Below are 56,525 nucleotides of genomic sequence, written 5' to 3'. Positions count from 1 at the left end.
GGTGATCTTTGCCGGCGATAAAGAAGGCCAGAACACCAAAACGCAGTGGCTGAAAGAGAAGAAAATCAAAATCTTCTACGGCGATTCAGACAACGACATCACCGCGGCCCAGGACGTCGGTGCGCGCGGCATTCGTATCCTGCGAGCCTCCAACTCCAGCTACCAGCCGCTGCCGAAAGCAGGCTCGTTTGGCGAAGAGGTTATCGTCAACTCCGAGTACTGATCCCGGCCAGAAAAGCGGCAGCTAACATAAATCGTCTGCCGTTTTTTTAATCAATTCCCTCGTCTGTTATCCGCTTTTGGCGCACACTTAATGCTGCCGCGAATGCTTCCGGTAAACGTTCAGGACGAGGAAATGAAGATGACCCATTCGGATCTTTTAGAGTACTGCATGAAAAAACCCGGCGCAGAGCAGAGCGTGCACAGCGACTGGAAGGCCACGCAAATCAAAGTCGGCGATGTGCTGTTTGCCATGGTGCATGCGGAGAACCAGCGCCCGGCCGTCTCCCTCAAAGCCACGCCCGATCTGGCAGAGCTTCTGCGTCAGCAGCATCAGGACGTCTTCCCCAGCGCCCATTTGAATAAGGCGCACTGGAGCACGCTTTACCTGGACGGCTCGCTGCCCGGTTCGCAAATTTATTATCTGGTGGATGCTTCGTATCAGCAGGCGGTGGCATTGCTGCCTGAGCAGGTCAGGCAGCAATTGTCGGTTTGACTACTTCAGCAGTGGCTTGAGGAAACGCGCGGTATGAGATGCTTCGCAGGTGGCGACGGTTTCCGGTGTGCCGGAGACCAGGATCTCGCCGCCGCCGCTGCCGCCTTCCGGCCCTAAGTCCACAATCCAGTCTGCGGTTTTAATCACGTCGAGGTTGTGTTCAATCACCACAATGGTATTGCCCTGATCCCTGAGCTGATGCAGCACTTCCAGCAGCTGCTGAATATCCGCAAAGTGCAGGCCGGTGGTCGGCTCATCGAGGATATACAGCGTCTGGCCGGTGCCGCGCTTAGACAGCTCACGCGCCAGCTTAACGCGCTGTGCTTCACCACCTGACAGCGTGGTCGCCGACTGGCCAAGCCGAATGTAGGACAGGCCCACGTCGATCAGCGTTTGCAGCTTACGCGCCAGCGCCGGAACGGCGTCGAAGAATTCGCGGGCATCTTCAATGGTCATATCCAGCACTTCGTGAATGCTTTTGCCTTTGTACTTAATCTCCAGCGTTTCACGGTTATAGCGTTTGCCTTTGCACTGGTCGCACGGCACGTAGATATCCGGCAGGAAGTGCATTTCGACTTTGATTACGCCGTCGCCCTGGCAGGCTTCGCAGCGCCCGCCGCGAACGTTGAAGCTAAAGCGCCCCGGCGTATAGCCGCGCGAGCGCGCTTCCGGTACGCCAGCAAACAGCTCGCGCACGGGGGTGAACACGCCGGTGTAGGTCGCCGGGTTGGAACGAGGTGTGCGGCCAATCGGGCTTTGGTCAATGTCGATGACCTTATCGAAATGTTCCAGGCCCTGAACTTCACGGTACGGTGCAGGTTCGGCGATTGTCGCCCCGTTCAGCTGGCGCTGGGCAATCGGGAACAGCGTGTCGTTAATCAGCGTCGACTTGCCGGAGCCGGATACCCCGGTAATACAGGTAAACAGCCCCACCGGCAGCGTCAGCGTGACGTCCTTCAGGTTGTTCCCCTTCGCGCCGGAGAGCTTGAGCACTTTTGACGGATCGGCAGCAACGCGCTGTTTCGGCACCGCAATCTCGCGTTTGCCGCTGAGGAACTGCCCGGTCAGGGATTCCGGCACCGCAATAATATCCTTCATGGTGCCTTCCGCGACCACCTGGCCGCCGTGCACGCCCGCGCCTGGACCAATATCGATAATATGGTCGGCGGCGCGAATGGCGTCTTCGTCGTGCTCAACCACAATCACCGTGTTGCCGAGGTTACGCAGGTGAATCAGCGTTTCCAGCAGGCGCTCGTTATCGCGCTGGTGCAGGCCGATAGACGGCTCATCCAGCACGTACATCACGCCAACCAGCCCGGCGCCAATCTGGCTTGCCAGACGAATACGTTGGGCTTCACCACCGGACAGCGTTTCTGCCGAACGGGAGAGAGAAAGGTAGTTCAGGCCGACGTTCACCAGGAACTTCAGGCGATCGCCGATCTCTTTCAGTACTTTTTCCGCGATTTGCGCCCGCTGGCCGCTGAGCTTCATGTTCTGGAAGAATTCCATCGCATGGCCGATGCTCATGTCAGAAATCGTTGGCAGCGCGGTATTTTCTACAAATACATGGCGCGCTTCACGGCGCAGGCGCGTCCCTTCGCAGCTGGTGCAGGGGCGGTTGCTGATGAATTTCGCCAGCTCTTCGCGCACGGCGGAAGATTCGGTTTCTTTGTAGCGACGCTCCATGTTGTGCAGCACGCCTTCGAACGGATGGCGGCGCACGGAGGTGTCCCCGCGGTCGTTCATGTACTTGAATTCGATAGTTTCTTTGCCCGAGCCGTGCAGCACAACTTTCTTCACCGCGTCGCTCAGCTCGTTCCACGGGGCTTCCACGTCGAACTTATAGTGATCGGCCAGCGAGCGCAGCATGGTGAAGTAATAGAAGTTACGGCGATCCCAGCCACGGATAGCGCCACCGGCCAGCGACAGCTCGCCGTTTTGCACCACGCGATCGGGATCGAAATATTGCTGTACGCCCAGGCCGTCGCAGGTCGGGCAGGCACCGGCCGGGTTGTTAAAGGAGAACAGGCGCGGTTCCAGCTCGCGCATGCTGTAGCCGCAGACCGGGCAGGCAAAGTTGGCGGAGAACAGCAGCTCTTCCGCTTTTTCATCGTCCATGTCGGCGACAACCGCAGACCCGCCGGACAGCTCCAGCGCGGTTTCAAACGACTCGGCCAGGCGCTGGGCGATGTCTTCACGTACCTTAAAGCGGTCGACGACCACTTCAATGGTGTGCTTCTTCTGTAGCTCTAATTTTGGCGGATCGGACAGGTCGCAGACTTCGCCGTCGATACGCGCCCGGATATAGCCCTGGCTGGCCAGGTTTTCCAGCGTTTTGGCGTGTTCGCCTTTGCGATCTTTAATGATCGGGGCGAGCAGCATCAGGCGCTTGCCTTCCGGCTGCGCAAGCACGTTATCCACCATCTGGCTGACGGTTTGGGCCGCGAGCGGAATGTCGTGATCCGGGCAGCGCGGTTCGCCTACGCGGGCGTAAAGCAGACGCAGGTAGTCATGGATTTCCGTGATGGTGCCGACGGTGGAACGCGGGTTATGGGACGTGGATTTCTGTTCAATAGAAATCGCAGGAGACAACCCTTCGATATGGTCGACGTCCGGCTTCTCCATCAGCGACAGGAACTGACGCGCGTAAGCCGAAAGGGACTCGACGTAGCGACGCTGCCCTTCCGCGTACAGGGTGTCGAATGCCAGCGAGGATTTGCCTGAACCCGAAAGCCCGGTGACAACAATCAGTTTGTCGCGCGGGATGACGAGGTTGATATTTTTGAGATTGTGGGTGCGGGCGCCCCGAACTTCGATCTTATCCATTCACCTTTCCCGGAATAATGACTGCATGCGCCTGGTATGTATAGAGGTACAACCGACGGCCAGAAACGGCTAATTATGACACAATAAAACCTGAATGAATATCCAGTGTTTTAATGAAACGAGCTATACTTAGCCGACATTCTGGAATGTCCCTCGCAGCTATAAACATTGTGGGTGGCATAGTGTAGAATCCCCGGTTTAGACTATTTAAAAACGTTTCAGGAGACACGAACATGGCCAGCAGAGGCGTAAACAAGGTGATTCTCGTTGGGAATCTGGGTCAGGACCCGGAAGTACGCTATATGCCAAATGGGGGCGCTGTCGCCAACATTACACTGGCCACGTCAGAGTCCTGGCGTGATAAGCAAACCGGCGAAACCAAAGAAAAAACCGAGTGGCACCGCGTGGTGCTGTTCGGCAAACTGGCAGAAGTGGCCGGTGAATACCTGCGTAAAGGCTCTCAGGTTTACATCGAAGGCGCACTGCAAACCCGTAAATGGACCGACCAGGCTGGCGTAGAAAAATACACTACCGAAGTTGTGGTTAACGTGGGCGGCACCATGCAGATGCTCGGCGGCCGTCAGGGCGGCGGCGCTCCGGCGGGCGGCAACGGCGGCCAGCAGCAGGGCGGTTGGGGTCAGCCTCAGCAGCCACAGGGCGGCAACCAGTTCAGCGGCGGCGCGCAGTCTCGTCCGCAGCAGCAGAGCGCACCAGCGCCATCTAACGAACCGCCAATGGATTTCGACGACGATATCCCATTCTGATCCCCTCAGGGTGTAATCCTCTACGTGACGAACAAATAAAACCCTGCCTCGCAGGGTTTTTTTCTATTATGGCGGCATGAAATCTGCCGGACAGGCGGTCCTCGGATAAGGAAGATACCGTGGCATTATTAGGTTTTGTCAGTGAGAGAGCGTGTCGGCGTCAGGCGGACGCCACGCCATGGCTGCTTTCATTTAGCTTTTATGAAAAGCATCTCTCCCCGCCTATTGAAGGTTCGCCTGAAGCCATTATTCAGGCCGTTCTGGCGCTGAATATGGAAGACGATCCGGTTATCCGTCGGCTACTCCGTTTGCGCCAGCTCCCTCGCCGCCTGCGCCGGGCGTTGTTTAAGTCAGAGAGCGCGGAACCAGCCGATACCTTCGGGTTTGGCTCTTTCACTCTGCTGCATCAAAGCAGCCAGGAAGTCTCTTTTGGTTTGGCCGGGCGTTTCTGGCGACCGTTGCTTGACGTCGAGTCTCTGAAAGATGCCGAAGCCTTCCAGCATTTTGCCGACTCACGCGCGGCTAAGCTGGTCTTGCGCTTTGATGTCACGCCTGAGAACAACGGCTCGGCGGTATTACGTACCGAAACCTTTGTCTATTGCCCAACGCCGCGCGTGAAAGCCCTGTTCGCTCTCTATTGGATGCTCATTCGTCCGGCCAGTGGCTGGATCAGGCGGCGCACGCTACTCTCTATTCAGCGAAAGTTGGCGGCCGTTTTGCCAGGCAGCCAGCAGTAAGAACAACATCGCGGCCATTGTTGAGACTCCCACTATCAATAGCCAGGTGCTGAGATAGCCAAAGGTATCGATATAGGCACCCATCACGGCATACATGGGCATCAGGCCAAAACTACGCATGGTTGAAAGTACGCCACTGATTCGTCCTCGATGGCTGCTCGGCGAGTTGTTCGCCAGGTAAACAGATTCTTTCGTGATAAGCAGCACTTCGCCTGCTGTCAGGAAACTCCAGGCGATAAACTGCATTCCCACGGATTTGTCCGCCAGGACTAACAGGTAGCCCAGCGCAAACAGGGATCCGGCAAGCGCCAGGCTTTTCATATCATCCGTTCTGGCGGTCAGGCGGATGATTAATGGCGTGATGATTACCACCAAAATACTGGCGTAGGTCATCAACTGGCCATATAAAATGGGGCCTTGCTTGCCAAATATGTGGCTTAAATAAAGCGGAGTGGTCATGGTTAACTGTTGCAATGAAAGCCAGAGTAAGGTGCAAAGCACGCCGAACATAAGTAAATGAGGCCGTTGTCTGAATACTTGCCAGACGTTGCCATCCATCGCTTTCTCTCTGTCTGATAATTCATTTGGTACAATATTGTCCGGCGTGTTTTTATTTGCCACGAAGAACAATACGATTACTACACCGGCTAACCCAGCGAGACCATTTCCCCAAAATATCCAGTCCGTATAATTCCAGAATAAATAACCGGCCAGTATCGGGCCAATACCTGAACCCAAATTGTAGGTGAGGTAGCTTAAAGACATAACCGCATTTCTGTTGGCCGGGGTTGAAAGATCGGCCACCAGGGCATTACTGGCGGGAAGGGCAATGCCGAAAAACAGATAACTGATAAAGAGCATGATAGGGACAGCGATGTGCCAGTCGGCAAAAAAACCGCTAATTATCAGGATCAATGCCCCGAGCGACTCCCCCCAAAGCATGACCTTTTTATGCCCGTACGTATCAGAGAGTTTACCGCCGACAAGGTTCCCCAGCAGGTAAAGTCCGGTGACGCCCATTGCCAGACTTCCGGCAACCGTAGTGGAATAGCCCAGTTTTTGCGTTAACAGCAAGATCATAAAAGGAATAATAAAATTGCCTAAACCCAGCACAAATTTAGATAAGGCAATAAAATAAACGTCTTTGGGTAAACCACGGTATATCGCGAGTGGAGAGGTGATTTTCATCTAACGTAATGGCACTCCTTATAATTATTATTGCGCGCCATTATGTTTCGTTTTTTAGTAAAAGTATCCCGCTAATATTAGCGGGTGTGTGAATGAGAAATTGTGCCGAGCACTGCCTTGCTCCAGTCATGAAACGCCCTTACAGACGGGGAAACATGTCGGCTTTGCGGGTAAACCAGAAACAGCGGCATATCGACGGCGTACTCATCCAGGCAGGCAATTAATGTGCCAGTGGATAGATAGGCATTCACCAGGTAGCTGGCCACTCGAATTAAACCGATTCCCTGAAGGCCAGCCTGGATATAGGCGTCGGTATCATCAACAACCAGCGTCTCCTTCATTCTTACGGATACGTCACGGCCTTGCTGGTCAAAATGCCATTCGGTTGTGCGTCCTGTGGCGTGGGAGAGGTAGCCCACGGCGTGGTGATGTTGCAGATCCTCAATGGTCTGCGGCGTTCCGTATTGAGAAACGTATTGTGCGGAAGCCAGCACCGACCACCTGAAGAGCGCGATCTGTCGGGCGACAAGCGTGGTGGAGTCTTCTACCGTGCCTGTCCGAATAACACAGTCAAATCCCTCCTGCACTAAATCCGTAACTCGATCGCTTGAGCAAAGCACCAGATCCAGTTCAGGGTAGCGCACCATAAATCTCTGTATTTCCGGCAAAATACAATGCCGGGCTAGCGACTGCGGCATACCAATCTTAAAGCGCCCACGCGGCTGCCCGGCTTTTCCGGGGAAGGAGGATTCCAGGGCGGCAATATCACTGAGGATTTTTTTACATTCGGCGTAATAGTTCTGGCCGTCGGCTGTGACGCTTAATTTTCTCGTCGTACGCTGAAGAAGCTGTACCGCCAGAGAGTTTTCCAGATCTTTAATCATCCGGGAGACGGTTGATCTCGGCAGTCCAAGTAGCTCCGAGGCTCGGGCGAAACTTTGTGTTTCAACCACGTGGCGGTAGACCCGCATGGCTTCCAGTTTATCCATTGAATCCTCCCTCTGTTTGCCGAGATTATGCCAATTTTTCGAATAGTCTAACCCAGTCAGGATGGCTTATTGCTCGCGAATCACTTCGGTAGACTCTGCAATAATGTAGCAATTCAGCTGCAAGTAAAGAGTCTGGAGAGTGATATGACAAGCAATGCTGAGAAGACAGGTGAAAAGATATTGGTGCTTGGCGTGGGACAGTTGGGTACGGCAATTCTGGATTCGCTACAGCCAGCCGTCTCGGGATTGGGCAGGACTATAACTGCCAGCGTGTCGCCGGGATCTCTCAATGAGCACGGGCGGCCGGTTGCTCCACGTCATCAAAAGTATGCCGAAGCCGGGATAGATTTTATCGCTCTGGATATCGTCGCCAGCGACATTTCATCTTTGGTGCCGCTGTTCCAGCAATTCGATACCGTCATCAACTGCATGGGGTTTGTTGCAGGCGAAGGTACACAGCTTAAAATTACCCGAGCAGTGATTCAGGCTGGCGTCAGCCGTTATTTCCCGTGGCAGTTTGGCGTCGATTACGATGTGGTGGGCAAAGGCAGTGGGCAGCCGGTTTGGGATGAGCAATATGACGTCAGAACCTTGCTCCGGAGCCAGTTTTCTACCGACTGGGTGATTGTCTCTACCGGGATGTTTACCAGCTTCCTGTTTGAGCCCGCGTTTGACGTGGTGAACCTTGAGGCGAGAACGATAAATGCCCTGGGAAGTTGGGAAACGCAGGTTACGGTCACTTCACCCGAGGATATTGGGCGTTTAACCACCGCCATTTATCTTGCGCAGCCGGCGATCAAAAATAAGGTGGTGTATGTGGCCGGAGACACGCTGAGCTACGGCCGGCTTGCGGATATCGTGGAAGCCGTTGAGGGGCATGCGTTCGCCCGTAGAGTCCTGACGCTAACTGCGCTACAGCATGAGCTGGAACATAACGCAGATGACCAGATGCTGCGCTACCGCAAGGCTTTTGCGCTTGGGAAAGGTGTCTGGTGGCACGTGGAGCAAACCTATAACGCTGTGTGGAAAATACCGGTGCAGAACGTCGAGCAGTGGCTGAGGGCGCGGTAGCGGGATTTCAACACAGAAAAAAGCCGGAGGCGGAGCTTCGCGACCGGCTTTACGCTGCTATTTCTAAATAGAGAGGCTTGTGAATAGCGGCTATTCATCCTCTGGAAAGACATAAGCGTTCAGGACGTGATCTTGCCATTTACCATTAATTTTTAAATAAGAACGAGCAAAACCTTCCTGTACAAACCCCAGTTTAGCTAACGTGTTCTTGCTACGCTGATTATCCGCCAGGTGATTGGCCATAATGCGATGCAACCCGTACTGGCGACGTACGTAATCCATGGCAGAGGATAGTGCCTCATACATGAATCCTTTCCCTTCATATTCCTGGTCCAAAGAAAATCCCAGATGACCGGCCTGAAATACGCCGTAAATAAAATTAGTAAAGTTAATGCTGCCAATAATTTCTGCAGAATCCTTTAAGGTGAATACAAGGAGTAAGCTTTTTCTTGCCTCATGGTCAAGGTCTGACAGGGTAATACGCTGTCTAATACCGGCTTCAGAAAAATAGTCTTCGGCGCGTAAAGGTTCGAACGGGGTAAAATTTTCCCTGTTTCTCTTCAGAAATATCTCCATTGCTGGGGAAAAATGCTCCGTCAGGCGGTAAACATCCGTTCTTTCTGTTGAAAATAGTTTTGTGGCCTGGGGGGGTATCATGCTAATCCTTTTGAGACGACGCGTCAGTTGTAGGGCGGCATCTCAATTTTATTAAGAATTACAACCTGAATACAACGTTACTGCCCCCCCTTATTCTGGTTATTGCGATTTTGACAGGAAGGTTAAAGCGGCAATAAAAAAGCCGGAGGCGATAGTTCGCTCCCGGCTTTTATTCATTACGCTAACATTACGCGTTAAGCAGCGGCTCTGCGGTTTTCTCCACCAGCGCCAGCAGGACTTTGACATCCTCCAGGGTGACGGTTGGGTTCAGCAGGGTCAGCTTCAGGCAGGTCACGCCGTTATGCTCGGTCACGCCAACGTTCGCGCGGCCAGACTCCAACAGCGCATCACCGATTTTCTGGTTCAGCAGCGCGATTTCAGCAATGCTGCGGCCAGCCAGGCTTGCCGGGCGGAAGCGGAACAGCACGCTCGCCAGCTGAGGCTGCATCACCAGCTCCAGAGCTGCGTGGTCAGCCACATAGGCCGCCACATTCTTCGCCATGGTCACACCATGATCGATGATTTCAGCGTACTGTTTCTGGCCCAGCGCTTCGAGGCCCATCCACAGCTTCAGAGCGTCAAAGCGGCGGGTGGTCTGCAGCGACTTGGACACCAGGTTCGGTACGCCTTGCTCTTCGTCAAACTCGGAGTTCAGGTATGCCGCCTGGTAGCGCATCAGCTCGTAGTGGCGAGCATCTTTCAGCAGGAACGCGCCGCAGCTGATGGTCTGGAAGAACTGCTTGTGGAAGTCCAGGGTAACGGAATCCACCAGCTCCAGGCCGTTCAGGTAATCACGATACTTCTCGGACAGCAGCAGTGCGCCGCCCCAGGCTGCATCAACGTGTACCCAAATCTGGTGCTCTGCGGCCAGCTTCGCGATGTCGCTCAGCGGGTCGATAGCGCCTGCATCGGTCGTACCGGCAGTGGCGACGATAGCCATGATCTGCTCGCCGTTCGCTTGCGCCTGGGCGATTTTAGCCGCCAGGTCGGTAACGTCCATGCGGGCAAACTCATCGGTTTTCACCAGCGTGACTGACTGGTAGCCCATGCCCATCAGCGCCATGTTTTTCTGCACGGAGAAGTGGGCATTCTCAGAGCACAGCACTCTGATTTTGCGGATATCACCGGTCAGACCATCCTGCTGGACAGAGTGGCCCTGGCGCGCAAAGTAAGCGTCACGCGCCAGCATCAGGCCCATCAGGTTGCTCTGGGTCCCGCCGCTGGTGAACACGCCCGCGTCGCCAGGCTGATAACCGACCTGCGCGCGCAGCCATTCGATCAGCTTCATCTCAATGATGGTCGCCGACGGGCTTTGGTCCCAGGAGTCCATGCTCTGATTGGTGGCGTTGATCAGCACTTCTGCGGCCTGGCTAACCACCAGGCTTGGGCAGTGCAGGTGCGCCACGCACTGCGGGTGATGCACCAGCAGGCTGTCTTTTAAGAAATACTCAATTGCGCGTTCAATCGCGACCTGGTTTCCCAGGCCCTGAGGATTGAAGTCGAGCTGAATACGTTCTTTCAGCTCGGCGACGGTTTTGCCCTGGTACATCTGGGGCTGCTGCAGCCACTCCACTACGGCCTGGCTGGTCTGGGCGATCGCCTGCTGGTATTCCTCAATGCTCTGGGCAGAGGAGGCCAGAATCGGGTTAGATCGGGACATATTTATTACTCCAGTCAGACAGCTTTTGCGCCAGCGGCTAACAAGGCTTTTTCAAATTTACTCAGGAAGATTTCCAGCTCGTCGTCGCTGATCAGCAGGGACGGCAGCAGGCGCAGCACGCAGCCGTTACGGCCACCGCGCTCCAGAATCAGGCCCGCTTCGAAGCATTTTTTCTGAATCAGAGCAGACAGCGCGCCGTCAGCCGGGTAGCAACCCATGTGATCCTGTGCTTCTTCTGGCTTCACGATCTCAATGCCGAGCATCAGGCCCAGGCCGCGAACGTGGCCGATAGCCGGGTAGCGTTTCTGCAGATCGTACAGTTTGCCTTTCAGCCATTCGCCCTGAGCGGCAACTTTGTCTGCGACTTTGTTGTCTTTCAGGTACTTCAGGGTAGTCAGGCCGGTGGCCATCGCCAGCTGGTTGCCGCGGAAGGTGCCGGTGTGGTGGCCAGGTTCCCAGGCATCGATCTCTTTTCTCAGGCCCAATACGGCCAGCGGCAGACCGCCGCCAACGGCTTTGGACATCACGATGATGTCTGGCTCAATGCCAGCGTGTTCGTAGGCGAACAGCTTGCCGGTACGGGCAAAGCCAGCCTGAACTTCATCGATGATCAGCACGATGCCGTGCTCTTTGGTCACTTTGCGGATGCGCTGCAGCCACTCGGCAGGAGCCGGGTTCACGCCGCCTTCGCCCTGAACCGCTTCGAGGATCACGGCCGCAGGTTTGCGCACGCCGCTTTCAACGTCGTTGATCAGGTTGTCGAAGTAATAGGTCAGCGCTTTCACGCCCGCGTCGCCGCCAATGCCCAGCGGGCAGCGGTATTCGTGCGGGTATGGCAGGAACTGTACTTCCGGCATCAGGCCGTTGATGGCCGCTTTCGGAGACAGGTTGCCGGTCACGGACAGCGCGCCGTGGGTCATCCCGTGGTAGCCGCCGGAGAAGCTGATTACGCCGCTGCGGCCAGTGTGTTTCTTCGCCAGCTTGATAGCGGCTTCTACTGCGTCCGCGCCGGATGGGCCGCAGAACTGCAGGCAGTACTCTTTACCCTGGCTCGGCAGTAAAGAGAGCAGGTATTCTGAGAACTCGTCTTTTAACGGCGTAGTCAGATCCAAAGTATGTAACGGCAAGCCGCTGGTAATGACGTTTTGGATGCTTTGCAGGATGTCAGGATGGTTGTGGCCAAGCGCCAACGTGCCCGCACCGGCCAGACAGTCAAGGTAGCGGTTACCTTCCACGTCGATGATCCAGGCGCCCTGGGCTTTGGCTATAGCGAACGGTAATTTGCGCGGGTAACTTCTGACATTCGATTCGAATTCAGCCTGTCGTGCCAAATAGGTTTCGTTGGTAGCGTTTGCAGATTTTGCATCTAAAGTATCAATACGGACTTTATCCGTCATCATATCTCTCCTACAACCGTCGGCATGAGCGCAGCGGCTGAATTAAGTAAACAATACTCGTCATGCTTCAAGTTGAAACTCGAATTATCCAGAGTATAGGTATCGGTCAGGGTGCATAAAACGCCGCCAATATATGGCTTTTTACCCCCCCCGCTCAATCATTTATTTTTTTCGATTTTTTTAATTTAAAATCAATGGATTGAAGAATCTTTTGACGGGTATCCAGACATCCGATCTCTCAACTATTGGCAATGGCAGGAAAAAAAGCCCCCTGAAAGGCCTAATTTTGCGTATTAAAACGGTCTGGACAGACCAGGTTTTGCTGGATAGAAATAATTAACAACAAAAAATTACCCCGGGACATTGATTGGCAACTGGGGTTGCACTTTTTACCCGTAAATCTGGCGCTGGTTCAGCTTCAACGGCAAAAAACGCCCACCTGTTTTTCAATAATGTCTGCCAGGCAATCCCGAATCGGGTTAGGTTCAGATGAGGCTCTTGGTAGACAAATGCCTAATGAAGGGAGAGCGGGAAGCGTCTGGATCATCGGGAGATCGGCTGGTTTTCCTACCTGCGTTCTTGGCGTCACGCCTAATCCGGCTCGCGCCGCTGCCCATAGGCCGTTCAGACTGCTGCTGGTAAAGGCTATCCGCCAGGGGATCCCTGCACAATCCAGTGCCTCAATGGCGTGACGGCGTAAAATACAGGGAGCATCAAAAACCACTAAAGGTAGCGGCTGACCATTGGCGAGGCATGCCTCTACCTGCTCGGGGATGCCCATCCAGTGCAGCGGAATTTTACCGATCTCATTCTCTGCGGAGGCCGATGGCGTTTGCCAGAGTAAGTCCAAATCCAGCTGCGAATGGTTGAGGGCGGACTCCAGCTCTGCGTTTCGTGCGATACGTGCCTCAAGAATGACGGCAGGGTGGGCGCGACTAAATGACCCAAGAACGTCGGTTAACAAGCCCTCACCAAAATCCTCCTGAAATCCTACCCGTAAGAGCCCACTCAGCTGTGTGTCGCCCACCGCAGCCATTGCGGCATCATTCAGCTCCAGCAGGCGTTTCGCATAACTCAACACAATTTCGCCGGTTGGCGTCAGCGTCAGGCCCCGGCCTGATTTTTTGACGACCGGCGTTCCGACCTGATCTTCCAGTTTCTTCAACTGGGCGCTGACCGCTGAGGTTGATCGCCCCAGCCGGTCCGCTGCCCGGGCAAAGCTGCCGAGTGCCATGCCCGTCACAAAGGTGCGGAGAACGTCTAGATCTAAATTCGTCATAGTTATTGTCCTGAAAATCAGGATTATTGGTTAAAAAATATCTGATTTTTAGAATGATACTCAATGAGTATGCTCAGGTTGTCAACAACAGCCGGGAGGCTTCATGGGCGAAACATCACACGACATTCAACGGGTTTTGAGCCGGGCGCCAAAACTTGCCAGTCTTAGCAACGACTTGTTATTCATGGATATCTGGGAAAGACCGGAACTGAATAAACGCGATCGCAGCCTGATCACCGTGGCGGCGCTGCTGGCGCTGTACCGGCTTGAACAGCTGCCTGTTCATCTCGATTTAGCGCGCAAAAATGGCGTCAGCGATGAGGAGTTAAGCGAGCTGATTACCCATCTGGCATTTTATGCGGGCTGGCCTGCAGCCCACAGCGCGCTAAAGGTACTGGATAAGCTGATCGTCGGATGCCGTCGGGAGGAGCAATAAATGCCGGTACTTCATGTCACCTTATTAAAAGGAAAAACGGAGGCTTGGCTGGCGGCGGTTTCATCCAGCATACAGCGGGCGCTGGTGGAGGCATTTGATGTGCCGGGGGCAGATCTGTTTCAGGTTTTTCATGAGCAAGATAAATCAGCGCTGCGGTTTGATCGCCACTATATGGCGGGGCCGCGCAGCGATGACTGGCTTCTGATTGAGATAACGGCCGGTAAGCCACGGAGTATTGAGATGAAGCAGCGTTTTTACCGGGTCATTACCGAGCAACTTGCCGAGTCACCGGGCATTCAGCCCAACGACGTTATGGTCGTCATTCGCCATAACAAGGCTGAGGACTGGTCGTTTGGGGATGGGAAGGCGAGTTTGCTCCCGGAGTAACCTCTACCCCTTAAAAGCGCTGGGCGCGGGGGAATCATCGCTGTATATTTTCATACACAACGATCATAAGGACTCTCGCCGTGAACCGATTTACCCGCCGCCTGACGCTGGGCGCATTATTAGTACTTTCCCCGCTCGCCGCGCTGGCGAACCGCACGCTCACCGACCAGCTTGGCCGCCAGGTCACGATCCCCGACGAGGTTAACCGCGTCGTGGTGCTTCAGCACCAAACGCTCAACCTGCTGGTGCAAATGAACGCCACCGACAAAGTGGTTGGCATTCTGGCGAACTGGAAGCAGCAGCTTGGCAGCGGCTACGCGCGCCTGGCGCCGGAGCTTGAGCATAAGGCCCAGTTAGGGGATTTAACCAGCGTGGACACCGAAAAGCTGGTGGCGCTGCATCCTCAGGTGGTGTTCGTCACCAACTATGCACCGCAGGAGATGATCGACAGCATTAGCAAACTCGGCATCCCGGTGATTGCGATTTCTCTGCGCCACGATACACCGGGCGAGCAGGGCAAACTGAACCCGTCGATGCAGGACGAAGAGCAAGCCTATAATCTCGGCCTGAAAGAAGGCATCGAGCTGATTGGTGAAGTGGTTAATAAAGAGAAACAGGCCAAAGCGCTGATCGACGCCACTTTTGCCGAGCGCAAGCTGGTCAGCGAGCGCCTGAAAGACATCCCGGCAGACCAGCGGGTTCGGGCTTATATGGCCAACCCTGACCTGACCACCTACGGCTCCGGGAAATATACCGGCCTGATGATGGCCCACGCGGGGGCATTGAACGTGGCGGCGTCCACCGTGAAAGGCTTCAAGCAGGTGTCGATGGAGCAGGTGATCGCCTGGGATCCGCAGGTGATCTTCGTGCAGGATCGTTACCCCAAAGTGGTGGATGAGATCGTCAGCAAGCCCGAGTGGCAGCCGATCGACGCGGTGAAAAGCCATCAGGTCTGGCTGATGCCAGAATACGCCAAAGCCTGGGGCTACCCGATGCCGGAAGCGATGGCGATCGGCGAGCTGTGGATGGCGAAAAAACTGTATCCCGCCAGATTCAAAGACATCGACATGAAGAAAGTGGCCGACAGCTGGTATCAGCGTTTTTACCGCACCCACTATGAAGGCGTTGAGTAATGACGCTGCAAATTCTGGCGGCGGGAAGCCTGCGGTGGGTCTGGCAGCCACTTATGGCCCAGTTTGAGCAGGAAACTAGCTTGCCGACAGAGACGCATTTTGGGCCTGCGGGCCTGCTAAGAGCCCGTATAGAAGCCGGTGAAAACTGTTCGCTGTTTGCGTCGGCAAACATGGCGCACCCGCACACGCTGCTGGAGCGGGGCAAAGCTCGGGCGGTTCACCGGTTTGCCGGGAACGCCCTATGCCTGACGGCGGCGGCGCACTGCGTTGATGAGCAGAGTACCTGGCTAACGCTATTGAGTAATCCGGCCTTACGCATTGGCACGTCCACGCCGGGCAGCGATCCGTCCGGGGATTATACCTGGCAGTTCTTTGGCAGATTTGAAGCTGAATTTGGCATCGCCCTGCAGCCGCGAGCCTTAGCTCTGGTTGGCGGACCGGACACGCAGGCCGTGCCCGACGGCAGGCTTGCGGCGCAGTGGCTTATTGCCAGCGGGCAGGCCGATCTGATGATTGGTTACCGAAGCTATGCCGCAGCGCTGCAAGCCCATCGTGAACTGCGGGTGTTCGAGATCCCGGCGTCCTATAATATTCAGGCCGATTATGGGCTGGCGGTATGCGACGAACGGGCGGAGCCGCTGCGGGCGTTCCTGGTCTCGGACGCTGCGCGGCAAATACTGCGCGCTTACGGCTTTGTCGTCTGAAAGTAAAAAACCGCCGATGAAGGCGGTTTTTTTAATGCTTCTCAGCCTGTTAAGGCATCATTGTCGGCCATTCGGGCGGCATTCTGGCGATGATCTCGACCAGCCCCGTTTTAAACGACGCCCAGATAATCGGGAAGTCGCCGAGCGTCAGGCCCAATAAACCCATGGCAAACCAGCAGGATGCGGCAATCCCCAGCCCGCTGCTGATTATGGCTAAAGCCCGGTAATCCGAGCGGCGAAACTGAATATTCAGGCTGCTTGCCAAAAACATCAAAACCGCACTAAGCAGCGGCCAGCGTATGAGCATCACGCCGGTGGTGATTGTTGCCATGGACCTTGTTCCTCAAAAAGCTGCAATTTATTTTTCTGTTGCACTGATAATGTGAAGTATATCACCTTTGTGTGTTTAATCATCAGCGCTGTGATGGTTTTTTGCGCGGTTTTGAGGCCGAGTCGGCGGGGGTTTTTAGGAAAACCAGGACGTGGAAGGCGTGAACATTTTGTTTATCTGACGTTTACCACAGTTTCGTTTAAATAATCATTCCCTGCTGCTTTAACCCCAGAAAAAATCATATTAACGCGGTGGGTTAAATCTTAAGCTAAACAGCATCCCGGTTCCTCTTATCTCTTTGTTGCGCAAATTAATTTCCGCAGAGTTAACGGCTGAAGGCTATTGCTAAAGCAGGCTTTATGATGCAACGTAATCGGCGGTCATCAGGTTGTTCTAATAAAGTATAAAAACAGGCGCATAAAAGCAGAGACGTGTGAGCATCATGGTGAAACGGATTTATCTTAAGGCGTTGCGTACCTCAGGTTTTGTCCTGATCGTTTGCCTGCCGATAATGCTGGCAATTTATTTTGCCCATGTTCGCGCCACCAGTGACACCCAGCAGCATCTGCACTCTTTTGGCAAACTGGTGATGGAAAAAACGGAAATCGTCATCAGCCATGTTAATGAGGCGCGTAGCGAGGCGGAACGTTTCTCCGGGGAAATATGCAGTCCCCGGCATATGGCAAATATGCTGGATATTGTGCGCGGTAAACTTTTTGTCGCCGATTTAATTTACGTCAGCGGCGATAAGCTGCTGTGCTCGACCAGCTATAAGCCGTTAAAAGCGCTGCCAGCGCCGCTCCCTTCTTATACCCGTAAACCAGACGTCGCGATTTATTATTATCTGGATACGCCGTTTTATGCCGGGCATAAAATGACCTACATGCAGCGTGGGCATTATATGGCGGTCATTAATCCGCTCACCTGGTCAGAAGTTTTGTCCGAAGATGGCTCGCTGATTTATGGCGTGTACGACACCGTCACCCGCAGCTTTTTCTCTTTAAGCCCGGGGGCCGACAGCGACCTGCTGCACAGTTTTATTCTGCGTAAAGAGAAAGCGTTTACCGAGGATAATCGTTTTTACACCGTCGACCAGTCGGCTAAAAGACCGATTGCGGTGATTGTTTCCACGTCAGAAACCTTGTTTAACCGCCAGTGGTATCACCAGCTGACGCTGACGCTTCCGTTAGGCGTTATTTGCAGCCTGCTGATATTAATTATGTGGTCCCGAACCCGTCAGCAATTAAATTCCCCGCGGCGGATGCTTTTAAGAGCGCTGGCCAGAAAACAGCTCAAACTTCACTACCAGCCCATTATTGATATTCAAAATGGCTATTGCGTGGGGGCAGAGGCGCTGCTGCGGTGGGTGAATTTTAATGGACAAACCATCAGCCCCGGGACGTTTATTCCGCTGGCAGAATCTGAAGGCCTGATTCACAAAATATCGGACTATGTGGTCGATGCCGTATTTAAAGATTTTGGTGAATTTCTTGCCGACCATCCCGGCCTCTATATTTCGATTAATCTTTCAGCATCTGATTTTCACTCTTCACGCTTAATCACCGTACTTTCAGAGCGGATTAAAACCTACAACATTCGTCCGGGGCAGATAAAAATCGAAGTGACCGAGCGAGGGTTTATTGACGTTGAAAAAACCAGGCCGTTTATCCAGGAGTTTCGCAACGCGGGCTTTAAAGTCGCCATTGATGACTTTGGCACCGGGTATTCGAATCTGCACAATCTGCAGTACCTGAACGTCGATATTTTAAAAATCGACAAAAGCTTTATTGATTCCCTCGCCAGCGAGCGGGCCAGCCACTTGCTGGTGGAACACATCATTGAAATTGCCCACAGCCTGAAGTTAACGACGATTGCCGAAGGGGTTGAAACCGAAGCGCAGGTGGCGTGGCTGGTGGATCACGGCGTGGAGTATTGCCAGGGCTGGTATTTTGCGAAGGCACTGCCTCCGCAAGAGTTTATCGCCTGGCTCTATACGCCAGGCGGGATCCCCGTACGCAAGGCCTCAGTGGCTCGCGAGCCACTGCTTTAAAGGAACAACCCATTCTGGGTTAGGGCGGAAAAATGCCCCGTGCTGCTGGCCGGTAGAGATTTTTATCTCTTTATAATGAACGATCCCCGGACTGTGGTTCACAATCGTCTGGCAGGAACCCACTTCATCCGAGGCTTCATAAATGGAGAGCACGTTCCCGTACAGGCGATTGCGGGCGTCATCCTGAATGGAATGAGTACATCCCGCCAGAATGACAACGTTGAGTGCCTTATTCTGCAGTTTGCTTGCCGCCAGAATGGTAATTTCGCCGCCGCGTGAGAAGCCGACAAGCGTAATATTCTTAGCCGGAACGCCTTTTGCAATCAGCGTGTTCACATCCTGCTTTAGCTTCTCGGCATACTGGTCTGGCTGAGTATCTTTGGCTCTGTGATAAGCAATCAGGTTGTAGCCATCATCGCTGAGCTTCTCTTTCACCGCCGGGAAATCGTAAACGCCCCACTGCGGTTTATTTGGATTACTCGGCCGGTCAATATTTCCCTCTAACACTTTCCCGTGCGTATAAAAAACGTATTTCTGTTTCGGATTAACGCTGTCAGGGAACGCGGTATAAATGGTTGCCGCCTGAGCGGCCATTGAGGCAAGTCCGATGGCCAAAATGGCAAAACTTAACTTTTTCACTCCAACTCCTGTTGGTTTTCTTAGGCCTGATGGCGGTAATCCGTTGGGGTACGGTCAAACTCACGGCGGAACACGCGGGAGAAGGTTTGCTGCGAGACATACCCGTAGTCCATCGCGATATCAAAAATAGGGCGCTGGGTAGTGCGTAGCGCGGTGGCAGCCATCAACAGGCGGCGCTGGCGGATGTACTCACCCAGCGTCTGGTGCATGACGGTGCGGAACATTCGCTGCAAGTACCATTTTGAATAACCTGATTTTTTCGCCACCACGTCGATGTTCAGCGGCTGGTCAATATGTTCATCAATCCATTCAGTCAACGTATAAATGATGTCCTGGTGAGCCATGAGTCGTCCTCATTTCCGGGTTAGCTAGTTTCATTGCCAGGGAGTATAATTCCTCAAGTTAACTTGAGGTAAAGAGCATTATGGAAAAGAAATTGCCCCGAATAAAAACGCTGTTAACGCCCGGTGAAGTGGCGAAGCGCAGCGGCGTGGCCGTCTCCGCGCTTCACTTTTACGAAAGCAAAGGTCTGATTAAAAGTACGAGAAATGCAGGCAATCAGCGGCGTTATCAGCGTGATGTGCTGCGAACGGTGGCGATAATAAAAATTGCGCAGCGCATTGGCATTCCGTTGAGCACCGTCGGGGATGCGTTTGGTGTGCTGCCCGACGGCCATTCGATCAACAAAAACGACTGGAAGAAGCTGTCATCGCAATGGCGCGAAGAGCTGAACCACCGCATTGCCACGCTGACCGCGCTGCGTGACGAACTGAATGGCTGCATTGGCTGTGGCTGTTTATCCGGGGCAGAGTGCCCGCTGCGTAATCCTGGAGACAAGCTGGGCGAGCAGGGTACCGGCGCAAGGCTGTTGGAAGATTGAAAATTATCTTTCAAACATAAAACTAAAGCGCCACAAGGGTGCTCAAGACGGCTAACAAAGAGGGAAAAAGCGTGGTTTTTCCCTCTTTGTTGTTATTAGCCGAAAATCAATGAATTGATTTGCCCGGTTTATTAATGGCGTCTTCAGTAGCTGCATTGCTTAACAGAGATCGTCCGTTGCCATATAAAACTAAAGCGCCACAAGGGCGCTTTAGTTGTTTTCCGGTCTTTGTCTTTCGCTCTATCCCGTTCTGACAGGAGGGTTTCCCCCGACGTCGGCACCCCTCGATAACGCTTACACATACCTACGTACACACTTCACTGACTTTGGAGGTTCCGGTCTGCACCGACAATTTAAGTGTAGGTCTGTCCCTTCACTTTGCAAGGTCAATTGTTCTTTTTTTGTTCATTTTTTTGACATGTGATGCGTGAAGGCTTTCCTATAATTATTCCATCTGGCTAAACAGAGGGTTACCTCATGCTCACGGTGCATCACCTCAATAACTCCCGTTCCCAGCGCGTACTCTGGATGCTGGAAGAACTGGCGCAGCCCTACCAGATCGTGCGTTATCAGCGGGAAGCCACCATGCTTGCCCCGGAAGCGCTAAAAAAAATCCATCCGCTGGGCAAATCCCCGGTGGTGGAAGATAGCGGCCACATCCTGGCGGAATCAGGTGCCATTCTTGAGTACCTGCAGGAAACCTACGACAGCGAAAACCACCTGAAGCCGCAGGACATTAACGACAAAATCCAGTACCGCTTTTGGCTGCATTACGCCGAAGGGTCGCTGATGCCGCTGCTGTTAATGAAGCTGGTGTTCGGCAGCCTCGGCAAAGCCCCGGTGCCCTGGCCACTGCGCCCGGTGGGCAAAGCGTTGGGGCAGGGCGTGCAGAAAGCCTGGCTGAATAAGCAACTCACCACCCATGCCCGTTTTATCGAGGATCACCTGAGCCAGCACCCGTGGTTCGCCGGGCAACAGTTCAGCGCGGCAGATATTCAGATGAGTTTCCCGGTGGCCGCGCTGCTGGAGAGAGGCGAAGTCAACGACATGCCGTACACCCAGGCGTGGATGAAAAATGTGCAAACGCGCCCCGCCTGGCAGCGGGCGTTACATCAAGGCGGCCCTTTTAAGATCCCTGGAACGTGATCGCCGCAGAAGCGAAGCGAGGGAAAATCAGCCCAACTCTTTTGCGTTTTTGTTGCGAAATTGCGCATTGACGATAACGTTTGCGCATCGCAAGGCGATTAATTCATCAGCTGAGCATATTTTCCGCGAAAATCGCAAAAGTTAAGTTGAAAATCCCGTCAGGAAGGCAGGATAATCGTTTGCCTTAATTCTGTAACACCGATTTGTCCGTGTGGAGTTAAACGATTGCTTTTTTGTGACACCCCTTTGTCACAATCGTAGCGCAGGGAGACAACGTTTAACTGGCAGCGGGTTGTCCACCACCCGGGCAAACGTCATTCTAAAAATCTCAGGGGATTTTTCACTATGTCTACACCTTCTCCGCGCGCCGGCGGTTCGCTCGACGCCTGGTTCAAAATCTCTGCACGCGGCAGCACCGTGCGTCAGGAAGTTGTCGCCGGTCTGACAACCTTCCTTGCTATGGTTTACTCGGTGATCGTTGTGCCGGGAATGCTCGGCAAAGCCGGGTTCCCACCGGCGGCGGTCTTTGTGGCTACCTGCCTGGTGGCGGGCGTGGGTTCCATCGTGATGGGCCTGTGGGCGAACCTGCCGCTGGCAATCGGCTGCGCTATCTCGCTGACCGCCTTCACCGCCTTTAGCCTGGTGCTCGGCCAGCACATCAGCGTGCCGGTCGCCCTTGGCGCGGTATTCCTGATGGGCGTTCTGTTCACCATTATCTCTGCCACCGGCATTCGTAGCTGGATTTTGCGCAATTTGCCGATGGGCGTGGCGCACGGCACCGGGATCGGTATCGGCCTGTTCCTGCTGCTGATTGCCGCGAACGGCGTCGGCCTGGTGATTAAAAACCCGCTGGACGGGCTGCCGGTTGCGCTGGGGCATTTCGCCAGCTTCCCGGTGATCATGTCGCTGATTGGCCTGGCGGTGATCATTGGTCTGGAAAAACTGAAGGTGCCGGGCGGCATTCTGCTGACCATTATCGGCGTGTCCATTGTCGGCCTGATCTTCGACCCGAACGTGCATTTCTCCGGAGTTTTCGCCATGCCGTCGCTGAGCGATGACAAAGGCAACTCGCTGATTGGCAGCCTGGATATCATGGGCGCGCTGAACCCGATCATCCTGCCGAGCGTGCTGGCGCTGGTGATGACAGCCGTGTTTGACGCCACCGGCACTATCCGCGCGGTAGCCGGTCAGGCAAACCTGCTGGATAAAGACGGCCAGATCATTGACGGCGGCAAAGCGCTGACTACCGACTCCCTGAGCAGCGTGTTCTCCGGCCTGGTGGGCGCAGCCCCGGCGGCGGTTTACATCGAATCTGCAGCGGGTACCGCGGCAGGCGGCAAAACCGGCCTGACGGCCATCACCGTTGGCGTGCTGTTCCTGCTGATCCTGTTCCTGTCGCCGCTCTCTTACCTGGTACCGGCATATGCCACGGCACCTGCGCTGATGTATGTTGGCCTGCTGATGCTGAGCAACGTCGCCAAAATTGACTTTGCGGACTTCGTGGATGCGATGGCCGGGCTGATTACCGCGGTATTCATTGTGCTGACCTGCAACATCGTAACCGGGATAATGATCGGCTTTGCTTCTCTGGTGATTGGCCGCGTAGTATCCGGTGAATGGCGCAAGCTGAACATCGGCACCGTCGTTATTGCCGTTGCGCTGGTGGCGTTCTACGCTGGCGGCTGGGCTATCTGATTTTCAATTCGTGCGGGTTGCGCTCTGTAACCCGCCGCTTTCACCCACTTCGGGCATTTCCGGTTCCAATGTGATGCAAAAAGTTGTTTTATTATAAAAACAACCGCTAAGAGTGACGCTTCAAATCACACATCACGTTCAGGGAAAACATGGAAATTTTCTTCACAATCTTGATTATGACCCTCGTGGTCTCCCTCTCTGGGGTGGTAACACGTATGTTGCCGTTTCAGATCCCACTGCCGTTAATGCAAATCGCCATCGGGGCGCTGCTTGCCTGGCCGCACTTTGGCTTACACGTTGAATTCGACCCTGAGCTGTTCCTGGTCCTGTTCATTCCGCCGCTGCTGTTTGCCGACGGCTGGAAAACGCCCACTCATGAATTTCTCCATCATGGCCGCGAAATTATTGGCCTGGCGCTGGTGCTGGTGCTGGTCACCGTGGTTGGCATCGGCTTCCTGATTTACTTCCTGGTGCCGGGCATTCCGCTGGTGCCTGCTTTTGCGCTGGCCGCCGTGCTGTCACCGACGGACGCCGTGGCGCTGTCCGGGATTGTCGGCGAAGGGCGGATTCCGAAGAAGATCATGGGAATATTGCAGGGCGAAGCATTGATGAACGACGCCTCTGGCCTGGTTTCTCTGAAGCTTGCGGTGGCGGTCGCCGTGGGAGCGATGGCCTTTAGCGTTGGCGGGGCTTCGCTTGAGTTCTTCAAGGTTGCCATTGGCGGCCTGCTGGCGGGGATTGCGGTCAGCTGGCTGTACGGCAAATCGCTGCGCCTGATGAGCCGCTGGAGCGGGGACGAACCCGCCACCCAAATCCTGCTGCTGCTTCTGCTGCCGTTCGCCTCTTACCTGATTGCTGAACACATCGGCGTTTCCGGCATTCTGGCGGCGGTAGCCGCAGGGATGACCATTACCCGTTCCGGCGTGCTGCGTAGCGCCCCGCTGACCATGCGCCTGCGCGCGAACAGCGTCTGGGCGATGCTGGAGTTTGTGTTCAACGGCATGGTCTTCCTGCTGCTGGGCCTGCAGCTGCCGGGCATTCTCGAAACATCAGTTGCGGCGGCTAATGCCGATCCGAATGTTGAGCTGTGGATGCTGTTCCTCGACGTGGCGATGATCTATTTCGCCCTGATTGCGGTGCGTTTCCTGTGGCTGTGGTCGATGAAGCGCCTCAGCCTGCGCTTTTTGAAAAAGCGCCCGCTGGAGTTTGGCTCTTTCACCACCCGCGAGCTGGGTATTGCCTCTTTTGCCGGCGTGCGCGGGGCCATCACCCTGGCCGGTGTGCTTTCTATTCCGCTGTTGCTGAACGACGGCACGCCTTTTCCGGCGCGCTATGAGCTGATTTTCCTCTCCGCAGGCGTGATCCTGTTCTCGCTGTTTGCCGGGGTCATCATGCTGCCGATTCTGCTGCGAAACGTTGAGGTTGGGGATAAATCTCTGTCGCGCAAAGAGGAGCGGCTGGCCCGGTCCGCCACGGCCGAAGTGGCGATTGTCGCTATCCAGAAAATGGAGGAGCGCCTCGCCGCGGACAGCGAAGAGAACATCGATGACCAGCTACTGAAAGAGGTGAGTTCGCGGGTTATCGGGAATTTACGCCGCCGCGCAGACGGACGTAATGACGTAGAAAGCAGCGAGCTTGAAGAGAACCTTGAGCGCCGCTTCCGCCTGACGGCGCTGCGTTCAGAGCGCGCTGAGCTTTACCATCTGCGCGCCACCCAGCAAATCAGCAATGAGACCCTGCAAAAACTCCTGCACGATCTCGACCTGCTGGAAGCGCTGCTGATCGAAAAAGAGTAATCCCGCTAGTTCTGGCCGGTTTCCACTGCCGGCCAGAACTCTCTGCAGCAATCAATCCACGCCTGCGCGCTCTGCGAAATATACACCCCTTCACGCCAAATCATCCCTAACTGCCAGCTCAGGTTGCTGTTCAGCGGCAGCCACATCAGCGTGGTGTGGTCGAGCTTGCGGCAAATCGGCTCCGGCAGCACGGCAATCCCCACGCCGCCCTGTACCATCGCCGCCAGGAAATCCCACTGCCCGCTGCGCACCGCAATGCGCGGGGTAAAACCGTGGTCGGCAAACAGCTGCATCAGCTGGCGGCTAAGGGAGAAATCTTCGTTGTAGATAAGCAGCGGGTGCTCGGCGAGCTCCGCCGGATCAACGCTGGTGCGGCCAATCCACGGGCCGGAGCGGGGCACCAGCACGCAGAGCGGATGGCGGAACAGCGGCATAACCGTCAGCGCGTCTTCATCTTCTACGGGCATGGCCGTTACCGCCAAATCCAGATCGCCGTTAAGCACCGCCTGCTGCACCGTCAGCCCGCCGAATTCGGAAATCTTGAACTCCACGCCGGGGTAGCGGTGCTGATACACGCCTATCGGGCCGGTCATCAGCGTGCCGACCATTGGCGGAATGCCGAGGCGCAGCACGCCGTTGGTGAGCTGCTTGATATCACCCAGCTCGGCTTCGAGCTGGCGAAACTCAGCGAGGATAGCCAGCCCGCGCTGGAATACTACCTGGCCGGTGTCGGTCAGCAGCAGGCGGCGGCCGTCGCGGATCAGCAGCGTGCAGTTCAGCTCATCCTCGAGGTTGCGCAGCATTTTGCTGATGGTGGGCTGCGTGACGAACATCTTCTCCGCCGCCCGGGTGAAGCTCTGCTGGCGGACGACTTCAACGAAATAACGCAGCGTTCTGATGTCCATAACTATTCCCATTAACTATACCTGCAATGATTTTAATTCATTTCAGTAGCGATGAACCGCTCTCTATAATCGGGGCTGGTATTTTTTCTGGAGCACCGATCATGGCTTTGGCGTTAGGCCGTTTTACGCCTGCTGTAATGCATAGCCTGCGTGTCCCCGTACAGGTTGCGCTGTACGCCGGACTTTTTGTTTTTGCCGAACAGTTGGTGACGTGGGGGCATTTGCCGCTGCCCGCGAACCTGGTGGGGATGTTGCTCCTGCTGGCGCTGATTGTGTGCCGTATTGTGCCGCTGAAATGGGTCAGGGAAGGGTCGAAATGGCTGCTGGCCGAGATGCTGCTGTTCTTCGTCCCGGCGGTTGTGGCCGTGGTGAACTACTCGCAGCTGCTGATGGTGGAGGGCTGGCGTATTTTTGCCGTGATAGCGGTCAGCACCGTGCTGGTGCTCGGCAGCACGGCCTTTGTGGTGGAAAAAGTCTACCGCTTTGAACTGGCTCGCGAAGCTCGCAGGCAGTCCCGCAATGACTAACTTCCAGCTCAGCGTGCTGTGCCTTGTGGTCACGCTGGTTTTCTACTTCGCCAATAAACGCCTGTATCGCCGTTTTCGCAAACTGCCGCTGATGCCGCTGGTTTTTACGCCGGTGCTGCTGGTGGGGATGCTCGTCTTCGGCCATATCTCCTATAGCAACTACATGGGAGAGGCGCACTGGCTGCTGTGGCTGCTTGGGCCTGCCACCATCGCTTTTGCGGTGCCGGTGTATGACAACCTTCGGGTGATAAAACGTCACTGGATGTCGCTTTCTGCTGGCGTGCTGACGGCGATGGTGGTGGCGGTAACCAGCTCGATTTGGCTGGCCCGCTTATTTACCCTGCCGGACGGCATTCAGCGCAGCCTGGCCGTGCGCTCAATTACCACGCCTTTTGCCCTGGCGGCCGCGAAGCCCATCGGCGGTGAGCCTGAACTGGTGGCGCTGTTTGTGGTGATCACCGGCGTGTTCGGCATGGCGGTGGGGGACGTGCTGTTTCTGCGCCTGTCGATCAGGGAAGGGATAGCCAAAGGCGCGGGGTTCGGCGCGGCTTCTCACGGCGCGGGTACCGCTCGCTCTTATGAGCTGGGGCCGCAGGAAGGGGTGATTGCCAGCCTGGTGATGATGCTGTCCGGCGTGGTGACGGTTTTGGTCGCACCGCTGGTCAGCTGGCTGATGTTTTAACCTACCGGGGCAGATATAGCCCCGGTAAGTACTTACTAACTAGTGAGCTCGCCCCTGATCGATGCCGATACCGGTTTGAGAGCGAATAAACTGCGCGCGGAACTTCTCCCGCTCCAGCTTACCTTCCGGCGTATTATCGGTAATCGAGAACAGCCAGATGCCGACAAACGCAATCAGAATGGAGAACAGCGCCGGGTACTCGTACGGGAAGACCGCTTTTTCATGGCCGAGGATCTGCACCCAGATAGTCGGGCCCAGAATCATCAGCACCACCGCCGTCAGCAGGCCGAGCCAGCCGCCAATCATTGCGCCGCGCGTGGTCAGCTTCGACCAGTACATCGACAGCAGGATAATCGGGAAGTTACAGCTCGCGGCAATGGAGAATGCCAGCCCCACCATGAAAGCAATGTTCTGTTTTTCAAACAGAATACCCAGCAGGATAGCCACCACGCCCAGCACCAGAACGGTGATTTTCGACACTTTCAGCTCATCGCGTTCGGACGCGCCTTTGCGGAAGACGTTGGCGTAAAGATCGTGAGATACCGCCGAAGCGCCCGCCAGCGTTAACCCGGCCACAACCGCGAGGATGGTGGCGAAGGCAACCGCAGAGATAAAGCCGAGGAACAGGTTCCCGCCCACCGCGTCGGCAAGGTGAACCGCCGCCATATTGTTGCCGCCAATCAGCGCGCCCGCCGCGTCTTTAAACGCTGGGTTAGCACCTACTAACATAATGGCGCCAAAACCGATGATAAAGGTCAGAATGTAGAAGTAACCCATGAAGCCGGTGGCGTAAAACACGCTTTTACGCGCTTCGCGGGCGTCGCTCACGGTGAAGAAGCGCATCAGAATATGCGGCAGGCCAGCGGTGCCAAACATCAGGCCGAGGCCCAGAGACAGCGCAGAAATAGGGTCTTTCACCAGCCCGCCAGGGCTCATGATCGCCGCGCCTTTAGGGTGAACCGCCATTGCCTCATTGAACAGGTTGTTGAAGCTGAAGCCGACGTGCTTCATCACCATAAACGCCATGAAGCTTGCGCCGAACAGCAGCAGCACGGCCTTGATGATTTGCACCCATGTCGTCGCCAGCATGCCGCCAAACAGCACGTACATCACCATCAGCACGCCCACCAGCACCACGGCGACGTGGTAGTTCAGGCCGAACAGCAGCTCGATGAGCTTACCGGCGCCAACCATCTGGGCAATCAGATAAAGGGCGACCACCACCAGCGACCCGCAGGCCGACAGCGTGCGGATTGGCCCCTGCTTGAGGCGATACGACGCCACATCGGCAAAGGTATAGCGGCCCAGGTTACGCAGGCGCTCGGCAATCAGGAACAGGATAATCGGCCAGCCGACCAGGAAACCCAGGGAGTAAATCAGGCCGTCGTAGCCGGAGGTGTACACCAGCGCGGAAATTCCGAGGAACGAGGCCGCCGACATGAAGTCACCGGCAATCGCAAGGCCATTCTGGAAACCGGTAATGTTGCCGCCCGCGGTGTAATAGTCGCTGCGGGAGCGAACGCGCTTGGACGCCCAGTAAGTGATATACATCGTCAGCGCGACGAAAATCAGGAACATGATGATCGCCTGCCAGTTGGTTGGCTGGCGCTGCACGTCGCCGGTTATGGCATCGGCGGCAAAGGCACCGGCCGGCAGCAGAGCGGCAAAGACCGTAAGAAAACGCTTCATTTAACCCCCACTTCACGCAGCACTTCGTTATTCAGGCGGTCAAATTCGCCGTTAGCACGCCAGACATAAATCCCGGTGAGCAGGAAGGAAATAACGATCACGCCGATGCCGATAGGGATGCCCCGCGTGACGCTGGTGCCGTCATGCAGCGGGGTGCCAAGCCACGCGGGTGCGAAGGCAATCAGCAAAATAAAACCAACGTAAATCACTAACATAATCAGTGACAGAAGGGCGGCAAACCGTTGCCTTTTGGAAACCAACTCCCTGAAATGCGCACTGCTTTCTATCCGCTGATAAATGGTGTCATTCATCACAGAATCTCCAGAGGTTTTTGTAGGTTTTTTTATTCCCTCTCCCCTGTGGGGAGCGGGTTAGGGTGAGGGGAAAGGTACGGTCAGATGTCCTCACCCCGACCCTCTCCCTGAACGGGAGAGGGGTAGAACAAGGCTACGAAGGTATGGATAAAGCCTGTTTTTCTTCCAGCAGTTTTTCTACTACGCCCGGGTCGGCGAGGGTGGAGGTATCGCCCAGGTTGCTGGTGTCGCCGGAGGCAATCTTGCGCAAAATACGGCGCATGATCTTGCCGGAGCGGGTTTTCGGCAGCGAATCTGTCCAGTGCAGCACGTCCGGCGTGGCAAGCGGGCCAATCTCTTTCCGCACCCAATTGCGCACCTCGGCGTACAGCTCCGGCGTCGGCTCTTCGCCGTGGTTCAGCGTCACGTAGGCGTAAATCGCCTGGCCTTTAATGTTGTGCGGAATCCCCACCACCGCGGCTTCGGCAATCTTCGGATGCGACACCAGCGCTGATTCAATCTCGGCGGTACCCAGGCGATGGCCGGACACGTTCAGCACGTCATCCACGCGGCCGGTGATCCAGTAATAACCGTCTTCGTCACGGCGCGCGCCGTCGCCGCTGAAGTACATGTTTTTGAAAGTGGAGAAGTAGGTCTGCTCGAAGCGCTCGTGGTCCCCGAACAGCGTGCGTGCCTGGCCTGGCCAGGAATCGGTAATGGTCAGGTTGCCTTCGGTAGCACCCAGCTGCGGATTGCCTTCGTTATCCACCAATGCGGGCTGAACGCCAAAGAACGGCTGGGTCGCGGAGCCCGCTTTCAGCTCGGTCGCGCCCGGCAGCGGGGTGATCATAAAGCCACCGGTTTCCGTCTGCCACCAGGTGTCCATCACCGGGCATTTCTCATTGCCGATGTGCTTCCAGTACCACTCCCAGGCTTCCGGGTTGATGGGCTCGCCCACGGAACCAAGAATACGCAGCGAAGAGCGGTCAGTGCCTTCGGTGGCTTTATCCCCTTCGGCCATCAGCGCACGAATGGCGGTTGGCGCGGTGTAGAGAATATTCACCTTATGTTTGTCGACCACCTGCGCCATGCGGTTTGGCTTCGGCCAGTTAGGCACGCCCTCAAACATCAGCGTGATCGCGCCGCAGGCCAGCGGGCCGTAAAGCAGGTAGCTGTGCCCGGTCACCCAGCCCACGTCGGCGGTACACCAGTAGACATCGCCCGGATGGTAGTCGAAGACATATTTAAAGGTGGTCGCGGCATACACCAGATAGCCGCCGGTGGTGTGCAGCACGCCTTTTGGCTTGCCGGTGGAGCCGGAGGTATAGAGGATGAACAGCGGATCTTCAGCGTTCATTTCCACCGGCTGGTGCTGGTCGCTGGCTTTCTCTGTCAGCTCGTGCCACCACAGGTCGCGGTTCTGGTGCCAGTCGATTTTGCCGCCGGTGCGCTTCAGGACAATAACGTGCTCAACGGTTTTCACATTTGGGTTTTTAAGCGCGTCATCCACGTTCTTTTTCAGCGGAATTGAGCGCCCGGCGCGCACGCCTTCATCGGCGGTGATCACCAGGCGAGAGCTGGAGTCGATGATGCGTCCGGCTACGGCTTCCGGCGAGAAACCGCCAAAGATCACGGAATGCACGGCGCCAATGCGCGCGCAGGCCAGCATGGCAACGGCGGCTTCCGGCACCATTGGCATATAAATCGCGACAACATCGCCTTTCTTAATGCCCAGTTCAACCAAAGTGTTGGCAAAACGGCAGACATCGCGATGCAGCTCGCGATAAGTGATGTTTTTGCTCTGGGTCGCGTCATCCCCTTCCCAGATAATGGCGGTTTGATCGCCCCGTTCTTTCAGGTGCCGGTCGAGGCAGTTTGCGGCTAAATTAAGCGTGCCGTCCTCATACCACTTGATAGAGATGTTTCCCGGCGCAAAAGAGGTGTTTTTCACCTTTTTGTACGGTTTGATCCAGTCGAGAATTTTCCCTTGTTCGCCCCAAAACGCATCCGGGTCCTGTATCGACTGTTGATACATGGCCTGGTACTGCTCCGGGTTTATCAGGCAACGGTCCGCAATGTTTGCGGGAATAGCGTGTTTGTGTACTTGGCTCATGGCTTTTTTTCTCCTTTAGGATGTTAATAATATGTCACACAAACGTTAATAGTAGGGGTATTGGCAGCTTTGTTTACTTTTTGGGCGGCAGATCACGCATTAAAATAATTGCGCAAAAATTGTTCAAACAGATGAATCATAAGAAATAATTACCTTTGGTACTTATTTCCAAAAACAAATAATGAATTTTTTTCCATAACAATAAGTTATATTCATATTCCTCCGCAAAATCCTGTTTATCTATGCAATGTAAGTGCATAACCCTAAAAATGAAGGGTTGCGCAGCAGGCTATCGGGATGGTACTGATACGTTGCTTTAAAAAACCCCGCTTAACACCTGATGTTTGTCATACCCCCTTTCAGTTTGTGACCTTCTCCTGAGTCAACAGCATGGGAATGGCGTTTTTTTGAGGAACTGTCGTCGTTATGAAAAACTTTAAAATGAGCCTGGCCTGGCAAATCTTGCTGGCGCTGGTGCTGGGCATTATCCTGGGAAGTTTTCTGCATTATCAAAGTGATAGCCGTGAATGGCTGGTCGCTAACCTGCTGTCACCGGCGGGCGATATCTTTATCCACCTGATAAAAATGATCGTCGTGCCGATTGTTATCTCCACCCTGGTGGTTGGGATTGCGGGCGTCGGCGACGCCAAACAGCTTGGCCGCATTGGCGCTAAAACCATCATTTATTTCGAAGTGATCACGACGGTTGCCATCATTCTGGGCATTACGCTCGCGAATGTTTTCCAGCCGGGCCACGGCATAGATATGTCACAGCTTGCTACCGTGGATATTTCGAAATACCAGCACACGGCGCAGGACGTACAAAGCCATGCTCACGGCCTGATGGGTACTATTCTTTCGCTCGTGCCAACCAACATTGTGTCATCAATGGCGAAGGGCGAGATGCTGCCGATCATCTTCTTCTCGGTGCTGTTTGGCCTGGGGCTGTCGTCGCTGCCCGCGACTCACCGAGAGCCGCTGGTGACCGTCTTCCGCTCCATCTCTGAAACCATGTTCAAAGTGACGCACATGGTGATGCGCTATGCGCCAGTGGGCGTTTTCGCGCTGATTTCCGTGACCGTGGCTAACTTCGGTTTTGCGTCGCTCTGGCCGCTGCTGAAGCTGGTGGTACTGGTGTACGTGGCGATTGCCTTCTTTGCGCTGGTGGTGCTGGGCGCGGTGGCACGCCTGTGCGGGCTGAAAATCACTATTCTGATGCGCATCCTGAAAGATGAACTGATTCTCGCGTTTTCTACCGCCAGCTCAGAGAGCGTGCTGCCGCGCATCATCGAGAAGATGGAAGCCTATGGCGCTCCGGCGTCTATTACCAGCTTTGTGGTGCCGACCGGCTACTCGTTTAACCTGGATGGTTCCACGCTTTATCAGAGCATCGCGGCGATCTTTATCGCTCAGCTGTACGGTATTGAGCTGTCGCTGTGGCAGGAAATCATTCTGGTGCTGACGCTGATGGTGACCTCAAAGGGGATTGCCGGCGTGCCGGGTGTCTCCTTCGTGGTGCTGCTGGCCACGCTTGGCAGCGTCGGTATTCCGCTGGAAGGCCTGGCGTTTATTGCCGGGGTCGACCGTATTCTGGATATGGCGCGTACCGCGCTGAACGTGGTCGGCAACGCGCTGGCGGTGCTGGTTATCGCCAAATGGGAGCATAAATTCGACCATAAAAAAGCCCAGGCCTATGAGCGTGAGCTTTTTGGGAAGTTTGACAGTAAGGCGAGCAGTTAAGTAAAGCCCCTAACTCCGGCCCTCTCCCCAAAGGGGGGAGGGAAACTTCATTTTCCCCGAGTTGCGAGAGTTCTTTATCCCCTCTCCCCTTTGGGGAGAGGGTTAGGGTGAGGGGATGTTTTACCCCATCGCGCTTTCGCGCAGCCGGGCCTTCAGCTTATTGTACTCATCAATCACATACTGCTCGGCGGCCTGCTGGTCGACGATCGGCTCGACGCGCACGGCGCAGTACTTGTACTCCGGCGTTTTGGTTATCGGGCTCAGGTTCTCGGTCACCAGCTCATTACAGGCACCAATCCACCACTGATAGGTCATGTACACTGCGCCTTTATTCGGACGCTCGCTGACCGCTGCCCGGGTAATAACCCGGCCTTTGCGCGAATTCACCCAAATCAGCGCCTCATCTTCAATGCCCAGCCGGGCGGCATCTTCGACGTGGATCTGCGCATAACCCGGCTCATCGGCCAGCGCGGCCAGTGCCGCGCAGTTCCCGGTCATTGAACGGCAGGAGTAGTGGCCCACTTCACGCACTGTCGAAAGCACCATTGGGTACTCGTCGGTGATGCGATCGATAGGCGGTGCCCAGTCGCAGGTGAAGAACTGTCCCCGGCCGTTAGGGCGCTCGAACTTGCTCTCATACAGGTAAGAGGTGCCCTGATCCGCGTCGGATGTGTCCCGGCAAGGCCACTGGATATAGCCCAGCTCGCCCATCTTCTCGTAGGTTGCCCCGTAGAAGTCCGGACACAGGTGGCGCAGCTCGTCCCAGATTTCCTGGGTGTTGCGGTAGTGCATCGGGTAGCCCATGCGGGTGGCGATTTCGCTGATAATCTGCCAGTCCGTTTTGAGATCCCACTTCGGCTCAACCGCTTTAAAGAAGCGCTGGAAACCGCGGTCGGCGGCGGTGAAGACGCCTTCATGCTCGCCCCATGAGGTGGACGGTAAAATAACGTCGGCCTCGGCGGCGGTTTTAGTCATGAAGATATCCTGCACAATCACCAGCTCAAGTCCGGCAAACGCTTTGCGCACGGCGGAAAGCTCGGCGTCGGTCTGGAGCGGATCTTCCCCCATAATATAGGCCGCGCGAACCTCCCCGTGCTCAACCCGGTGAGGCAGTTCGCTGATGCGGTAGCCGTTAGCTTCCGGCAGCGCGTCAACGCCCCAGGCTGCAGCAAATTTGCTGCGGGTTTCCGCGTCACGAACATACTGGTTGCCGGGGAACATGTCCGGCAGCGCGCCCATATCGCAGGCACCCTGCACGTTGTTCTGGCCGCGAACCGGGTTCACGCCCACGTTAGGCTTGCCGAGGTTGCCGGTCATCAGCGCCAGGCTGGTGAGCGAGCGCACGGTTTCCACGCCCTGATAGAACTGGGTCACGCCCATGCCCCACAGGATGGTGGCCGTTTTGGCTTTGGCGTACATGCGCGCCGCCGCACGGATTTCCCCGGCGCTGACGCCAGTGATTTCCTCAACGGATTCCGGCGTGTAGCCTTCAACAATTTTGCGATACTCCTCGAAGCCCTCGGTACGAGAAGCGACGAAAGCGTGGTCGTAAAGATTCTCTTCAATAATGACGTGGCCAATCGCATTCAGCAGCGCGATGTTTGAGCCGTTGCGTAACCTTAAATGCATATCGGCAATGCGCGCGGTTTCAATTTTGCGCGGATCGACAACGATAATCTGAGCCCCTTTCTGCTTCGCCTTAATCACGCGATTAGCCACGATAGGGTGTGAATCTGCCGGGTTGTACCCGAACACAAAGACTAAATCAGTATCCTCAATCTCGACGATAGAGTTACTCATCGCGCCATTACCGACCGACTGGTGCAGACCTGCAACCGATGGGCCGTGTCAGACACGTGCGCAGCAATCGACGTTATTGGTTCCAATAACGGCGCGCGCAAATTTTTGCATTACATAGTTGGTTTCGTTGCCTGTTCCGCGTGAAGAGCCGGTGGTTTGAATGGCGTTCGGGCCATACTTGGCTTTGATCTCGCTCAGGCGTGAGCTGACGTAATCCAGCGCTTCGTCCCAGGATACGGCTTCCAGCTTGCCGCCGCGCTCGCGGCGAATCATCGGGGTTTTCAAGCGCGGGGTAAGGATTTTGGTGTCGGTGATAAAATCCCAACCGTAATACCCCTTCAGGCACAGGTCGCCCTGGTTGGTTTTACCCTGTGCGCCTTCCGCCTTGACGATTTTGCCGTTATCCACCACCAGGTTTATCTTGCAACCCGAGGCGCAATAGGGGCAAACCGTGACGACTTTTTTCATCATGTTGCTCCAGTCAATGCTGTCATTTAAGTGCGGCGATAAAAGCAAACCGCCTTGCTGAGCCACTCAATGCATTATCTATGCCACATAGAATGCATGGGTAATGACGCAGGGTTCTGGGGGATCCGACGGGAGCACTGACGAGAGAAGCAGGATTTCGTCATAAATGACGTGTCGAACTGACGGCCATTTGTGACAGTGATAGAAAATTCTACATGGATCTGTGTTCTTTCTGCGGCGCGCAATCAACAATCGCTCACACTAAAAAGAACCTCCTCCCCTCCGGAGAAAATAATGAAACCTGCAATCCTGGTGGTGGATGACGACAAGGCCATTTGCGACGTACTGCGCGACGTGCTCAGTGAACACGTTTTTGACGTACTGGTATGTCATAGCGGTAATGAAGCGCTGCAGATTGTGGCGGCAGAGCCTTCTGTTGCGCTGATTTTGCTGGATATGATGCTGCCGGATACCAACGGCCTGCTGGTGCTTCAGCAGGTGCAGAAACTGCGTCCCGCTTTGCCGGTGGTGATGCTGACCGGCATGGGCAGCGAGTCCGACGTCGTCGTGGGCCTGGAAATGGGCGCCGATGACTACATCGCCAAACCGTTCAATGGGCGCGTGGTGGTGGCGCGGGTGAAAGCGGTACTAAGGCGCAGCGGGGCGCTGGCCGTAGAAAGCAGTCCGACCAAAACCAACGGGCTGCAGTTTAACGGCTGGCGGCTGGACACCGACCGCTGCCAGTTGATGAATGCTCAGCAACAGCAGGTTGATCTCACTCAGGGCGAATATGGCCTGCTGCTTTCCCTGGTGCAGAACGCCAGGAAAGTGCTGTCGCGGGAAAAGCTGCTCGAGCTTACCCACAGCGAAAGCCTGGAAGTGTTTGACCGCACTATCGACGTATTAATCATGCGGCTGCGGCGTAAAATTGAGGTCAACCCGCACCAGCCCACGCTGATTCGCACCATCCGCGGCGTGGGCTACGTTTTTGCCGCCGATATCACTCACGGCGAGAAAAATGCGGTTTAGCATCTATTTCCCGTTCGAAAAGTAGCGGGCCGGTGAAGTGCCAAAGGCATTTTTGAACATATGGATAAAATTGCCCGGAGAGGCGTAGCCCAGTAATTCTGAAACCTCCGAAACCGACATGCCTTGTGCCAGCTTATCCAGCCCGTGGGTCAGCCGGGCCTGCCTCCGCCATTGGGCAAAATTTAGGCCGGTTTCTGCCACAAAAAGGCGACGCAGAGTGCGGGGCGAAAGCGCGCCGAATGCCGCCCACGCTTCAAAAGTCCGCTCATCGCCGGGGTTAGCGAGCAGTGCAGAAGCCACTTTTTTCAGCCGATGATCTGTCGGCATTGGCAAATGCAGCGCCTCGTGCGGGGCGCGGCAAATCTCATCGTAAATAACGGCGGCCATACGCTGATGTTCCGGCTCGGGTGTTGCCTGCTTATCCCATTCGCAGGCGCGACGGGCGAGCGCGTGAAGCACCTCCGAAACGGCAATCACGCAGGGTTTTTCCGGCAACCCCGAGCAGCTTTCAGGCGTAATCAGCAGCGTCCAGCCTTTTACGGCTCCGCTGATGCTGACCTTGTGGATTACGCCCGGCGGCAGCCAGCTGGCGCGATGGGGAGGCAAAAACCAGGCTCCGTCAGCGGTGTGAACGTGCAGTAAACCAGACTCCACGCAAAAAACCTGGCCGCGCAGGTGCTGGTGCCAGGCCACTTCCCGCGTGCCGAGCAGATATTCACTTTCAGGAGCGACGCTGCCTTCAAGGGCAATCAGCGGCGGGCCGCTAAGCCATTCGCTGTAATCGGGGGCTGGTGGCTGAGGAGGATGTTTTATCATGGCCGATTTTCACTATTTGTCGTCCGTATAACGTTATCCTTGCGCCGGTGAGTCATGCAACTCTTTTGTGGAACCAGGACAAACCACAGAGGAAACCTCATGAGTACTTCAGGCGTTGCAATTATTGGTGCGGGACTGGGCGGGCTGGCGCTTGCTCAGGGCCTGAAAAGTCGCGGAATTAGCGTCACCGTTTACGAGGCGGATCCGGCACCCGACAGCCGTATTCAGGGCTACCGGATTCGGATCGATGCGCAAGGGCAGCGGGCGCTGGCGGAGGTGCTGCCTCCTGCGCTTTATCAGCTTTTCTGGCAAACGGCCTCGGTAGCCAGCACGGAAGGGCGTTTTCTGGATCGCGCCGGGTATGAGGTCAATGGCCGTCAGCCTGAAGGCTGGCATCAGGCCGGGCAAAACGCCGATCTCGAGCCAGATTTAAGCATTCATCGCCAGACGCTGCGGGAAATCCTGCTTTGCGGCCTCGAAGGGACTCTGCGCTACGGCCACGCCTTTGAGGATTACCATCAGGCAAGTGAAGGCCGGGTAGGGCTAAGGTTTGCTCATACGGCTGACGCAAGCTGCCAGCTGCTGGTCGGCGCGGACGGCGTCAATTCACGGGTCAGGGCACAGCTTGCCCCTGATGCCGTGCCGGCGGATTCGGGCTATCTCTGCCTGTATGGCAAAAGCGCTTTAACGGCGGAGAAGGCGTTGTACGAAGGCACTAACGTACTGTTTTGCGAAGGATTCAGCGCCATTATTGATGAAATGCGCTTTCGGCAGGATTTTACAGCGCTCGCGGCAAAGGCGGGTTTTAACGGCAGCCTCACGCAGACTGAGGATTATCTTTACTGGGCGCTGATCGGCCCTGGCTCGCGGTTAGCTGTTCCCTTAGACAGTTTGTCTCTTCCTCCGATGCTGCAAAAGCTTATACAACGGACTTTGCCAGAACATATTGCGACGCTGCCGGTCCGCTACGGCAATCCGAATATTGTCTGGCAGCCCGGAAACGTCACCCTGCTGGGCGATGCCGTCCACGCCATGAGTCCGGCCGGTGGCATAGGGGCTAATACTGCGTTGAGAGATGCCGCCGATCTTGCCACCGCGCTTCACGGCAAGGGCCTGTCCGGTTTAGCTGAATACGAACGCCTGATGCTTGCCAGAGGCAAAGCGGCCGTGGCAGATTCCGCCGTGGCGGCCGCAAAGCTTTCCTGCTAGATAAACTGCCGGTACTCATGGCACAAAAGCAGCGCCGGAGCGGTATCCTCGGTAAGGGTACTGAAGCGCTCAAGCGGTTTTAAAAAGCGATTGTCGTGGTCGTCATCGTTGACCATCGACACTTCGCCGACCAGCACGTCGCCGTAGCCCGGCTCACCCCAAAAGCTGTGGTACATCTCCGGCACCAGACTGATGCTTTCTCCGGGCGATAAACGCAGCTGGCTGCCCGCCGCGTGCGTCTGGCGGCAGCCGTCAATCACCACCGTGATGTCTGTTTCGTCAGGCTGTTCGAAGGGATCTGACTGCCACAGTTCGACAATCAAGTTCCCGCCGCCGCGGTTGATGATGTCTTCCTGTTTGCTCCAGTGAAAATGCATTGGCGTCATCTGGTTATCACGCACGTGCATAACTTTCTCTGCGTAGGATTTGGCGTAGGGCGCGCCTTCCGGAGAGCCATTGCGCAGGGTAAACAGCGTCAGGCCCATGGTCAGGAAGTCGCCGCCGCCGAAGTCGGTGATGTCCCACCCGAGTTTCAGATCGAATACCTCCTGCCAGCTGCGGGGGTTAACCTGCAGCCATTTTTGCGGCGAGAAGCTGGCGAACGGGGGCAGTTGCACCCCGTGGCGGGCAAAAAACTGCCGGGTTTCATTCAGGTACTGATTGACCTCGGAGCGTTTCATCTGGCCTTCCTTTGATGTGGACCCTCACCCTAACCCTGGAAGGGAGAGAGAACTAACGATTTTCTCCCTCTCCCCTTTGGGGAGAGGGCCGGGGTGAGAGGCAAATTACTTCACCGTCCACCCTTTGTAGCTGCCGATATTGCTCTTATCGATCATCGTGACCGGGATCAGCACCGGGCCTTTTGGCGCGGGTTTACCCTGCAAAATGTCATAGCCAATCTCAACCGCTTTCGCCGCCATTACCTGCGGATCCTGGGCCGGGGTCGCCACAAACAGCGAGCTGCCACCGCGCTTCAGGGCTTCTTCACCGTCCGGGCTGCCGTCCACGCCGACAATAAAGAACTCGCTACGTTGAGCCTGTTTTGCCGCCAGATCGGCCCCGATCGCCGTCGGATCGTTTATAGCAAACACGCCGTCGATCTTCGGATTTGCCGCCAGCAGCGAGGTCATCACTTCCAGGCCACCTTCGCGGCTGCCCTTAGCATTCTGGTTAGACGAAAGGATCTTAATGTCCGGGTGTTTTTTGAATTCGGTTTCGCAGCCCTCAACGCGGTTCTGCACGGCGGAAACCGGCGGCCCATTAATGATCACCACATTGCCTTTGTCTTTCAGGCGATCCGAAATGTATTTACAGGCCATTTGCCCGGCCTGAGTGTTATCGGAAGTGATCGTGGCATCGGCGCCGTCTGCCGCAACGTCCACCGCCACAACGACGATCCCGGCGTCTTTCGCGCGTTTTACCGCCGGGCCGATCCCTTTGGAATCCGCGGCGTTAAGGATGATCATATCCACCTTCGCGGCGATGAAGTTGTCGATCTGCGCCACCTGCTGACCGAGATCGTAGCCGCTGGAGACCAGCGTCACTTTCACGTTATCACCGGCGAGCTTGCGGGCTTCCAGTTCGGCACCTTTGGTGATCTGCACGAAGAACGGGTTGGCGAGGTCGCCCACCGTCACGCCGATCGACTTTAACTCTTTCGCCTGGGCAAACGGCGCGCCTGCGATCATTGCACCAGCCAGTAACGCAGTAACTATAGGTTTCAAACGCATGCTGTTTTCCTCACTCGTAGGGTAGGGTTTTGTTGTTATGCACTTTGATTGTGACGGGTACGGTATTTGTCGATCAGCACCGCTATGATGATCACCGCCCCTTTGATCACCAATTGCCAGAAATAGGAGACGCCCATCAGCGTCATGCCGTTGTTGAGCGTGGCGATAATCAGCGCCCCTACCAGCGTGCCGGTGATGGTGCCAATCCCGCCCACGAAGCTGGTTCCGCCGAGGATAACGGCGGCGATGGCGTCCAGCTCGTAGCCCACGCCGAGGTTACCGTTGGCGCTGTATAGCCGTGACGCACTCATGATGCCGCCCAGGCCGGAAAGCAGCCCGCTCATGCCGTACACGAACAGCAGCACCATCCACACTTTGATGCCGGTCAGGCGTGCCGCCTGCATGTTGCCACCCACCGCGTAGATATGAACGCCCAGCGTGGTGCGGCGCAGAATGAACCAGCACACCGCAATCACCAGCAGGGCGATAACCACCAGCCACGGCACCGGGCCAAGATAGGCGTTGCCAATCCACTCGAAATTGATGTTGGAGTTAATCACCGTCGTGCCGTCGGCCAGCAGATACGCCGCGCCGCGCAGCGCGGTATAGGTGCCGAGCGTGACGATAAAAGGCGGTAGCCCGGCCCAGGCGACCAGCATGCCGTTAAACAGCCCCAGCCCGGTGCCCATCAACAGCGCCGCCGGAATCGACAGGCCTTCCCAGCCAGGCATTAGCGACACTACCATCGCCGTGACGGCGGTGGTGCCGAGGATGGAACCGACGGACAGGTCAATGCCGCCGGTCAGAATGATGAAGGTCATCCCTGCCGCCAGCACGATGTTAATGGACGACTGGCGAGCGATATTGAGCAGGTTAGATTCGGTGAAGAAGTTGGGGGCGACAAAGCCAAAGACGGCAATGATGAGCACCAGAATCGGCAAAATACCGACGGTTTGCATCAAATCGCCGAACAGGGCTTTTTTGAGCGAGGCGGATTTTGCCACCGGTTGCGTGCCTGAGTTAGTCATGGTGCACCTCTTTCTTATGGGCCTCGGTCACGCCGGTAGCCAGGGTCATAATATTTTCTTGTGTAATGTCGTGGCGCAGCAGCTCGCCGGCAATGCTGCCTTCGCGCATGACGTACACCCGGTCGCTCATGCCCACCACTTCGGGCAGCTCGCTGGAAATCATTAAAATGGCCACGCCCTGGCGGGCCAGCTGGTTCATGATGCGGTAAATTTCGCTTTTAGCCCCCACATCCACGCCGCGCGTTGGCTCGTCGAGGATCAGGATGCGTGGGCCAATGGCAACCCAGCGGGAAATCAGCAGTTTTTGCTGGTTGCCGCCGGAAAGACCCCCGGCACGAACCTGCGCGTGAGGGACGCGAATATTCAGCAGGCTGATGGCGTCGTCTGAAATGGTCTGGGCTTTTTTGCGGTCGAGCATGCCGAAGTGGGCGTCACGCTCAAGCGTGGCCATGGTGATGTTGTCCTGCGCGGCCAGCTCAAGGAACAGCCCCTGTTCTTTGCGGTTTTCGGTCAGGAAGCCAATGCCGTGCTGAATCGCCTCGCGGGGGGAATGCAGCGTCACAGGCTGGCCGTCGATCTCAATCGATCCGCCCGCGGGTTTGCGCACGCCGAAGATCAACTGCGCCAGCTCTGAACGTCCCGCGCCAACCAGCCCGGCCAGGCCGACTATTTCCCCGGAGCGAACGTGCAGGCTGACGGGCTGCACTTTGCCGTTGTCCGTCAGGTGATGAACATTCAGGCGAGGGCTGCCCAGCGGGATATCACGCTCTTTGTTAAACAGGTCGCTAAGGGGCCGACCCACCATCATTTTCACCAGCTCGCTGGCGTTCAGGTTTTCGCGCGTCAGGCTGCCGACATACTGTCCGTCGCGCAGCACGCTGACCCGGTCAGACAGCTCATAAATTTCCGCCATGCGGTGGCTGATGTAGATAATCGCCATGCCTTCATCGCGCAGGCGGAAAATCAGCTCAAACAGGCGATGCGTTTCGCGAGAGGAGAGGGCGGCGGTGGGTTCATCCATCACCAGAATACGGCTGTTGCGCTGGAGCGCGCGGGCAATCTCAACCTGCTGCTGCTCGGCAATGGTGAGCTTCATCACGAGGTCGGTGGCTTTGAACTGCGCCCCGAGGCGGTCAATCACCGCCTGCGCCTGCTGTACCATCTCTTTGCGCTGCACCAGGCCGCCGCGCGCCAGTTCGCTGCCGAGGAAAATGTTTTCCGCCACGGTGAGATTTGGCGCGAGCTGCATCTCCTGGTAGATCAGCGTGATGCCCGCGTTGAGGGCATCTTTGGGGCCTTTGATGGCGTAGGGCTCACCGTCAATAAGCACTTCGCCGCTGGTGGCGATGTAAGCCCCGGCGAGGATCTTCATCAGGGTACTTTTGCCCGCGCCGTTCTCGCCCATTAGTGCATGGATTTCACCGGGAAAGACCGTTAAATCGACGCCTTTTAGCGCATAAAATTTGCCAAACGACTTGGCAATATTGCGCATTTCCAGAATGGGGACTCTGCTCATGGTGCGGCGCCTGTGGTGGTTATTTATAAGGCCAGTCAACCACGCGCCGGTAAATGCAAAATGTCAGCGGCCGTTCATATTTGTCATAGAGTTGAATAGTTAACCTGGATCACATTCCCGGTGTGGAAATACTTATCAAAATTCGTGCAATGCTTAACTGGAGTGAATGTGTGACCCTCACCCCGGCCCTCTCCCTGAAAGGGAGAGGGGGAAAGGCGGTGTGCAATGCTTAACTGGAGTGAATGTGTGACCCTCACCCCGGCCCTCTCCCTGAAAGGGAGAGGGGGAAAGGCGGTGTGCAATGCTTAACTGGAGTGAATGTGTGACCCTCACCCCGGCTCTCTCCCTGCAAGGGAGAGTGGGAAAGGCGGTGTGCGATGCTTAACTGGAGTGAATGTGTGACCCTCGCCCCGGCTCTCTCCCTGCAAGGGAGAGTGGGAAAGGCGGGGCGCAATGCTTTGGCCTCAGTCCGTATTTGGGGAGAGGCTGCCCCCTTATTCCCTGTGCCATTCGGGGAGAGGCTGCCCCCTTTTTCCCTGTGCCACTTGGGGAGAGGCTGCCCCCTTTTTCCCTGTGCCACTTGGGGAGATGTTACCCCCTTTTTTCCCTCTCCCCTCTGGGGAGAGGGTCAGGGTGAGGGGGAAAAAAACAACCACGGAGCCCCTATGACCCAGCCTCGTCCATCCTTCTTCGCCAGCGCCCGTGGCCGCCTGCTGTTTTTCAACCTGCTGGTAGTGGCGGTCACGCTGATGGTCTGCGGCGTGGCGGTGCTCGGCTTTCAACACGCCAGCCGCCTCCAGGAACAGGTGCAGGGGCAAACGCTGCTCGACATGTCCGGCAGCATGGAACTAGCGCGTGATACCTCCAACGTGGCGACGGCGGCGGTCAGGCTTTCTCAGGTCGTTGGCGCGCTGGAATACCAGAGCGAAGCGGAAAGCCTGAAACAGACCCAGCTTTCGCTGCAAAACTCGCTTTCTCATCTGGCTACCGCGCCGCTGGCCCGGCGTGAACCGCAGCTGGTCGGCCGGATCATCGCCCGCAGCAACGAGCTGGAAAGCAGCGTCACCAACATGCTGGTGATGGGGCACCGCCGCCACTTGCAGCGCAACCTGCTGCTCAGCGCCCTGTACCAGAACCAGAGCTATCTTGAGCACTTGCAGGAGGTTAACGCGCGCGAAGGGCTGAACGTGCCGGATGCCGCGCTGCTGAAAGAGATGGATCGCCTGATGCTGGTGGCGATTCAGTCTTCCTCGCCGAGGCCGGCGGTACGCCAGCTTAGCGAAGTGATGCAGCTTCTGCCCGAACGAGCGCCGTCGCCGCTGGCGGACAGTATTTTGCAGCAGTTCAGAAGCGGCCTGCAGCAGCTGCCACCGCTCTCCGCCCAGCTTGAGGAGAGTGACCTGGGCATCGCCTGGCACATGTATCACATCAAAGCGCTGGTGGCTTTTCTGAATCAGGACATCAACCTGTATGTGCAAAAAGTCGGGGGAGAATCCCGGCAGCGCAGCCAGCAAAGCCACCGGGATTTGCAGTCCATTATCGCCTTTATCGGCCTGTTCGCCCTGCTGGCACTGGTGATCACTGGCTTCGCCGGGCTGTATATCTACCGCAACCTCGGCTCTAACTTAACGGCCATTTCCCAGGCGATGACGCGGCTGGCGAAGGGCGAAAAAGAGGTCAGCGTGCCCGCGCAGCAGCGGCGCGATGAGCTGGGTGAACTGGCCAGGGCGTTTAACGTCTTTGCCCGCAATACGGCGTCGCTGGAGCACACTTCGCGCCTGCTGAAAGAGAAAAGTACCCTGCTGGAAACCACCTTCCACGCCATGCGCGATGGCTTTGCGCTGTTCGACAGCGACGGTTTCCTGGTGGTGTGGAACCAGCAGTACCCGCTGCTGCTGGGGCTGGATCCGCAGCGCCTGCAGCGCGGCCAGCACTACCTCGGGCTGCTCAAACAGGTCACGCCGCTTCAGGAACACATGCTCGGCAATCTCTCCCGACCTCTGCCAAAGCCGCAGGAACTGAGGCTGGCGGACGGGCGTACCATCGAGCTGCGCTTTAGCCCGGTGCCGGGGCGGGGCATGGTGAACGTGGTGCTGGAGCGCAGCGAGCGCAAGGCGCTGGAGGAGGCGCTGGTGCACAGTCAAAAAATGAAGGCGGTGGGGCAGCTCACCGGCGGCCTGGCGCACGACTTCAACAACCTGCTGGCGGTGATCATCGGCAGCCTGGAGCTGACCGCGACAGACTCACCGGACGCCGTGCGCATTCAGCGCGCGCTGAAGGCCGCCGAACGTGGCGCGCAGCTTACCCAGCGGCTGCTTGCCTTTTCCCGTAAGCAATCGCTGCACCCGCGTGCGGTGGCGATGAAAAGCCTGCTGGAAAACCTCGACCCGCTGATGCGCCACTCTTTGCCCGCCCACCTCACGCTTGCTGTTGAAGCCCAGCAGCCCGCCTGGCCCGCGTGGATCGACGTCAACCAGTTGGAGAACGCGATCATCAACCTGGTGATGAACGCCAGGGATGCGATGGAAGGCCGCAGCGGGGAAATTAAGATCCGTACCTGGAACCAGCGCGTGGTGCGTGGCGAAGGGCGCAAACAGGATATGGTGGTGATTGAAGTGGCCGACACTGGCCACGGCATGACGGACGAAGTGAAAGCGCAGGTGTTTGAGCCGTTCTTTACCACCAAACAGACCGGGAGCGGCAGCGGGCTGGGGCTGTCGATGGTGTATGGCTTTGTGCGCCAGTCCGGCGGACGCGTGCAGATTGAAAGCGAGCCCGGCAAAGGGACTCGGGTCATACTGCAACTGCCTCGTGCGTCTGCGGAGGTGCAGCCGGAAGCCTTGCCGCTGGCCGGTGAACAGGCTGATATCGCCGACCAGCTTGTGCTGGTGCTCGAAGACGAGCCGGACGTGCGCCAGACGCTGTGCGAACAGCTGCACGAGCTGGGTTACCTGACGCTGGAAGCCAGCGACAGCCAGCAGGCGCTGGAGTTAATGGCTGAGGTACCGGACATCGGCCTCGTGATCAGCGACCTGATGCTGCCCGGCGAGCTAAGCGGCGCGGATGTGCTGCAGCAGGCTCGCCGCCACCATCCTCACCTGGATTTGCTGCTGATCAGCGGGCAGGACCTTCGCCGCAGCGAACAGCACCTGCCCGATGTGGAGCTGCTGCGTAAGCCGTTTACCCGAGCGCAGCTTGCTGAGGCGCTACGTAAAGCGCGGGCAGGAAGCAGGCGCGGGCAAGCGTAGCCGCACCCTGAGCGCCATTGAAGGCCGAGGAAGATGCGTCGATAAAGCGCACGGCATCATGCGGCAACGGGCGGCGCAGATAGCGTTTTGTCTGTGCCACCAGCGCCTCACGCGGGAAATCGACCATGTCCATCACTCCGCCGCCGAGGATCACCGCATCCGGGTCGAAAAGGTTGATGCTGGTAGCGATGGCGCGCGCCGCGTGGTCGAGCAGGGCAGCGACAAACGGCTCCTGCGCGGCAAAGGTAAACAGCTCGCCAATTTCATACGTTTTCGGGCTGGCGTCGTACCAGCGTTTCAGGGCTATCCCCGAGCACACCGTCTCCAGGCAGCCTGCATTGCCGCAGCCGCAGGTCAGGTGCATATCGCCCTGCGGAATATGGCCCAGTTCCCCGGCAACGCCGTGGGCGCCGGTCCAGGGGGCGCCGTTCAGCCAGATGGCAAAGCCCATGCCGGTGCCGAGATAAGCCCCCAGCACCTGCTGATGCTGCAGGCCGTTTTGCGCGACATCGAAAGAGAGCTGTAGGTTTACATCCCGAGAAAACTCGACCGGGCAGCCGAGAGCATCCTCCAGCTTACCTGCCAGCTCCTTCAGTTCCAGCGCGGAAAGCGGCAAATTTGGGGTGGAGATGATCGTCCGCTTGTCTTTGCCCACCAGCGCCGGGAACCCCATCACCATGCCGCGGCAGCGGGCGTGAAGACTGCCTAGCCGCTCGTTCAGCAGATGGGCGATCCCGCAGACCACGCCCCCTGCGATAATGTCTGCCGTGCGCTGTTTTTCACAATGCAGCACCGTGCCGGACTCGTCCTGCAAACACAGGCGGATATGGGTGGCACCCATATCCACTCCGGCCACCACGTTAAGCGGTTTTGGCATGGGGCATAACCTCGTCTTTGGCCGCCAGGATCTGCTCGCTCATCACCTGCCAGGCCTCGTCGATATCCCGGGCGTGGTTAAACAGCCCGGAAGTGCCGACGATAAACACATCTGCCCCGGCGGCCATGAGTCGTTCATAGGTTGCCGCGTTGCAGGAACCGTCAATTTCAATCTCGTAGCTTAGCCCTTCGCGCTCGCGCCAGGCTTTCAGCTCGGCCACTTTGTCCAGCATTTCCGGGATAAACGGCTGGCCGGCAAACCCTGGGTCAACGGTCATCACCGTCACCTTGTCTGCCTTATGAATGTAGTACTTCATCGCCTCAACCGGCGTTTCCGGGTTCAAAATCAGGCCAACTTTCATGCCGTGGCGGCGAATCTCTTCGATGAGGCGGAAGGCCTGGCCGTTAATGGTTTCCGGGTGCAGGGTGATAATGTCCGCCCCGGCCTCCGCCAGTGGGACGATGTAATCCTGCGGACGGGTGACCATTAAGTGGCAGTCCAGCGGCTTACTGGCAAGCTTCCTGACCTGGCCGACGAAGAACGGGGACAGCGTCAGGTTCGGCACAAAGTGACCGTCCATAATGTCGATATGAAAGTAGTCTGCGTGCAGGTCGATAAACGCAATCTGTTCCTGGAATTTTGCCAGATCCATGCACATCAACGAGGGGGAAATTTTCATTACAAGCTCCTGTAAATCTATGGATTTCTGACAGCGGGTGCGGCCAACGCATCTGCCGTTCTTATTTACTGATTAACCGATCCAGGGCCACCGCGGCGATGATAAGCCCGCCCATCACCACCAGTTGGTAATAGGTTTGTACCTGGAGAATATTGAGCCCGTTGTTGATGGTGCCGATGATCAGGCCGCCAATCACCACCGAGAAAATCCGGCCCTTGCCGCCGAAGAAGCTGGTGCCGCCGATGATGGCGCTGGCGATGGCGTAGGTTTCAAACCCCATGCCTGCCAGCGGCTCTGCCGCACCAAGACGTGCGGTTGAGACCACGCCCGCCAGCCCGGCGCAGATGCCGGAGATGATGAACACCACCAGCATGTGAAACTTCACGTCGATGCCGGAGTAGAACGCCGAGTTCTTATTGCCGCCGAGGGCGTAAATATTGCGGCCCAGCCGCGTGCGGGTGGTCAGGAACCACAGTATCCCGGCGACAATCAGCGAGAAGATCACCGGCACCGGGATGCCGAGCGGCGTGGCGGCGAAGAAGTTCACAAAATCGAACGAGAAGCCGTACACCGAGTTGGCATCAGAGATAACCAGCGTGATGCCGCGGAAAATGGCGTTGGTGCCGAGGGTGATGATGAACGGATGCAGCCCCGTCCAGTTCACCAGGCAGCCATTAATCGCCCCGAGCAGCCCGCCGACAATCACGCCGCCAATCAGCGCCGCAAGGAACGGATCGACGCCCGCCAGCATCAGTTTGGCGGTGACCATGCCGGAAAGCGCCAGAATCGCACCCACCGACAGGTCGATCCCCGCCACCAGAATGGCGAAAAACTCCCCCATGCCGATAAGCACCGTCACCGAGCTTTGCACAAAGATGGCGCTGATGTTGCTGGCCGTCAGGAAGTACTCAGCGGAGAGCGTGCCGAAGATGGCGACGATAATCGCGAGGATGAAGAAGGTGCCGTATTTGTCCCAAAACTGGGCGAAATTGAACGGTTTTTTCTCGCTTTCTTCGCGTTTCATTCTTGTGGTAATGCCCATGCCATAATCTCCTCTTCGCTGATATCGTCGCGATTGGTCAGGATTTGCGTCAGTCGCCCTTCGCAGAACACGGCAATGCGGTCGCAGACGGCGATAATTTCGGGAAGCTCAGACGACACCATCAGGATGACTTTTCCGTCATCCGCCAGCTGGCGCATCACTTTGTAGATTTCGGCCTTCGCGCCGACGTCGATGCCGCGGGTAGGCTCATCGAAAATGATCACTTCCGGATCGCAGCACAGCCATTTAGAAATCAGCACCTTCTGCTGATTGCCGCCGGAAAGTTCGGTAATGTTCTGGTCGACGCTGTGGCACTTCAGCGCCAGCAGCTGGCGCTGGGCTTCGGCAGTCTGGCGCTCCTCAGCCTCGTTAAACAGGCCCATCGCGCCTTTGTAACCGCCGCGCTTGAGGCTCTGGCTGACGGCCATGTTCTGGGCGATGGAGAAGTTGGCGAAGAAGCCGTTATCGCGGCGGCTTTCGGTGATGTAGCCCATGCCTTTTTTCAGCGCGTCCATCGGCGAGCTGGGCGAGATGTTTTTCCCGTTAAGCAGAATGTCCCCGGCTGATCGTTTGTCCACGCCAAACAGGCAGTCCATCAGCTCGGTACGTCCTGAGCCGACGAGGCCGGAAAAGCCCAGGATCTCGCCCCGGTTCACGCTGAACGAAATGTCTTTCACTTTTTTGCGGTCGCGGCTGCTGACGTTCTTCACCTCAAACACCACGTCAGGCTCGACGTTCCCGGCGCTCTCTTTCATTGCGCTAAAGCGGTTTTGCAGCTCGCGACCGACCATCAGGCGCACAATGTCGTCGTTGGAGACGTCGCTGACCAGGCCGCTGCAGACGCTGCTGCCGTCCTTCATGACCGTGTAGCGGTCGCAGATGCGGCGGATTTCGGCGAGCTTGTGGGAGATGTACACCATCGCCGTGCCTTCTTTCCGCAGCTGATTCATGATGAGAAAAAGATAATCCACTTCTTTATTGGTTAAAGAAGAGGTGGGTTCATCCATAATAATGACTTTGGCGTCCAGCATTAATGTTTTGGCAATTTCTAACATTTGCTTGTGACTGATGGATAAATTGCCCACCTTTTCATCGAGATCCACTTTTAAGCCGACACGCAAAAGCATCATCGCGGCGCGAATACGCATCTCTTTCCAGTCAACAATATTAATCCCGAAGACTTTTTTAGTGGTATGACGGCCAATATAGAGATTTTCTAAAACCGTTAATTCATCAATGACGCTGAGTTCTTGATAAATAATCCCAATGCCGAGCTGTGCCGCTAATTTATGATCAAGCTTTTCATAATTAACGTTATTAATCGTAATGGTGCCTTTGGTCGGTTCGTGAATACCCGACAGGACTTTCATCAGGGTTGATTTACCTGCACCATTTTCCCCGAGCAGCGCATGAATTTCGCCGGGAAATATTGTTAAATCAACCGATTTTAATGCGTGAACCGGACCAAAGGATTTGCCGATCCCCGCCATTGCAATGTATGGCGTGACCATGACGAGCCTCAATCATTTTTAGCGAAGGTTTCCCCTCACCCTAACCCTCTCCCCACAGGGGAGAGGGGACGGTACCGAGCTGATGTTGGTTTTCTCTCTCATCCCGAAAGGGAGAGGGAATAACTGCTGCCACTGCTTTTCTTTTAGTACTCTTTTCGCCCCTTTGCCCGTGGGAGAGAGCTACCCTTTTTTCACGTTCTCCCTGCGGGAGAGAGCTACCCCTTTTTTCACTTTCTTCCTATGGGAGAGGGCCACTCATTCTTTCTCCCTCTCCCCTTTGGGGAGAGGGCTGGGGTGAGGGGATAAAGCCACTCAAACCTTAACTATTTCGTCACCAGTACCGAATCCACCAGGCTAAACTGCGGGGCCTTATCCAGCGCAATCACCTTGCCGGTTTTCGCCGCATCTACCAGTAGCTTCAGGCCTGTCGCACCGATATCCGCCGGGTTCTGCGCCACGGTGGCGGTCATCTGCCCGTCAGCCACCATCTTACGGGCCTCCGGGATACCGTCGGTGCCAACCACCAGAATTTTCCCGGTCTTCCCGGCGTTAGCCACCGCCTGAGCGGCACCCATCGCCATGGTGTCGTTCGCGCAGTAGAAGGCTTTCAGGTTCGGGTTACGCTGCAGCACGTTGGTGGCCACATCGAGTGCCTTGATGCGGTCCCAGTCGGCGGGCTGGCTGGCAACCAGTTTAATCTGGCTGGCTTTCTTAAAGGCATCGCTGGCGCCTACGCGGCGGGCTTCGCCGGAGGCGTTACCTGCTTTACCTTCTATGATGGCCACGTCGCCGCCTGCGGCACCGAGCTTATCGATGATGAAGCCTGCGCCTTTCGCGCCGACCGCCACGTTATCGGTGGTAACAAAGGCTTCGACGTTGCCGCCGGCTTTTTTCAGGTTATCCATATCGATTTTTTCATCGAGGTTGACCAGGTAAATGCCTTTTTTCCAGGCATTCGCGACCGGCACCACGAGGTTGACCGAGGAGAGCGGAGCAAAAGCGATGCCTTTGTATTTCTTATTGGTTAAATCTTCAAAAAGCTGTAATTGCGACTGGAAATCCCCCTCCGAAGGCGAAGCAAAAATATCTACGCTAACGCCCAGCGTTTTAGCTTCATCTTCAATACCTTTTTTCATATCCACCCAATAAGGGTTGGATAATGTTTTTAATACCACCGCATAATCGGCAGCCGCAAAAGCGCTGGTGGATAACATCAGGCCCATAGCAGCGCCGCTGAATATTTTCAGATATTTATTCATAATAATATTCTCAGTGTAGGGTACAGTCAGATCCCGCTGAGGCGGGATCTCTTTTTTACTTCAGCGCACCAGGGGAAAAGAAATCCACAATTGCGCCGGTTTTTTGCATATTTAATGTTGCCTGTTCAATATTTTGCTGTGCGACTGAAACAAAAAATGCATCGAGTAACGTTAATTGTAATATACGCGCCGAAGCGTTACGGCCCAATAAAGGCGTCTCGGGCGCCGGTGAACAAATAATAAAATCAGCGAGCCGGGCAATCGGCGAATGATAGCTATGGGTAATACAAATTATTTTTGCGCCGTTCTTTTTCGCCAGCTCCACCGCGGCTTTTAAATCACCGGTGCGCCCCGAATGGGATACCACCAGTACTACATCGCCTTCTTTTAGTAGCGAGGCCGACATCATCATGATGTGGGCATCCTGGTATGCCTGGCAGCGCACGCCGATGCGTAAAAACTTATGCTGGATGTCGTTACAAATAGCGTTTGAGCCGCCAACGCCGTACAAATCCCGCTGTTTTGCCTTCGCGAAGTAGCGCGCCGCACGGTGGATTTCGTCCACGTTGACGATCGACTGCCCTTCCATAATGGTGCGCAGGGTGATGTTAAACACCTTGTTGACCACATCCTGCGGCGCTTCGTCGAAGGCAAGCTCGGTGGGCAGCACCTGCTCTGACTCGGAAAAGTAGGTGACCAGCGCGCTGCGCAGGTTACGGAAGCCGCTGAACCCCAGCAGCTTCGAGACTTTAACGATCATCGCTTCCGACACCGCAAGGGCTTCGGCAACGTCTTTAATGGCCGGGGCATCGCTCAGATTGCCGGGCTTCAACAACCAGTCGACGATGCGGCTTTCGTTGTCCGTCATCCCCTCCTGCTTCATGCGCAGCCAGGGGGCAAGGCCGATGCCGAACGGCGGCTGTGAATCAATATCTGACTGACTCATCCTGTTCTCTCGTGTCCGTAGAGTGAAGACGCCACTATAACACCACAGCATGTGCAGAAAATATGCTGCATACTTCACAAAAATAATTAATTCATAAAGTTTTACTTTTTGTGAAGTGGGCTGAATGCGTAAATTCATTTATTTGTATGAAAAATAATGAATTAATTTAATTTTTCTCGTTAGTGGAAGTCGTTTTATGACGCCGGGGTGACAAGTTGATGCATTGTGTTGTGAAGAGAATCGGTGTAGAAATGGCCACGAACCCGGCAACTTTGCCGATTAATTGGGCAGTGAACCGGTCTTAAATCACGAAAGCTGTCGGGTTCGTAAAGTAACGGCAACGGTGAGGATAAAATGAAAAAAATTGCATTTGGCTGTGACCATGTAGGCTTCCTGCTGAAGGCGGAGATTGTGGCGCATCTTCAGGAGAAAGGGATTGAGGTGCTGGATAAGGGGACCTGGTCCGGTGAGCGCACCGATTACCCGCTCTACGCCAGCGCGGTGGCAGAAGCCGTGGTGAATGGCGAAGTCGAGGGTGGCATTTTAATTTGCGGCACCGGCGTGGGGATCTCGATCACCGCCAATAAATTTCCCGGTATCCGGGCGGTGGTCTGCAGCGAACCTTATTCCGCGCTGCTTTCCCGCCAGCACAACAATACCAACGTGCTGGCTTTCGGCTCCCGCGTGGTGGGGCTGGATTTAGCTAAAATGATCGTCGATGCATGGCTAAGCGGGGAGTTTGAAGGCGGGCGGCATCAGGCGCGAGTCGAGGCCATTGGCGCGCTGGAATCGCCGAGAATTTGAGATTCCTCCGCTACTGCATATGAGGCCGCCTGATTACGCTGAGGCCAGTCCATCCTGGAGACTGACCGATGAAAACTTATGCCGCCGCGCTGCTGCTCGGCACGCTGTACCTGGCCTCGCCGTTCGCGCAGGCCGACGTGATTGATGACGCGATTGGCAATATCCAGCAGGCGTTTAGCGATGCCTACAAGCCGGGCAGCGACCGCGTTTATCATGATGACAGTGATGATTCGGCAGATCAGCGTCGGCTCAGCCGACAGGACGAAGCCCGCTATCGCCAGCTGGAGGACAGACGCCGCAGCCTTGATGAACGGCAGAATCAGCTCGACCGCGAGCGCCAGCAGTTGGATGACGAAGAGGGCCGCCTGCAGGACGACGACGATCGCTAGTCCAGCACGATCTCCATGCCGTCAAAACCGGCCTCAAACCCTGCAGGCAATACGTTGTGCATCAGCCATGCATCAAACTGGTGGCTGATGTGGGTCAGCACGACTCGCGGGCTGCCAATCTGCTCGTTCAGCGCGATCACTGTGGTTAGGTCGCAATGGTTTTTGGGAGTGTCAGGCCGGGGTTCGCGGCTGCAATCTATCACCACTACTTCCGGGCGGTTGGCGGCCAGAAACTTCAGGGTTTTGTCCGGCAGCCCCGCCGTATCGCTCAGCCAGGCCAGTCGGCTGTAGGCCGTTTCAAACAGATAGCCAAACGTCAGCTTTGAGTGCAGCAGCGGCAGCGGCGTGACCCGCAGCGCCTGCAAAGTAAAGGCGACAAACGGCTCGACGGTATAGCTAAAGTCCAGCAGGCCGGGGTGCTTGAACAGATCGTCGCAGCCCTGTTCATCCGGCGGACCGTAAACCGGGATTTTTTCGCCTACGCCCCAGCGCAGCGGGAACAGCCCCTGGACATGATCCATATGGTAATGGGTGAGCAAAAACTGCTGAAAATCACCCGGCTGCCAGCTGTCCATCAGGTCGGGCAGCCCCGCGTCTATCAGTGTAATCGCATCGTTATACTTGAGTACCGCGCTGCACGGGCGGCGGCGGTGGGCCGGATTGGTTCTGGCTCGTGAACAGGCGGCGCAGCGGCAGCCCCAGGCCGGGACAAGCTGCGCCCCGCCGGTGCCGCTAAGCGTTAGCGTGAGCGTCATCAGGTGTCTCCACCGGTTTGGTAAAGCGGATATGGGTGGCGCGGTAGCCTTCACGCTCGTAAAAACGATGGGCATCTTTGCGGCTGGTGCTGGTCGAAAGCTCCGTCAGCTCCGCATCGGCTTTGCGTGCTTTTGCTTCTGCCCAGGCAAGCAGCTGTTTGCCTACGCCGTGGCCGCGGGCTTCTTCCAGCACCACCAGCTCCTGGATCTCGCCGATGCGGCGGGCGTGATGCAGATGGTATTGCAGGTGCAGGCTAATCATCCCCACGGCTTTATTCCCCAGCCATGCCAGCTGATAAAAGATATTCGGATCGCGCAGGTTCTCCGTGAAGCAGGCGTTAAAGCCGGGGCGGTCGGCCTGAGCCTGTTTCAGCTCGCAAATCATGCGGTAAACGGTGTCGCTGTCTTCGATAGCGGCGGCTTTCAATTTAACAACATCAGACATGGCGGGGCTCCTTGCGGTGAAGAGGGATAACGTTCGAGCGGTGCTGGGCTAACAGCCGCATAAACAATGCGGCAGACTGTAGCAGACTCCCGTCGTTGTTGAGTATCAGGCAATCGCCTCCCTCTGGCGAATAAAGCGCGGCCCGCTGTAGCCGCTGCTCGATTTGCTCTGCGTTTTCCCGCCCGCGCTGTTCCAGCCGCTGGCGCAATACGTCTCCGGAAACCTGCAGGCAGATGGGCACCAGCCCATCGCCATAGCGTTCCCGCGCCTGTTTCAGGTGCTGGCGCGAGCCGTTCACCACCACGTCAAATCCGGCTTCGAGCCATATATCCATTTCCACGCCGACCCCGTAGGAGTGCTCATGCGCCTGCCAGCTCAGAGCAAACAGCCCCAGCTGCTGGCGCTGCTCAAACTCGTTTGCGCTTAGCGCAATGTGGTTCTCGCAGCCTGCGTCGGCGGCGCGGGTAATGTACCGGTGCGCCACCAGCAGCCTGGCGTGCTCCTGCTGGCGCAGGGCGCTCAGCAGGCTGTCTTTGCCGGAGCCGGACGGGCCCATCAGCCAGATTAGTTTACTCATCAGAACACCCGAATTCCCTGGCGCCAGACGTGATCGACATGGATATGGTCGCCGTGCATGTGCGCCAGCACCAAATCCGCTCGTTTCCCTTCCGCCAGCGTGCCCCGGTCGGCCAGGTTCAGCGCCCGTGCCGGGTTGCGAGTCACCAGGTGAATCGCCTGCGCCAGCGTGAAGCTGTTGCTGTCGTCGTGCGCCACGCGGAAGGCCGCATCCAGCAGGCTTGCGGGGTAGTAATCCGAGGAAAGGATATCCAGCAGCCCGGCCTGAGCAAGATGGCTGGCCGCCACGTTGCCGGAGTGAGAGCCGCCGCGCACGATGTTTGGCGCGCCCATCAGCACGCTCATGCCGTGGCGACGAGAGGCTTCGGCGGCTTCTTCCGTGGTCGGGAATTCGGCGATCACGCTGCCGATTTCGTGGGACTCCACCACGTGGGCGGTCGTCGCATCGTCATGGCTGGCGAGGGCGATATTGCGGTCGCGGCAGCGGGCGGCGATGGCCTGGCGGTTTGGCTGCGACCAGCGGGCCGCCAGCGTCAGCTGTTCTTCTTCAAAGCGATCCATCTGCTCGTTGGTGAGATGGTATTTGCCCTGATAGTAGTCGCGGTATTTGGACAGCTCCGCGTACTGGCGCTGGCCCGGCGAGTGGTCCATCAGCGAAACGAGGGAAACCAGTTCGCGGTCAACCAGCTTGTCGAACAGCGGCAGCGTGGTGTGGTGCGGCAGTTCGCAGCGCAAATGCAGGCGATGTTCGGCGCGGTTGAGGCCGCGCTTTTGCGTATCCTCCACGGCGTTGATCATTTTTTCGAGGTTTTCCAGGCGGTCGCCACCGTCGCGCACGTCTCCGATGGCAACGGCGTCCAGCACGGTGGTGATGCCGCTCGCCACCATCAGCGCGTCGTGGCTACTCATGGCGGAGTGCGCCGGCCAGTCAACCTTTGGCCGTGGGGTAAAGAATTTATCCAGGTTGTCGGTGTGCAGTTCAATCAGCCCCGGCAGCAGCCAGCCGCCGCCGCCGTCGTGCGCGCCCGGCAGCTGGCTTTGGGTCTCGGCAAAGTTGCGAATCACACCGTCGGCCACTTCCAGTGAGCCACTGACCACTTCTTCTTCCAGCACCAGGCGAACATTATTGATAATCATGTTGGGGCTCCATCGCGGACATCGTATGCAGGCGGTCGGCCACCTGTTCACGTACAGCTTCATCGTGGAAGATGCCGACAATGGCCGCTCCACGCGCTTTTGCTTCCTGAATCAAAGCCACCACGGCGGCGCTGTTTTTGGCGTCCAGCGAGGCGGTAGGCTCATCAAGCAGTAAAATGGGGTAATCAACAATAAAGCCACGGGCGATGTTCACGCGCTGCTGCTCGCCGCCGGAGAAGGTCGACGGGGCAAGGTGCCACAGACGCTCAGGTACATTGAGCCGGGTCAGCAGGCTGGCGGCTTTTTCCTCGCACTCTTCGCGCGACACGCCCAAATCCAGCAGCGGCTGCATGACGACTTCGAGCGCCGAAATACGCGGGATAACGCGCAGAAACTGGCTCACCCAGCCGATGGTCTGGCGACGTACCGCCAGCACTTCGCGCGCCGGGGCCTGCACGATGTCGATCCATTCGTCGTTGTGCTTAACCCAGATGTGTCCTTCATCCGGCAAATAGTTGGCGTAGAGCGAGCGCAGCAGGGTGGATTTCCCGCTGCCGGAGTGGCCGTGCAGCACCACGCATTCACCGCCTTCGACTTCCAGCGAGGCGTTGGCCAGCACCGGCAGGCGAATGCCGTGCTGATGGTGCAGGACAAAGGTTTTGCTCAGGTTTTCAACCCGTATTCTGGTCATAGCGAGTACCTAATTCTGAAGGACGGAGGACACCAAAAGCTGGGTATACGGGTGATGCGGGTCGTCCAGCACGCGGTCGGTCAGCCCACTCTCCACCACTTTGCCCTGTTTCATCACCAGCAGGCGGTCAGCCAGCAGGCG

At 56.4% G+C, this 56,525-nt stretch carries 54 protein-coding genes (2 of these 54 only partly in view); 22 read left to right on the top strand and 32 right to left on the bottom strand.

The genetic code is table 11. The features are described from left to right. Together aphA and F3J28_RS15615 are read left to right on the top strand one after the other, a co-directional pair. Positions 1 to 223: the 3' end of an acid phosphatase AphA gene (aphA, locus tag F3J28_RS15620; RefSeq protein ID WP_008455816.1), read on the top strand. 491 nt of this gene lie to the left of the window's left edge; only the last 223 of its 714 coding nucleotides appear in the window; the start codon falls outside the window, past its left edge; the stop codon is at positions 221 to 223. Positions 224 to 361: 138 nt separating this feature from the next. Continuing rightward, positions 362 to 715: an MmcQ/YjbR family DNA-binding protein gene (locus tag F3J28_RS15615; protein WP_008455815.1), complete on the top strand. Its 354-nt coding sequence runs from the start codon at positions 362 to 364 to the stop codon at positions 713 to 715. On the opposite strand, the gene uvrA is transcribed toward F3J28_RS15615, so the two are convergent. Then, positions 716 to 3,541: an excinuclease ABC subunit UvrA gene (uvrA, locus tag F3J28_RS15610; protein ID WP_008455814.1), complete on the bottom strand. Its 2,826-nt coding sequence runs from the start codon at positions 3,539 to 3,541 to the stop codon at positions 716 to 718. Between the two features lie 233 nt (positions 3,542 to 3,774). Between uvrA and ssb1 the strand changes: the two genes are divergently transcribed. Together ssb1 and F3J28_RS15600 are read left to right on the top strand one after the other, a co-directional pair. Further along, positions 3,775 to 4,305 (top strand): single-stranded DNA-binding protein SSB1, encoded by a 531-nt coding sequence (ssb1, locus tag F3J28_RS15605; RefSeq protein ID WP_008455813.1) that lies wholly within the window; start codon positions 3,775 to 3,777, stop codon positions 4,303 to 4,305. Between the two features lie 119 nt (positions 4,306 to 4,424). Further along, positions 4,425 to 5,042 (top strand): hypothetical protein, encoded by a 618-nt coding sequence (locus F3J28_RS15600; RefSeq protein ID WP_166877580.1) that lies wholly within the window; start codon positions 4,425 to 4,427, stop codon positions 5,040 to 5,042. Here F3J28_RS15600 and F3J28_RS15595 read toward each other — a convergent pair. Beyond that, a complete protein-coding gene (locus tag F3J28_RS15595; RefSeq protein WP_166877577.1) occupies positions 4,989 to 6,230 on the bottom strand; it encodes an MFS transporter in 1,242 nt (413 codons plus the stop codon). The genes F3J28_RS15600 and F3J28_RS15595 overlap by 54 nt on opposite strands. A 77-nt stretch (positions 6,231 to 6,307) precedes the next feature. Next, positions 6,308 to 7,219 (bottom strand): LysR family transcriptional regulator, encoded by a 912-nt coding sequence (locus F3J28_RS15590; protein WP_166877575.1) that lies wholly within the window; start codon positions 7,217 to 7,219, stop codon positions 6,308 to 6,310. Positions 7,220 to 7,363: 144 nt separating this feature from the next. On the opposite strand from F3J28_RS15590, the gene F3J28_RS15585 reads away from it, so the two are divergent. Next, on the top strand, positions 7,364 to 8,290 hold the full coding sequence (locus F3J28_RS15585) for an aromatic alcohol reductase (protein ID WP_166877572.1): 927 nt from the start codon (positions 7,364 to 7,366) through the stop codon (positions 8,288 to 8,290). A 90-nt stretch (positions 8,291 to 8,380) separates the two neighbouring features. Here F3J28_RS15585 and F3J28_RS15580 read toward each other — a convergent pair whose 3' ends face one another. The 4 genes from F3J28_RS15580 to F3J28_RS15565 form a co-directional block, all read right to left on the bottom strand. Then, positions 8,381 to 8,947, bottom strand: coding sequence for a GNAT family N-acetyltransferase (locus F3J28_RS15580; RefSeq protein ID WP_166877569.1), 567 nt, complete (start codon positions 8,945 to 8,947; stop codon positions 8,381 to 8,383). A gap of 187 nt (positions 8,948 to 9,134) precedes the next feature. Further along, positions 9,135 to 10,607 carry a pyridoxal phosphate-dependent decarboxylase family protein gene (locus tag F3J28_RS15575; RefSeq protein WP_166877565.1) on the bottom strand — a complete coding sequence of 491 codons (1,473 nt, stop codon included), beginning with the start codon at positions 10,605 to 10,607 and terminating at the stop codon, positions 9,135 to 9,137. 14 nt (positions 10,608 to 10,621) lie between these two features. Then, positions 10,622 to 12,007, bottom strand: coding sequence for a diaminobutyrate--2-oxoglutarate transaminase (locus F3J28_RS15570; RefSeq protein ID WP_008455804.1), 1,386 nt, complete (start codon positions 12,005 to 12,007; stop codon positions 10,622 to 10,624). A gap of 415 nt (positions 12,008 to 12,422) precedes the next feature. Further along, positions 12,423 to 13,283: a LysR family transcriptional regulator gene (locus tag F3J28_RS15565; protein ID WP_166877562.1), complete on the bottom strand. Its 861-nt coding sequence runs from the start codon at positions 13,281 to 13,283 to the stop codon at positions 12,423 to 12,425. A 103-nt stretch (positions 13,284 to 13,386) separates the two neighbouring features. Here F3J28_RS15565 and F3J28_RS15560 point away from each other — a divergent pair, with 103 nt between their 5' ends. The 4 genes from F3J28_RS15560 (at position 13,387) to modA (ending at position 15,943) form a co-directional block, all read left to right on the top strand. Beyond that, on the top strand, positions 13,387 to 13,719 hold the full coding sequence (locus F3J28_RS15560; protein WP_166877559.1) for a carboxymuconolactone decarboxylase family protein: 333 nt from the start codon (positions 13,387 to 13,389) through the stop codon (positions 13,717 to 13,719). Beyond that, entirely contained in the window at positions 13,720 to 14,106 is a 387-nt protein-coding gene (locus F3J28_RS15555) for a tautomerase family protein (protein ID WP_166877555.1), read from the top strand. A gap of 80 nt (positions 14,107 to 14,186) precedes the next feature. After that, entirely contained in the window at positions 14,187 to 15,239 is a 1,053-nt protein-coding gene (locus F3J28_RS15550) for an ABC transporter substrate-binding protein (RefSeq protein ID WP_166877552.1), read from the top strand. Then, positions 15,239 to 15,943 carry a molybdate ABC transporter substrate-binding protein gene (gene modA, locus F3J28_RS15545; RefSeq protein WP_166877549.1) on the top strand — a complete coding sequence of 235 codons (705 nt, stop codon included), beginning with the start codon at positions 15,239 to 15,241 and terminating at the stop codon, positions 15,941 to 15,943. The genes F3J28_RS15550 and modA overlap by 1 nt, the downstream gene beginning before the upstream one ends. A gap of 49 nt (positions 15,944 to 15,992) precedes the next feature. Here modA and F3J28_RS15540 read toward each other — a convergent pair whose 3' ends face one another. Next, positions 15,993 to 16,274 carry a YjcB family protein gene (locus F3J28_RS15540; protein WP_008455794.1) on the bottom strand — a complete coding sequence of 94 codons (282 nt, stop codon included), beginning with the start codon at positions 16,272 to 16,274 and terminating at the stop codon, positions 15,993 to 15,995. A gap of 442 nt (positions 16,275 to 16,716) precedes the next feature. On the opposite strand from F3J28_RS15540, the gene pdeC reads away from it, so the two are divergent. Further along, the gene (gene pdeC, locus F3J28_RS15535; protein ID WP_166877688.1) at positions 16,717 to 18,324 is read left to right on the top strand and encodes a cyclic di-3',5'-guanosine monophosphate phosphodiesterase PdeC; all 1,608 of its coding nucleotides are present in this window, start codon (positions 16,717 to 16,719) and stop codon (positions 18,322 to 18,324) included. Here pdeC and F3J28_RS15530 read toward each other — a convergent pair. Both F3J28_RS15530 and soxS read right to left on the bottom strand, forming a co-directional pair. Continuing rightward, entirely contained in the window at positions 18,298 to 18,963 is a 666-nt protein-coding gene (locus F3J28_RS15530) for an alpha/beta hydrolase family protein (protein WP_166877546.1), read from the bottom strand. The two genes, pdeC and F3J28_RS15530, sit on opposite strands and share 27 nt — an antisense overlap. A 20-nt stretch (positions 18,964 to 18,983) precedes the next feature. After that, entirely contained in the window at positions 18,984 to 19,307 is a 324-nt protein-coding gene (soxS, locus tag F3J28_RS15525; RefSeq protein WP_008455787.1) for a superoxide response transcriptional regulator SoxS, read from the bottom strand. A gap of 80 nt (positions 19,308 to 19,387) precedes the next feature. Here soxS and soxR point away from each other — a divergent pair, with 80 nt between their 5' ends. From soxR to F3J28_RS15505, 4 genes are all read left to right on the top strand, one after another. After that, positions 19,388 to 19,843, top strand: a complete 456-nt coding sequence (gene soxR / locus F3J28_RS15520; RefSeq protein ID WP_039289371.1) for a redox-sensitive transcriptional activator SoxR — start codon at positions 19,388 to 19,390, stop codon at positions 19,841 to 19,843. A 477-nt stretch (positions 19,844 to 20,320) separates the two neighbouring features. Next, positions 20,321 to 20,989, top strand: coding sequence for a glutathione S-transferase family protein (locus F3J28_RS15515; RefSeq protein ID WP_166877543.1), 669 nt, complete (start codon positions 20,321 to 20,323; stop codon positions 20,987 to 20,989). A gap of 345 nt (positions 20,990 to 21,334) precedes the next feature. Further along, positions 21,335 to 22,684 carry a guanine/hypoxanthine transporter GhxP gene (ghxP, locus tag F3J28_RS15510; RefSeq protein WP_039289375.1) on the top strand — a complete coding sequence of 450 codons (1,350 nt, stop codon included), beginning with the start codon at positions 21,335 to 21,337 and terminating at the stop codon, positions 22,682 to 22,684. A 149-nt stretch (positions 22,685 to 22,833) separates the two neighbouring features. Then, the gene (locus F3J28_RS15505) at positions 22,834 to 24,480 is read left to right on the top strand and encodes a Na+/H+ antiporter (protein ID WP_008455781.1); all 1,647 of its coding nucleotides are present in this window, start codon (positions 22,834 to 22,836) and stop codon (positions 24,478 to 24,480) included. 5 nt (positions 24,481 to 24,485) lie between these two features. On the opposite strand, the gene F3J28_RS15500 is transcribed toward F3J28_RS15505, so the two are convergent. Further along, positions 24,486 to 25,385 (bottom strand): LysR family transcriptional regulator, encoded by a 900-nt coding sequence (locus F3J28_RS15500; protein WP_166877685.1) that lies wholly within the window; start codon positions 25,383 to 25,385, stop codon positions 24,486 to 24,488. Between the two features lie 101 nt (positions 25,386 to 25,486). Here F3J28_RS15500 and F3J28_RS15495 point away from each other — a divergent pair, with 101 nt between their 5' ends. Beyond that, positions 25,487 to 25,912, top strand: coding sequence for a CidA/LrgA family protein (locus F3J28_RS15495; protein WP_166877540.1), 426 nt, complete (start codon positions 25,487 to 25,489; stop codon positions 25,910 to 25,912). Beyond that, positions 25,905 to 26,594: an LrgB family protein gene (locus tag F3J28_RS15490; RefSeq protein ID WP_008455777.1), complete on the top strand. Its 690-nt coding sequence runs from the start codon at positions 25,905 to 25,907 to the stop codon at positions 26,592 to 26,594. The genes F3J28_RS15495 and F3J28_RS15490 overlap by 8 nt, the downstream gene beginning before the upstream one ends. Before the next feature lie 39 nt (positions 26,595 to 26,633). Here F3J28_RS15490 and actP read toward each other — a convergent pair whose 3' ends face one another. The 3 genes from actP to acs form a co-directional block, all read right to left on the bottom strand. Next, positions 26,634 to 28,283, bottom strand: a complete 1,650-nt coding sequence (actP, locus tag F3J28_RS15485) for a cation/acetate symporter ActP (RefSeq protein ID WP_166877536.1) — start codon at positions 28,281 to 28,283, stop codon at positions 26,634 to 26,636. Continuing rightward, positions 28,280 to 28,594 carry a DUF485 domain-containing protein gene (locus F3J28_RS15480; RefSeq protein ID WP_008455772.1) on the bottom strand — a complete coding sequence of 105 codons (315 nt, stop codon included), beginning with the start codon at positions 28,592 to 28,594 and terminating at the stop codon, positions 28,280 to 28,282. The genes actP and F3J28_RS15480 overlap by 4 nt, the downstream gene beginning before the upstream one ends. Before the next feature lie 136 nt (positions 28,595 to 28,730). Then, positions 28,731 to 30,689, bottom strand: a complete 1,959-nt coding sequence (gene acs / locus F3J28_RS15475; protein WP_166877534.1) for an acetate--CoA ligase — start codon at positions 30,687 to 30,689, stop codon at positions 28,731 to 28,733. Between the two features lie 426 nt (positions 30,690 to 31,115). On the opposite strand from acs, the gene gltP reads away from it, so the two are divergent. Next, positions 31,116 to 32,429 carry a glutamate/aspartate:proton symporter GltP gene (gene gltP / locus F3J28_RS15470; protein WP_166877531.1) on the top strand — a complete coding sequence of 438 codons (1,314 nt, stop codon included), beginning with the start codon at positions 31,116 to 31,118 and terminating at the stop codon, positions 32,427 to 32,429. A 120-nt stretch (positions 32,430 to 32,549) separates the two neighbouring features. Here gltP and fdhF read toward each other — a convergent pair whose 3' ends face one another. Continuing rightward, positions 32,550 to 34,697 carry a formate dehydrogenase subunit alpha gene (fdhF, locus tag F3J28_RS15465; protein WP_166877682.1) on the bottom strand — a complete coding sequence of 716 codons (2,148 nt, stop codon included), beginning with the start codon at positions 34,695 to 34,697 and terminating at the stop codon, positions 32,550 to 32,552. A 294-nt stretch (positions 34,698 to 34,991) separates the two neighbouring features. Here fdhF and F3J28_RS15460 point away from each other — a divergent pair, with 294 nt between their 5' ends. Then, positions 34,992 to 35,726 (top strand): response regulator, encoded by a 735-nt coding sequence (locus F3J28_RS15460; RefSeq protein ID WP_166877528.1) that lies wholly within the window; start codon positions 34,992 to 34,994, stop codon positions 35,724 to 35,726. A gap of 3 nt (positions 35,727 to 35,729) precedes the next feature. On the opposite strand, the gene F3J28_RS15455 is transcribed toward F3J28_RS15460, so the two are convergent. Further along, the gene (locus tag F3J28_RS15455) at positions 35,730 to 36,542 is read right to left on the bottom strand and encodes an AraC family transcriptional regulator (RefSeq protein WP_166877524.1); all 813 of its coding nucleotides are present in this window, start codon (positions 36,540 to 36,542) and stop codon (positions 35,730 to 35,732) included. Between the two features lie 99 nt (positions 36,543 to 36,641). Here F3J28_RS15455 and F3J28_RS15450 point away from each other — a divergent pair, with 99 nt between their 5' ends. Further along, complete coding sequence (locus F3J28_RS15450) at positions 36,642 to 37,751, top strand: FAD-dependent oxidoreductase (RefSeq protein WP_166877521.1); 1,110 nt, start codon at positions 36,642 to 36,644, stop codon at positions 37,749 to 37,751. Here F3J28_RS15450 and F3J28_RS15445 read toward each other — a convergent pair. The 4 genes from F3J28_RS15445 to F3J28_RS15430 form a co-directional block, all read right to left on the bottom strand. Continuing rightward, positions 37,748 to 38,431, bottom strand: a complete 684-nt coding sequence (locus F3J28_RS15445) for a D-lyxose/D-mannose isomerase (protein ID WP_166877518.1) — start codon at positions 38,429 to 38,431, stop codon at positions 37,748 to 37,750. The two genes, F3J28_RS15450 and F3J28_RS15445, sit on opposite strands and share 4 nt — an antisense overlap. A 105-nt stretch (positions 38,432 to 38,536) precedes the next feature. After that, the gene (locus F3J28_RS15440) at positions 38,537 to 39,481 is read right to left on the bottom strand and encodes an ABC transporter substrate-binding protein (protein WP_085541306.1); all 945 of its coding nucleotides are present in this window, start codon (positions 39,479 to 39,481) and stop codon (positions 38,537 to 38,539) included. 35 nt (positions 39,482 to 39,516) lie between these two features. Continuing rightward, a complete protein-coding gene (locus tag F3J28_RS15435; protein ID WP_008455753.1) occupies positions 39,517 to 40,509 on the bottom strand; it encodes an ABC transporter permease subunit in 993 nt (330 codons plus the stop codon). Then, positions 40,502 to 42,025 carry a sugar ABC transporter ATP-binding protein gene (locus F3J28_RS15430; protein ID WP_166877515.1) on the bottom strand — a complete coding sequence of 508 codons (1,524 nt, stop codon included), beginning with the start codon at positions 42,023 to 42,025 and terminating at the stop codon, positions 40,502 to 40,504. The genes F3J28_RS15435 and F3J28_RS15430 overlap by 8 nt, the downstream gene beginning before the upstream one ends. Positions 42,026 to 42,690: 665 nt before the next feature. On the opposite strand from F3J28_RS15430, the gene F3J28_RS15425 reads away from it, so the two are divergent. Next, positions 42,691 to 45,273, top strand: coding sequence for an ATP-binding protein (locus tag F3J28_RS15425; RefSeq protein WP_166877512.1), 2,583 nt, complete (start codon positions 42,691 to 42,693; stop codon positions 45,271 to 45,273). On the opposite strand, the gene alsK is transcribed toward F3J28_RS15425, so the two are convergent. The 6 genes from alsK to F3J28_RS15395 form a co-directional block, all read right to left on the bottom strand. After that, entirely contained in the window at positions 45,206 to 46,150 is a 945-nt protein-coding gene (gene alsK / locus F3J28_RS15420; RefSeq protein WP_166877510.1) for an allose kinase, read from the bottom strand. The genes F3J28_RS15425 and alsK overlap by 68 nt on opposite strands. Further along, positions 46,134 to 46,829, bottom strand: a complete 696-nt coding sequence (gene alsE / locus F3J28_RS15415; protein WP_008455746.1) for a D-allulose 6-phosphate 3-epimerase — start codon at positions 46,827 to 46,829, stop codon at positions 46,134 to 46,136. The genes alsK and alsE overlap by 17 nt, the downstream gene beginning before the upstream one ends. Positions 46,830 to 46,890: 61 nt before the next feature. Continuing rightward, positions 46,891 to 47,871 carry a D-allose ABC transporter permease gene (alsC, locus tag F3J28_RS15410; RefSeq protein ID WP_038476559.1) on the bottom strand — a complete coding sequence of 327 codons (981 nt, stop codon included), beginning with the start codon at positions 47,869 to 47,871 and terminating at the stop codon, positions 46,891 to 46,893. Then, positions 47,850 to 49,382, bottom strand: a complete 1,533-nt coding sequence (gene alsA, locus F3J28_RS15405) for a D-allose ABC transporter ATP-binding protein AlsA (protein ID WP_166877508.1) — start codon at positions 49,380 to 49,382, stop codon at positions 47,850 to 47,852. Before alsA ends, alsC begins: the two co-directional genes overlap by 22 nt. 323 nt (positions 49,383 to 49,705) lie before the next feature. After that, positions 49,706 to 50,641: a D-allose transporter substrate-binding protein gene (gene alsB, locus F3J28_RS15400; protein ID WP_008455741.1), complete on the bottom strand. Its 936-nt coding sequence runs from the start codon at positions 50,639 to 50,641 to the stop codon at positions 49,706 to 49,708. Between the two features lie 55 nt (positions 50,642 to 50,696). Continuing rightward, positions 50,697 to 51,587 carry a MurR/RpiR family transcriptional regulator gene (locus tag F3J28_RS15395; protein ID WP_008455739.1) on the bottom strand — a complete coding sequence of 297 codons (891 nt, stop codon included), beginning with the start codon at positions 51,585 to 51,587 and terminating at the stop codon, positions 50,697 to 50,699. A 354-nt stretch (positions 51,588 to 51,941) separates the two neighbouring features. Between F3J28_RS15395 and rpiB the strand changes: the two genes are divergently transcribed. Then, positions 51,942 to 52,391, top strand: a complete 450-nt coding sequence (rpiB, locus tag F3J28_RS15390; protein ID WP_166877505.1) for a bifunctional allose-6-phosphate isomerase/ribose-5-phosphate isomerase RpiB — start codon at positions 51,942 to 51,944, stop codon at positions 52,389 to 52,391. A 68-nt stretch (positions 52,392 to 52,459) separates the two neighbouring features. Further along, positions 52,460 to 52,780, top strand: a complete 321-nt coding sequence (yjdP, locus tag F3J28_RS15385) for a DDRRRQL repeat protein YjdP (RefSeq protein ID WP_166877503.1) — start codon at positions 52,460 to 52,462, stop codon at positions 52,778 to 52,780. Here yjdP and phnP read toward each other — a convergent pair. The 6 genes in view from phnP to phnK are tightly spaced (at most 9 nt apart) and all read right to left on the bottom strand, a layout consistent with a single transcriptional unit that may run on beyond the window. Then, positions 52,777 to 53,535, bottom strand: a complete 759-nt coding sequence (gene phnP, locus F3J28_RS15380; RefSeq protein ID WP_166877500.1) for a phosphonate metabolism protein PhnP — start codon at positions 53,533 to 53,535, stop codon at positions 52,777 to 52,779. The genes yjdP and phnP overlap by 4 nt on opposite strands. Then, positions 53,513 to 53,980: an aminoalkylphosphonate N-acetyltransferase gene (gene phnO, locus F3J28_RS15375; protein WP_008455732.1), complete on the bottom strand. Its 468-nt coding sequence runs from the start codon at positions 53,978 to 53,980 to the stop codon at positions 53,513 to 53,515. Before phnO ends, phnP begins: the two co-directional genes overlap by 23 nt. Next, on the bottom strand, positions 53,973 to 54,560 hold the full coding sequence (gene phnN, locus F3J28_RS15370) for a ribose 1,5-bisphosphokinase (protein ID WP_245874493.1): 588 nt from the start codon (positions 54,558 to 54,560) through the stop codon (positions 53,973 to 53,975). The genes phnO and phnN overlap by 8 nt, the downstream gene beginning before the upstream one ends. After that, positions 54,557 to 55,693 carry an alpha-D-ribose 1-methylphosphonate 5-triphosphate diphosphatase gene (gene phnM, locus F3J28_RS15365; RefSeq protein ID WP_008455728.1) on the bottom strand — a complete coding sequence of 379 codons (1,137 nt, stop codon included), beginning with the start codon at positions 55,691 to 55,693 and terminating at the stop codon, positions 54,557 to 54,559. Before phnM ends, phnN begins: the two co-directional genes overlap by 4 nt. Beyond that, on the bottom strand, positions 55,680 to 56,384 hold the full coding sequence (phnL, locus tag F3J28_RS15360; protein ID WP_166877498.1) for a phosphonate C-P lyase system protein PhnL: 705 nt from the start codon (positions 56,382 to 56,384) through the stop codon (positions 55,680 to 55,682). Before phnL ends, phnM begins: the two co-directional genes overlap by 14 nt. Positions 56,385 to 56,393: 9 nt before the next feature. Next, on the bottom strand, positions 56,394 to 56,525 hold the end of the coding sequence (gene phnK / locus F3J28_RS15355; RefSeq protein WP_008455724.1) for a phosphonate C-P lyase system protein PhnK. 627 nt of this gene lie beyond the right edge of the window; only the last 132 of its 759 coding nucleotides appear in the window; its start codon lies beyond the right edge, outside the window — the gene reads right to left on this strand; the stop codon is at positions 56,394 to 56,396.

Source organism: Enterobacter sp. Ap-1006 (assembly GCF_011752835.1).
Taxonomy (GTDB): domain Bacteria; phylum Pseudomonadota; class Gammaproteobacteria; order Enterobacterales; family Enterobacteriaceae; genus Cedecea.
This window is presented reverse-complemented; position numbering and strand designations above follow the sequence as displayed.

Coding starts and splice junctions, on each gene's coding strand:
- rpiB (WP_166877505.1), top strand. CDS start 51,942: ATGAAAAAAATTGCATTTGGCTGTGACCATGTAGGCTTCCTGCTGAAG.
- F3J28_RS15500 (WP_166877685.1), bottom strand. CDS start 25,385: ATGGACATCAGAACGCTGCGTTATTTCGTTGAAGTCGTCCGCCAGCAG.
- F3J28_RS15595 (WP_166877577.1), bottom strand. CDS start 6,230: ATGAAAATCACCTCTCCACTCGCGATATACCGTGGTTTACCCAAAGAC.
- F3J28_RS15585 (WP_166877572.1), top strand. CDS start 7,364: ATGACAAGCAATGCTGAGAAGACAGGTGAAAAGATATTGGTGCTTGGC.
- F3J28_RS15445 (WP_166877518.1), bottom strand. CDS start 38,431: ATGAAACGCTCCGAGGTCAATCAGTACCTGAATGAAACCCGGCAGTTT.
- alsE (WP_008455746.1), bottom strand. CDS start 46,829: ATGAAAATTTCCCCCTCGTTGATGTGCATGGATCTGGCAAAATTCCAG.
- actP (WP_166877536.1), bottom strand. CDS start 28,283: ATGAAGCGTTTTCTTACGGTCTTTGCCGCTCTGCTGCCGGCCGGTGCC.
- F3J28_RS15555 (WP_166877555.1), top strand. CDS start 13,720: ATGCCGGTACTTCATGTCACCTTATTAAAAGGAAAAACGGAGGCTTGG.
- F3J28_RS15505 (WP_008455781.1), top strand. CDS start 22,834: ATGGAAATTTTCTTCACAATCTTGATTATGACCCTCGTGGTCTCCCTC.
- acs (WP_166877534.1), bottom strand. CDS start 30,689: ATGAGCCAAGTACACAAACACGCTATTCCCGCAAACATTGCGGACCGT.
- F3J28_RS15580 (WP_166877569.1), bottom strand. CDS start 8,947: ATGATACCCCCCCAGGCCACAAAACTATTTTCAACAGAAAGAACGGAT.
- F3J28_RS15575 (WP_166877565.1), bottom strand. CDS start 10,607: ATGTCCCGATCTAACCCGATTCTGGCCTCCTCTGCCCAGAGCATTGAG.
- F3J28_RS15570 (WP_008455804.1), bottom strand. CDS start 12,007: ATGATGACGGATAAAGTCCGTATTGATACTTTAGATGCAAAATCTGCA.
- F3J28_RS15480 (WP_008455772.1), bottom strand. CDS start 28,594: ATGAATGACACCATTTATCAGCGGATAGAAAGCAGTGCGCATTTCAGG.
- F3J28_RS15460 (WP_166877528.1), top strand. CDS start 34,992: ATGAAACCTGCAATCCTGGTGGTGGATGACGACAAGGCCATTTGCGAC.
- alsB (WP_008455741.1), bottom strand. CDS start 50,641: ATGAATAAATATCTGAAAATATTCAGCGGCGCTGCTATGGGCCTGATG.
- alsK (WP_166877510.1), bottom strand. CDS start 46,150: ATGCCAAAACCGCTTAACGTGGTGGCCGGAGTGGATATGGGTGCCACC.
- F3J28_RS15495 (WP_166877540.1), top strand. CDS start 25,487: ATGGCTTTGGCGTTAGGCCGTTTTACGCCTGCTGTAATGCATAGCCTG.
- ssb1 (WP_008455813.1), top strand. CDS start 3,775: ATGGCCAGCAGAGGCGTAAACAAGGTGATTCTCGTTGGGAATCTGGGT.
- yjdP (WP_166877503.1), top strand. CDS start 52,460: ATGAAAACTTATGCCGCCGCGCTGCTGCTCGGCACGCTGTACCTGGCC.
- soxR (WP_039289371.1), top strand. CDS start 19,388: ATGGAAAAGAAATTGCCCCGAATAAAAACGCTGTTAACGCCCGGTGAA.
- gltP (WP_166877531.1), top strand. CDS start 31,116: ATGAAAAACTTTAAAATGAGCCTGGCCTGGCAAATCTTGCTGGCGCTG.
- alsA (WP_166877508.1), bottom strand. CDS start 49,382: ATGGTCACGCCATACATTGCAATGGCGGGGATCGGCAAATCCTTTGGT.
- F3J28_RS15455 (WP_166877524.1), bottom strand. CDS start 36,542: ATGATAAAACATCCTCCTCAGCCACCAGCCCCCGATTACAGCGAATGG.
- pdeC (WP_166877688.1), top strand. CDS start 16,717: ATGGTGAAACGGATTTATCTTAAGGCGTTGCGTACCTCAGGTTTTGTC.
- F3J28_RS15590 (WP_166877575.1), bottom strand. CDS start 7,219: ATGGATAAACTGGAAGCCATGCGGGTCTACCGCCACGTGGTTGAAACA.
- phnM (WP_008455728.1), bottom strand. CDS start 55,693: ATGATTATCAATAATGTTCGCCTGGTGCTGGAAGAAGAAGTGGTCAGT.
- F3J28_RS15430 (WP_166877515.1), bottom strand. CDS start 42,025: ATGAGCAGAGTCCCCATTCTGGAAATGCGCAATATTGCCAAGTCGTTT.
- ghxP (WP_039289375.1), top strand. CDS start 21,335: ATGTCTACACCTTCTCCGCGCGCCGGCGGTTCGCTCGACGCCTGGTTC.
- F3J28_RS15515 (WP_166877543.1), top strand. CDS start 20,321: ATGCTCACGGTGCATCACCTCAATAACTCCCGTTCCCAGCGCGTACTC.
- F3J28_RS15490 (WP_008455777.1), top strand. CDS start 25,905: ATGACTAACTTCCAGCTCAGCGTGCTGTGCCTTGTGGTCACGCTGGTT.
- phnP (WP_166877500.1), bottom strand. CDS start 53,535: ATGACGCTCACGCTAACGCTTAGCGGCACCGGCGGGGCGCAGCTTGTC.
- F3J28_RS15440 (WP_085541306.1), bottom strand. CDS start 39,481: ATGCGTTTGAAACCTATAGTTACTGCGTTACTGGCTGGTGCAATGATC.
- soxS (WP_008455787.1), bottom strand. CDS start 19,307: ATGGCTCACCAGGACATCATTTATACGTTGACTGAATGGATTGATGAA.
- F3J28_RS15565 (WP_166877562.1), bottom strand. CDS start 13,283: ATGACGAATTTAGATCTAGACGTTCTCCGCACCTTTGTGACGGGCATG.
- modA (WP_166877549.1), top strand. CDS start 15,239: ATGACGCTGCAAATTCTGGCGGCGGGAAGCCTGCGGTGGGTCTGGCAG.
- F3J28_RS15425 (WP_166877512.1), top strand. CDS start 42,691: ATGACCCAGCCTCGTCCATCCTTCTTCGCCAGCGCCCGTGGCCGCCTG.
- F3J28_RS15450 (WP_166877521.1), top strand. CDS start 36,642: ATGAGTACTTCAGGCGTTGCAATTATTGGTGCGGGACTGGGCGGGCTG.
- phnL (WP_166877498.1), bottom strand. CDS start 56,384: ATGACCAGAATACGGGTTGAAAACCTGAGCAAAACCTTTGTCCTGCAC.
- uvrA (WP_008455814.1), bottom strand. CDS start 3,541: ATGGATAAGATCGAAGTTCGGGGCGCCCGCACCCACAATCTCAAAAAT.
- F3J28_RS15395 (WP_008455739.1), bottom strand. CDS start 51,587: ATGAGTCAGTCAGATATTGATTCACAGCCGCCGTTCGGCATCGGCCTT.
- alsC (WP_038476559.1), bottom strand. CDS start 47,871: ATGGGCATTACCACAAGAATGAAACGCGAAGAAAGCGAGAAAAAACCG.
- F3J28_RS15560 (WP_166877559.1), top strand. CDS start 13,387: ATGGGCGAAACATCACACGACATTCAACGGGTTTTGAGCCGGGCGCCA.
- phnO (WP_008455732.1), bottom strand. CDS start 53,980: ATGTCTGATGTTGTTAAATTGAAAGCCGCCGCTATCGAAGACAGCGAC.
- F3J28_RS15540 (WP_008455794.1), bottom strand. CDS start 16,274: ATGGCAACAATCACCACCGGCGTGATGCTCATACGCTGGCCGCTGCTT.
- F3J28_RS15615 (WP_008455815.1), top strand. CDS start 362: ATGACCCATTCGGATCTTTTAGAGTACTGCATGAAAAAACCCGGCGCA.
- F3J28_RS15435 (WP_008455753.1), bottom strand. CDS start 40,509: ATGACTAACTCAGGCACGCAACCGGTGGCAAAATCCGCCTCGCTCAAA.